We start from the raw sequence: 57348 nt of genomic DNA, 5'->3' as shown, positions 1-57348 counted from the left end.
GGCGGGCAGATCTGGGTGGTCCAGCGCGACGGCCGCCTCGAGGTGGTCTGGCCTCAGCCCGACTGAGCGGAAGGACGGCGGCAAGAGCCGGCTCGGCGCGCCGCTGGCAGCACGGTCCAGTTGGGCGCGGCCGTGGCCCGTCCGCATCGCAGACCAGTTGTGAGCGCATCGTCCCGGCGACGAGCCTTACCGCGCGGTGTCCGCGCTCGGCACGGCGGTCTCCTTCTTGCCGCCGAGCTCGACGGTCCGGCTGACGATCAGGAATGCGGCGACGGCTGCCGCGGTTGCGGCCATGATGATCAGCGGAATGCGGTAGTGCAGGAGTGACACGAGCGCGGCGCCGAGGGCTATGGACAGGGTCTGTGGTCCGCTGGTCAGGAGTTCGGCCGTGGCGAACACCCGGCCCTGCAGCGCGGGCGGCGAGAGGCGTTGCAGCAGGGTGTGGCCCGAGACGAGGAGCCAGGCGAGGCCTGCGCCGAAGAGGGCGAGCGCCGCGACGACCACCCCGAGCAACGGCACCGTGAGCAGCGCCGCGCCGCAGCCGAAGACCGCGACGCCGACGCCGGCGGTCGTGGTCTCGCCGAAGCGGCGGACGGCCAGCGGGGCGGTGAGGCCGGCGGCGACCGCGCCGACGCCCTGTGCGCACAGCAGCGCGGCGACGAAGGTCGCGGGTCTGTGCAGGGCCTCGTCGTTGATGGCGTAGATGAGTGTCTCGCTGAACCCGACCACGATCAGCACCGAGGCGGTGGCCGCGATGATGGTGCGCAGCCGCGGAACGCCGGCGATGTGGCGCCAGCCGGCGGCGAGGGCGGTGAGCGGCTGTCCGAGCGGCGCCGGGCGTTCCTCGCGCACCCTCAGCAGCGACACGGACGCCGCCCCCGCGGCGAACGTCACGGCGTCCAGGGCGATGACGACCGCGGGGCCGTGCCAGGCGTAGATCGCCGCCCCGGCGAGCGGCGCGACAAGCTTGAGTCCTTCGCGCAGCGTCTGCAGGACGGAGTTCGCGTTCGGCAGCAGCGCGGGCTCGAACAGGCCGGTGAGCAACGCCGACTGCGCCGCGCCGAGGATCGTGAACCCGGCGCCGTTGACGAACATCACGACGTAGACGAGCCAGACGTCGGCGGGACCGTCGACCGTCAGCAGCAGCAGTACCGCGGCGCCGACGACGAGGTTGGTGCAGACGAGCAGCGGCCGCCTGCGGAACCGGTCCGCGAGCAGGCCCGCCACCGGCGCGAGCAGCAGCGGGGCCGCGAAGGCGAAGAAGATCATGCCGGCCGCCGCGCTGGAGCCCGTCATGTCCTTGACCCAGATCCCGGCGGCCATCCACATCGAGCTGTCACCGAAGAGCGACAGTGCCTGGCCGCCGAAGAAGATCACACCGTTGCGACCCGTGAGGACGTCACGCATCGCGCATCGGGTGCACGAACGCGAGCACCTCGACGGGCACCGCGTCCGCCGGCCGCAGCGACGGGTCCGGCAGGCGGTCCTGGTACTTGAGCAGCACGGCCCGCATCTCCGCGACGACGCCGGCCAGCTCTTCCGGCGTGACGTGGAGGACCACCTGCGTCAACGCGGTATCGGACGGCGCGTCGCTCTCCCAGTGCTGCCGCAGGCGGGCCAGGTAGTGCTCGCGGAACACCTTCTCGGTCGCCGCGCCGGCGCCCTCCCCGTCCATGGCGAACCGGAACCCGGGCCGCACCAGCCGCCACGGCCGCTCCCGCGCCCCCGGCCGCCCCGCGTCGGCGACGAACCCGTACTTGGCGAGCTGCCGCAGATGGAACGAGCAGGTGGTCGGTGTCTCGCCGATGTGCGCCGCCGCGGCGGTCGCGGTGAGCGGCCCGTGCAGCCCGAGCGCCTCGATCAGCGCGATTCGGACCGGATGGGTCAGCGCCCGCATCGCCCGGGGGTCGGCGATCGGCTCCTCGTCACTTGTGAGAGACACCTCTTAAGAGAAATCTCTCAAGAGTATTCTGTCAAGTTGTACCGGGTTGGACCCTCAGAACAAAGAACACGCCGGGTGAAAACTTGAACTGTTCCAGACTGGTGTTCTATGTTGATCGCGTGACGTTCGACTTCGAGGCGCAGTTGCGGGCGGCCTCGTTGCGGGTGACCCGGCCGCGGCTGGCCGTGCTCGGCGTGCTGCGCGAGCACCGGCACGTCGACACGGACACGGTGATCTCGCTGGTGCGGGCGGAACACCCCATGGTGTCCCACCAGGCGGTCTACGATGTTCTGCGAGCGCTCACCGACGCCGGCCTGGTGCGGCGCATCCAGCCGCCGGGCACGACCGCCCGCTACGAGTCACGGGTCGCGGACAACCACCATCACGTCGTGTGCCGCTCCTGCGGCGCGATCGCCGACGTCGACTGCGCCGTCGGCCACGCTCCCTGCCTCACCGCCTCGGACGATCACGACTACGTGGTCGACGAGGCGGAAGTCGTGTATTGGGGCACCTGCCCCGACTGCGTAACTCCAAGCACACCCGGTCCGTTCGGATGAAAGTCGGAAGGAAGTAGATGAGCGACACCCAGGACACGACGGGCGGCTGCCCGGTCGTGCACGGCAGCGAGAGCGAGAACCCGGCGATCGACTCGCCGACCCCGAAGACCGGCGGGCGGCCGCGCACCAACCGCGACTGGTGGCCCAACCAGCTCGATCTGTCGGTGCTGCACGCCCACTCGTCCAAGGGCAACCCGCTGGGCGCGGACTTCAGCTACGCCCAGGAGTTCGCCAAGCTCGACGTCGAGGCCCTCAAGCGTGACATCACCGAGGTCCTCACCACGTCGCAGGACTGGTGGCCGGCCGACTTCGGGCACTACGGCGGTCTGATGATCCGGATGAGCTGGCACGCCGCCGGCACGTACCGCATCCACGACGGCCGCGGCGGTGCCGGTGACGGCGGGCAGCGTTTCGCCCCGCTCAACAGCTGGCCCGACAACGCCAACCTCGACAAGGCCCGCCGGCTGCTGTGGCCGGTGAAGGCGAAGTACGGCCAGAAGGTCTCGTGGGCCGACCTGCTCGTCCTGGCCGGCAACGTGGCACTGGAGTCGATGGGCTTCAAGACGTTCGGCTTCGGCTTCGGCCGCGCGGACGTCTGGGAGCCCGAGGAGATCTTCTGGGGGCCGGAGGACACCTGGCTCGGCGACGAGCGGTACACCGGCGAGGCCGAGATGGCGTCCGACGTCGGCGCGGCCGAGATGGGCCTCATCTACGTCAACCCGCAGGGTCCCCGCGGCAACGCCGACCCGCTGGCCGCGGCGTACTTCATCCGCGAGACGTTCGCCCGCATGGCGATGAACGACGAGGAGACCGTCGCCCTCATCGCCGGCGGCCACACCTTCGGCAAGGCGCACGGCGCCGGCAACGCCGACGGCCACGTGGGCCCGGAGCCGGAGGGTGCGCCGCTGGAGTCGCAGGGCTTCGGGTGGCTCAGCACGCACGGCAGCGGCAAGGCCGGCGACACGATCACCAGCGGTCTCGAGGTGACCTGGACCGACAAGCCGACCGAGTGGAGCAACCGCTTCTTCGAGATCCTGTTCGGCTACGAGTGGGAGCTCACCACGAGCCCCGCCGGCGCCAAGCAGTGGGTCGCCAAGGACGCCGAGGCGATCATCCCGGACGCGCACGACCCGGCGAAGAAGCACAGGCCGACGATGCTCACCACCGACCTCTCGCTGCGGGTGGATCCGGCGTACGAGAAGATCTCCCGCCGCTTCCTGGAGAACCCCGACGAGTTCGCGCTCGCGTTCGCCAAGGCGTGGTACAAGCTGCTGCACCGCGACATGGGTCCGGTCTCCCGCTTCCTGGGCCCCTGGGTCGCCGAGCCGCAGCTGTGGCAGGACCCGGTCCCGGCAGCCTCGGACGCGCTGGTGGGTGACGCCGACGTCGCCGCGCTCAAGGCGAAGGTGCTGGAGTCCGGCCTGAGCGTCGCCCAGCTGGTCTCCACCGCGTGGGCGTCGGCCGCGACCTTCCGCTCCACCGACAAGCGCGGCGGTGCCAACGGTGCCCGCATCCGCCTCGAGCCGCAGCGCAGCTGGGAGATCAACCAGCCGGAGCAGCTCGCGACGGTCCTCGGCACCCTCGAGGGCATCCAGCAGGAGTTCAACGCCGCGGGTGGCGCGCAGATCTCCCTCGCCGACCTCATCGTGCTCGCCGGTTCGGCGGCCGTGGAGAAGGCGGCCCGCGACGCGGGCGTCGAGGTGACCGTGCCGTTCCACGCGGGCCGCACCGACGCTTCGCAGGAGGACACGGACATCGAGTCGTTCCGGGTCCTGGAGCCGCGCGCCGACGGGTTCCGCAACTACCTGCGTGCCGGCGAGAAGACCCAGCCGGAGATCCTGCTCATCGACCGCGCGTACATGCTGAACCTGACCGCGCCCGAGATGACCGTCCTCGTCGGCGGTCTGCGCGCCCTCGGCAACAACGTCGGCGGCGGCCGGCACGGCGTGTTCACCGACCGGTCCGGCGTGCTCACCAACGACTACTTCGCCAACCTGCTCTCCCCGGGGACGCAGTGGAAGGCGTCGGCGTCCGACGAGCACGCCTACGAGATTCACGACCTCGCCTCCGGCGACGTGCGGTGGACCGCGACCGCGGCCGACCTCATCTTCGGCTCCAACTCGCAGCTGCGGGCCCTGGCCGAGGTCTACGCCAGCGAGGACGCCCGCGACAAGTTCGTGGCCGACTTCGTCGCGGCGTGGACGAAGGTCATGGAGCTGGACCGCTTCGACCTCGTCTGACAGTGACTGATTGAGGGCCCGGCCGCTTCGGCCGGGCCCTCAGCAGAGCGGGACGCCGTTGCGGCAGGCCTGCGCGATGTTCCTGTCGTGCTCGGCGACGGTGTCGGCGAACGCGGACCTGCCCGACGCGTCGATCGCCACGAAGAACAGCCAGTTCTCGCCCGGCGTCGGGTTCATCGCCCCGCGCAGCGCGTGCTCGCTCGGGCTGTTGATCGGCCCGAGCGGCAGACCGACCTTGCCCACCGTGTTGTACGGGTTCTTCGGATCGTCGAGCTCCGCGTCCGACAGCTGCCCGGAGTGCTTCGGCTCCTTGCCGTTGATCTCCAGCCAGTAGTTCGCCGTGACGTCGAACTGCAGCGGCATCTTCGCCTTGTACGCACGGTTGTACGCCACCCGGGCGATGCGCGGCAGGTCCTCCTCGATGCCCGCCTCCGCCTGTGCCAGTGAGGCGACGATCAGCGCCTCGTACGGGCTGACCGACAGCGCCGACCGGACGTGCTCGACGAACCCGATCTCGTCGGCGGCCTTCAGGAACTGCCCGATCATCTCCTTGAGGATCGTCTCCGCGGTCGCGCCCGGCGGGAACTCGTAGCTCAGCGGGAACAGGAACCCCTCGACCGACCGTTTCGACGGTCTGCCGTCGCGGCGGTCGAACCAGAGCGCGGGCACACCGAGCGCCACGGGGTCCTTCGCCGCCGCCTCGAAGTCCGCGAACGGGATGCCCGTCTCCTTCGCCAGCGCCCTGAACGTCGCCAGGTAGGACAGCCCCTCGCGCAGGGTCGTGCGGCTGACGACCTTGTTGCCGAGGTCGAGCAGCATCGCGAGGGCGTCCGTCGCGCGCATCTGGCTGCGCAGCCGGTACGTGCCGGGCTGGATCTTCGCGCTGCGCGGGTCGCCGGCGGCGGCCTCGACGAACGCCTCGGTGCTCTTCACGACGCCCTTCGCGAGCAGGGCCCGCGCGATGGCTCCCGCCGTGTCGCCGTCCTTGACCTCGACGACCACCTCGCCGGTGCCCGCGGACCCGTAGTCGGCCGGCGGGACGAGCCCGCGGATCCTGTCGGCGCCGAGATACGCCCCGCCGCCCAGCACCACGAGCACGAGCAGCACCACCAGCAGCGACCGTCCACGGCGGGCCGGTGCGGCGGGCCGACGGCGACGGTGGTGGCCGTCGTCCGGCCACGTTTGCTCGAACTCGTCGGTCCGCACGGACGTCAGCGTATGCGCGCCGCGCGGCGGTGACGATCCACCGGCCGGGTCACACTTCGCCCGGCCGGCGGATCTTCCGGTTTCAGCGCATCGACATGTACAGCCGCTGACCGGCGGGCCGGTAGCCGACGCGGGTGTAGACCCGCCAGGAGTCCTCACCGGACGCCTCGAGCCAGGCGACCTCCGTCCCGCCGGCGAACAGCCGTCGGGTCAGGTCGGCGGTGACGGCGCCCGCGAGGCCGAGGCGGCGGTGCGGGGCGCACACGGCGATCCCGGCGACCTCGCTCACCGCATCGGCCGGTGGGACGGCCCCGCCGCCGCCCGCGCACGTGTCACCGGTGACGGCCATGACGGCGAACCCACCGGCCTCCTGCGACCGGCGCATCCGTGCCACGTCCGCCGGGGTGGCGACGGGTTCCCCGCCGAACGCCTCGTGCTGCGCGCCGATCAGCGCCGCCCGCAGCTCGTCGTCGTCCGGTGTCAGCAGTGTGTACCGATCGGGAGTCGCCGGGATCTCCAGCGTCCCGGGACGGCAGCACAGATAGGTGTGCCGGGCCTCCACCGCGAACCCGGCGGCGCTCAGCAGCGATTCGAGCTCCGGGGCGCAGCCGGCGACGTATTCCAGGCGCGGCGTGCGGTCGGCGGCGCGGAACGCCTGCACCAGGCCGTCGACGTCGGCGGCGGTGATGACCGCGCCGGGGCGCGGGGTCGCGTAGTTGATGTTGGGACTCTGCGTCGTCGGGTCGATGCCGATCACGAACGGGCCGGTGTGCACAGGCGCGGGCCGGTTGGACAGGTTGACGACGACGGACTGCTGGATGCGGGCATCCATGGTCACTGGGGTTACCTCAAGACGTGGGAAGACCAACGATGGACGTTTATGGCCGCCCAACGGTGACAAGGTCAGCGCTTGGCGCTTGACCGTCGCTCAGGCGGCCGCTCGGCCAACCCGGATCACAGGCTTCATTCCCTCGGCGAATCACCTGGCCACGCCGCGCGCGTGGCCAGGTGTCACGCTGCCGCACACGCCACTCGTTGTCAACTTCGCGCCGGGTTGATCACGGTTCGGCTTCGATCCCGCAACATGCACGTTCAACTGTGGACATATCGACCTTTTCTCCCGACGGTCGGCGAGAAAGTGTCTGGGGTCGTCTTTATGATCGGCGGGCCTTTTGATGCATCAACACGGGGAGCACGACATGCGTTTGCACCGAACCCTTCTGGCGCTGGCCCTCACCGCCACGGTGGGACTGGCCTCCGGCTGCGCCGAGGACACCAGCACCGACCAGGCCGCCACGGCCGCCGCCAGCAGCGCGGCCGTGCCCAGCCCGACCCTCGACCTCAAGGCCAACACCGAGGCGGTCTGCAAGGGCCTCGTCGCGGTCTACGAGGCCGAGAAGACGGAGATCGTCACGGTCCTCAGCACCCTGGTCTCGGCCGGCCTCAAGGGCGACAAGGCGGCCACCGCCGACGCCAAGGCGAAGGGCGAGGTGGTCCTCGCCCGCGTGAAGAAGGCCGCCGACGCCGAGCTCGCCAAGGCCGCCGACCCGGCCGCGAAGGCCGCCCTCGAGACCTACGTGACCACGTTCGCGAAGCAGTTCACCGTCGAGGCCCTCGACGACGCGGCCCTGGAGGCCGAGATGGACAAGGCCACCGCCGAGGCCGTCAAGTACTGCCCCGCCCTGGACAAGTAGCGCTCTGACCGGCCCGGTGGGTGCCGTGGTTCCTCGCCGTGGCAGGCGGTGGAGGAACCTGCTCACCGGGCTGGGGCGCGCCCGGTCCGGCCGGCTGGTCCCTGCCGCGCGGGGGCTCCGCCGTCACGGCTGATGGTCGGGCCCGGTGCGGCAGCGGGTCACGCCCCGCCGGGCCGGCACGGTTCGGCGGAGGCGCCCGCACCGGGAGCGACGCACCGCTGCCGGGCTCCTGTTCGCGGCCACCGACGGGGACGCGTTCCGCGACCGGCGCACCCTCCCGTGCCGCCTGGTCCCCCGCGCTTCCACCACGTGCCGGTCCCCGCGTCGCCCGACACGCGCCTCCATCACGCGCCCTCGTCCCCGCGTCACCGTCCGCCCGCCGGCGTCGGATCCGCGATGCTGCCCCGCCGCGGTGGCGGACGTTAGGGTGGTGCGGAAGCCACGGTCGGCCGGGGGTGCCATGGCGCACGCGGACACAGCGTTCGAGCAGGATCGCGACGGCACGGTGCAGGTCTGGCGCGACGGCACCTTCAGAGGCTCCGGCTTCTTCGTGGCGGCGGACCTGGTGGTCACCTGCTCGCACCTGTTCCGTGACGGTGTCGACGGCGTCGAGGTGGTGTGGCGCGACCGGTCCGTCGCCGGCGAGGTGCTCTTCCGCGACCCGGCCACCAGGCCGAGGCTCGGCGGCATGTTCGACTTCCCCGACCTCGCCTTCATAGGCCTGCGGGCGTCCATCGACGTGCCGGTGTCCTACCTCGACGACGGTCCGGTCGCGGACGGGCGGCAGCTGGAGATCGCCGGTTTCCTGGAGCACCCCGGGCAGTCCGGCATCTCCGCGGCGCACCTGCCGGTCGAAGTGAACGGCACCTTCGGCAGATACCGGGCGGTCGATGCCCGCAACGCCATCCCGGGTGGGCTGAGCGGATCTCCCGTCGTCGACCCGGCCACCGGCCACGTCCACGGCATGCTCAAAGCGGGCGCCGAGGACCGCGCGCACGGTGGGTTGTTCGTCAAGGCGGGCGACATCCGGACGACGATGGCGCGACAGGCCGACCTGCTCGCGGCCCCGATCAGCAGGCCGCCGCTGCGACGTCCGGACGCGTCCTCCTGGCAGCATCAGCTGCTCGTCGCGCAGCAGCATCGCGCGCGGACAGGTTATCCGTATGAGATCGCCCGGCCGAGCAGGCGCGACCTTCCGTCGCCCATCTCCGTGTACGTGGAGCGGCACACCCAGCAGCGACGACCACGGGTCCGGGCACAGCACCGGCCGACATCGCTGCGCCCCACCAAACCGGTCGTCATGACGCCGGAGGAGATGATCCGGGCGCACCGCAACGCGCTCGTCGTCGGCGATCCCGGCAGCGGCAAGTCGACGCTGCTCGGTCACCTGGTGTACCAGTGCGCCGACTGGTGGCTGCACCACGCGGACATAGAAGGGGACGACCGGAGGACCTGGCTGGGCCCGGTGCTCGCGGTCCGCTGCGCGGCCACCGACCTGGTGGGGTCGCAGCCCTGGCTGGAGCTCGTCGCCGCGGCCGTCGCCGCGAGCCTGGGCGCCGACCAGACGGTCACGTTGCCGCCGGCGGTGTTCGGCGAGCCCCCGATGCCCGGCGTCGACTGGTTGCTCCTCGTCGACGGGCTCGACGAGATCCACAACCCGCGGCAGCGTGAGGTGCTGATCAGGACGCTGAGCAACCGGATGGGGATGTACGGCTCGTCGATGCGGATCGTCATCGCCACGCGGGAGCTCCCCGACCGGGAACTGAAACTCCTGCGCGCCGGCCTGGGCAGCCCGGTCGGCCCGGGCAGTACGGCCCGGGTGGGCGACTTCGTCCTGCGCCTGTTCGACTGGACGCGGGTCGAGGAGTTCGCCGAGAAGTGGTACCGGCCCGGGGCAGGCGAGCACTCGGCCGTGCCCCCCGAGGACTTCCTGCGCCAGGTCACGTCCAGCGGCCTGCAGGAGATCGTCAAGGTGCCGCTGCTGGCGACCATCGCCGCGCTCGTGTACGAGGAACGGCCGACGGCGCCCCTGCCGATCGACCGCACCGGCCTGTACGAGACGTTCGTCGACGCCCTGCTCAACGGTCGGCTGCTGCGCACGGACAGCCTCGCGATGTTGAAGGCGAACGTCCGCCGGCACGGCAGCTCCGCCGAGGAGTTCGTCAACTTCCTGTACGAGCAGCGCCGCGACTGCCTGGGAGACCTGGCGCTGCACCGGATGCGGGGCGACGGCCGCCCGTGGCCGGAACTGCTGACCGAGTGGCTCACGCGGCGGGGGCGCCGGGCGCCGGCCGGGGTCACCGAGGCCGACCTGCGCGAGGTGCTGCTCAGCACCGGTCTGCTGTTCCCCCGCGGTGGCGACCTGGCCTTCATCCATCAGAGCTTCGCCGACTACCTCGCCGCCACGGTCGACGCCGCCGAGTTCGACGTGGGGCGATGGCAGCGGCGGATCGCGGTGACCGGCCTGGACGGTCCGAGCCTGTTCGCGCTGGCCGTCTGGACCCGCCGCGGCAACGACCCGCTGCCCGTCTTCGCCCGCCTGCTGCGCCGCACCAGCGATGAGCAGGTCGACTGGCTCGCGCACGTCGCGGCGCTGATCGACGACGGCGGACCACTGGTCAGGATCGACGTCGGGGCGTTCACCACGACCGTCGAGCGGGGCATCAGGCGGATGCGGGTGCCGGTCGACCGGGCGTTGCCGTCGCTGGATCGCGTGCTGCGTGGCGTCCTGCAGCGCACCGGTGACGGGGCCTTTCTCACCCGGATCGCCACGGACCGGATGGTGGGCGCGGTCAAACGGGTCGAGGCGGCCCGCGTCCTGGTCGAGAGCGGCGCCGGTGCCGACCGGGCGACGGGCCTGCGGGTGCTGGTGCGGCTCGCGCACGAGGATCGGGTCAGCCCCGACGACCGGCTCTGGGCGTTGCGGACGCTCGGCGAGGTGGGCGGGACGCACGAGCGGCGCGCCGCCGTCCAACGCATGACCCAGACCGCGGAGACCACGGCATCGGAGGCGACGCGGGTCAGGGCGCTGATCCTGCTGGCGTACATGAGTGAGCTGCCGGCCGCCACGTCCGCGCTCGTGCGCCGGGGAGTCGACAGCAGACGCACGGTCGTCGACCGTCTCGGCGCGCTGGAAACGCTGGGCATCCTGCACGCCGCGGTGCACGAGGGCCGGGACGGATGGCGGGAGGCGGAGGAGTACGCGGGCGGACTCGCGGCGACCAGCGAAGTGTGGCGCCCGCCGCGACAATCGGACGGCGACGAGCGCAACGCACGGGTCGAGTCCCTGTCCAGCTACGCGACGCAGGTCGCCTCGGCGATCGCCGAGGTCCAGGTGTACGACCCCGACCGCACCGAGACGTTCCTCGCGGTGGTGATGCGGGACCGGACGCTCACCTGGTGGCAGCGGCTGTCGATCGCCCGCGCGTTGCGGGGCTCCTCGCATGACGGGCCGGCCCGCCGCACCGTGGACCACCTCGCCGCCGACGAACGCGACAGCGCGGCGAACCGGGTCGCGTCGCTGTGGCTGTTCGCCGACCCGCTGCAGAACGACGCCACCGCGGATCTCGTCCGAGGCCTCGCGGGAGATGCCGCCCTCGCCGTCGAACTGCGCCGCGAATGCCTGACGTCCCTGATGCACCATTGCGGCTGGGAGGACGGGTTCTTCCACGACTTCGCCGGCGACCCGCGGCAACCGCCGGCCCTGCGGGTGCACGCGGTGCTGCTGATGGCACGGGCGCCGGAGCCGTCGCACGACGCGCCGCTCCTGCTGCAGGGGCTGCGCACCGAGTTCCGTGGACGGCCGGGGGCGCTGGTCGCCGTGACCGCCGGAGCCGCATCGTTGCTCGGCGACCGGGTGTTCGGCTGGCTCGCCACGCAGGTCGGCCGGTTGGTGCGACGGCTGTTGCTCCGGCTCGCCGTGACCGGCTACGAGACCGCCGACGAGGAGGACGTCAGGGCATGACCAGCTGGAGCCAGGCGGTGACGGGATCGGTGCAGCCGGCGACCGGCGACCGCTCGCAGTATCCGACGTTCCACCAGCCGAGCAGAACGAGCACCAGCATCAGGATGAGGTTGCCCGACAGCCCGCCGACCCCGACCGCCCGGGCACGCAGGAACCTGAGTCCCGCCTGCGCGGCCCGCGTCGCCGCGACGAGCGTGTCACCCAGCCCGTAGACAACGGCCGGCGGACGGAGCCGGCACAGCCGGAAGCAGGACGAGAGCAGGAAGTCGACGCCCAGCAGCAGGACGCCCACCAGGACCGTGAGCGCGTTCGCCAGCGCGAAGACGGAGCTCAGCACCAGCGGCAGGACCCGCCAGAGCGCGATTCTCACCGCTATCAGGACCGTGATCGCCATGGCAGGGAACGCGAGCACCGGCCCGTCGCTGCCGAGCGGCCAGGACAGGGTGTCGCGCATCCACGCGTACAGGCTGTCGAGCGCCGTCATCCAGGAGGCCCGGAGTCGTCAGGTGAAAGCTGAGCTCCGAGGACGTCGACGATCCGGCCGAACCTGGTCACGGCCGCGTGCAGCGCCGCCGCACGGTCCTCCGCGGCGATGCCGGCGGCCGGGTCGAGGGCGCTGACCGCGGCGTCGAGCAGGTCGCGGTCCCGGCGCACGGCCGCCGCCGCGAGTGCGGCGGTGTCCTCGTCCGCCGGCGGCCGGTCCAGCGCGCCGGTCTCCAACAACTGGTGCAGCAGCTGCCGCTGCGCCGCGTCGATGACCGTCGACACGTATGACACCTGCAGGTCTGTCAGCTCGACGCCGCAGGCGAGCGTGAGCCTCCCGGGCCACACGCCGTGCAGCCTGGCCACGACCGCTTCACCGGAGGTCCGGCCGAGCCGCCGGCCCAGCTCGTCGCCCAACGCGCCGGCGCAAGCGGCCCGCGGGTCGGTGACCCGGTGGTGCACCAGCGCGACCGGGTCGACCACCCGCATCGTGCCGGACGCGCGGACGGCGACGACCCGGGCCGGGCCGGTGGGGACCTCGACGTCCAGCAGGACCGGCGATGGACGCACGTCGACCTCATAGACCACATACGGGCCGCGCCACCACAGCTCACCGGCGGTGTAGCCGCCCTTCGGAGCGCTCAACCGGCCGCCGGCGCTGCGATACACGAACACCGATCCGGGAGCACCGGCCCGCCTGGCCAGCAACGGCAGGCGGCGAAGCTCCTCCACGTACAGGACGGGATTGTGCCCCGGAATCATCGGTGCGCTTCCTCCGGGTCGGCGTCGCTGCACACGCGGTAGGCAACGTTGTACCGCATGTGATGGCCCACGGCAAGGCGACCCTTCGACAGGTTCATGCCCGCCCACCGACCGTTACGATGCGAGCACCGCGACCCCGGAGGACGGCACATGCACGTCGATGACGGACAGCAGCTCGTCGGCAAGGACGTTCTGGCCAGCAGTGGCGACCGGCTCGGCCTGGTCAGCGCCATCCACGTCGCCCTGGACAGCGACGAGGTCATCCTGCTGCAGGTCATCGCCGACGCCGACCTGGAAGCCGTCGTCCCGGCGACCACCGCGCGCTTCGACCCGGCGACCGGCGACGTCACCCTGCCGTACAGCACCGACGAGGTCCGCCACGGTCCGGCGCTGCGGTCCGGCGTCAACATGTCCGTCGGCGAGACCGCCGCCGTGTTCGACTACTACCACGCCGGCCAGGTCGATCTGCGGGGCAGGTCGCTGACCGAGCGGGTGACCGGTCTCGGCGACGTCAGCGCGACCGGCCGCAGCGTCCGGCCGCTGCCGCCGATCGTCGTGACCCGCCCGTCGGTGAGCCCGGCCAGCACCACCTTCCCGGACGCCGAGGGGGACCGTTGAGCGGAGGCGACGCGACAGAGCCGCTGGAACGCGCGAACGACCGGATCCGCGACGCCAGCAAATGGCTCGTGGCGAGCGCCGCCGCCGTCGGCGCCGCGCTGATCGCCGGCAGCCAGCTCTCCGACATCGGCCATCTCCCGGTCGGCGCGCCGACCACGGTCGAGCACGCCCGGCTGTGGGTCGCGGTCGTCGGGGCGATGGTCGGACTGCTCGCCGTCGTGCATGTCATCTGGCGCGCCGTGCAGATCCTGCTGCCGGCGATGGTGACGCTCGAGACCCTCCACGCCGTCTGGGACGCGCCGCCGCGCGACCTCCGCCGCGTGGTCACGTTCTTCCGGGACCAGCCCAGATACCTGCAGGGTTTCGACACCCCCGGCGAGTTGATCCGATACCGCACCGAACGGGCGAACGCGTTGGCCGGCACGCCGGACCTGCCCGGCCTGACCGGCGATGAGCGCGAGCGGCTCGTCACCGACATCCAGGACGAGCTCGGCGGCCTCGACCAGCGGGTCACCACCATCGAGGTGATGGCGGCCCATGAGTTGCTGAAGTCGCAGTTCCACGGGGCACTCCCCCGGCTGCTGGTGTCCGCCGGCCTGGCCGCGCTCGGTGTGACCGCCTTCGCCTGGGCCGCCAATCCCGCCGACCGGCCGGCCACCGCGGACCTGCGAAACGTGCGGCTGGTCAACGCTTTCCTCCGGGACAGCGACCTGCGCGACGCGAAGCTGGACCACGCCGACCTCACCGGCGCCGACCTCACCGGAGCGGATCTCACCGGAGCGTCCATCGTGGGCACGATCTGGCGCGACACCACCTGCCCCGACGGCAGGAACAGCGACGACGTCGGCGGCACCTGCGCGGGCCACCTGTCATGACCGGCACGTCCGCGCTCAGCGGGGTGCCGGCACGCACGCCGGGCACCGGTTGGGTGGGCCTCCGGCGGGCAGCGTGCCGCCGGAGGCCCTGATCAGGAGAAGAAGCCGACGATGGAGTCCCAGATCGAGCGGACGGCGTTGCGGATCGAGGCCCACAGGTACTGTGCGGCGCCCCGCAGCCAGGACAGGAAGTTGTCGACGCTGGCGAGCACGGTCCGGCGCTGATTCGTCCCCATCGCGCGCAGCATCGCGATGATCTGCTGCTCCTCCGCGGCGGAAAGATTGGACATTGGCTGATTTCCTTTCGGCCGTGGCGGTTCAGTAGAAGAGGCTGCGCAGGGCCTGCCAGAACTCGCCGGCCACATTGCGGATTTTGCGGTACAGGTCAGCCGCCAGGCCGACCGCGTCGGCGAGCCAGCTCAGCAAAGCGGACGCCGTCCGCAGAATGACCTCGATCCTGTCGCGATCCTCCTTGCGGAGCATCTCGATGATCCGCTGCTCCTCCGCGCTGGTCAGCTGCACGGTGCTCATCCTCCCTGATTCTCGGCACGCCATTTGCGCACGAACTCCTGGACCTCGGGAGCCGCCAGTTCGAACGGGTCGGCGGTGTCCTTCGGCAGTTTCCAGGCGGCTTTCCCGGCCGCGCCGATGAGCGTGATCATCAGGTCGTCGAGCCGGTACCGCCGGTCCGCCGAGTAGAAGTTGATCGACTCCGCGGCGAGCCCCGGGACCTGGCCGGCGAGGCGCTTGGTGATGTCCCGGCACCGGCGCGCGATGGTGTCGGCCATCTCCGGCTCGGGGTGGTTGAGTTTGGTGTTCCACTGCCGCGGCTCCATCAGGTCGACCTTGTTTAGGCCGACCACGAGCTGCTTGACCTTGCCGGAGCCGTTGCCCTTGCGCATGGCCGGCAGGACCACGTCGGTGAAGATCCGCTGGTCCTCGCCGAGGAGCCGTTCGTCGGCCTGCATGACGTACAGGACGACGTCGACCTTGGGCAGTTCTTCGCGGTAGATCTCCTCGAAGACCTTGTCCTCGGCGATGCCCTCGCCGAGGCCGGGCATGTCGATGACGTGCATGACGCCGCCGCCACGCAGGCCGTACTCCTTGTGGTGCGCCTCCGAGGTGCCGCGCAACGCGTGGCTGACCTTCAGCTCGGCGGAGAACAGGTTGTTGATGGTCGTGGTCTTGCCGACACCGGCCTTGCCGATGACCGCCACCTTCGGCGGGTTGGTCGCCCGCTCGTGCGAGACGAGCGTCTCCAGCTGCTGAGCCGTCTCGTTGCCGAGGATCTCCCGCAGGCCGTCGCTGGCCTTGCCGGACTGGGTGAGCTCGAAGATGCCTCGGAGGAAGGACGTGCGCTTGTCCATTTTCAGCCCTTCGCCGGTGCCGCCGTCAGAGCGGCTCGGATGTGTTCGGTGATGACGTCGAGGCCCCATCCGGTGGGGGTGGCGCACCAGACGATCGACTCGATGCCGAGCGCGGTGCTGTACGGTGCGAACTTCGCGAACACGTTGCCGGCCTGCTCCCGCAGGGACACGAGCTGGCCGGGCGAGGGCCGCCCGGCGGCCTCGTCCCAGTCGTTCGGCCCGATCGTGTCGGCCTTGGTGAGCACCACCGTCATGCCGGTCGCCCCGATCGCGTCGGCGAGATCGACGAGCGCTTCCTGGTCCGGGCGGAACACCCGCGGGTGGCAGGACGTCACCCAGACGATGTGATCCACCGTCGGCAGCAGGGACTGGTACAGCGCCCGGTACTGCTGCTCGGTCTCGACGCTCTCCGCGAAACCGGGGGTGTCGACGACCTCCACCGGCTCCGGCATGCCCGGGATCCGCACGATCTCGCGTTGCAGGTCCAGCGTCGTCGCCGCGTATCCGCCGGTCTTGAAGTCGAGCCCGAACAATGCGTTGACCAGCGAGGTCTTACCCGACCCGCATTTACCGAGGAACGCCACGCGCATCGTTGCCCTTTCTGATGGATCCGGCCGCGCACTGATGACCGTCGGCCCTCATTTCCTCGTCACTCAAAGGTCGCAACCCTTTCTGAAGGACGCGCCATGCGGCACACACTCTTCTTGACGGACAGCGCCGCGAAAGAACAGGTAACGCCACACCCATCCGCGAATGAACGTCCGGCAGCCTTCGACAGGCCGGAAATGGCCTTTTCGACAACGGCGCACAGAACCGTCCGAATCGGGCCGGCAAAAGCGCAGCCTACGGTTACCGTGCCGCCCGACGCCGAAAGCCACGACGTTTCGTCATCGGCTCCGTGTCAGCTGCCGGGGGTCCGGTCGATCACCTTTGCCCGCGCCTCTGGGCGCTTCAGGCGGCGTGATGCGCGCTGAGCAGGCGGCCGGCGAGGTCGGCGCCGCGGGCCGCGAACGGGACCCACGCGTCCGGGGTGCGGTCCAGGTAGCGCTGCGCGTTGGCGCGCCGGCACGCCCGTTGCGTCCAGTAGGCGAGGCGGCCGGCGCGGACCTCGAACCGGACGAGGAGGTCGTCGGTCCAGCCGTAGATCTCGCAGTCGCCACCGGTCAGGACGGTGACCTTCTGCTCGGCCACGAGCCAGTCGATCGCCTCGAGCTCCTCGTGTACCTTCGCCGCCAGCTCGAACGCGAGCCCGGCCGAGGCCTTGTCCCGCTGCTGGATCAGCTGCTCCCGGACGGTGTCGATCGCGGCGGGCTCGCGGCGCAGCACGGCGATCGTCGCGGCGAGGAACGTGTCGCGGTGGGTCGCGTCGACGCCCCGGACCCGGGCCATGTCCCGCTCCGACCCGGTGAGCCGCGCGCCGGTGTAGCCGAGCGGCAGCACCCGCCCGAGCCCGGAGATCGCGAGCCGCGCCTGCGTGCCGCCGAGATACGGGCCGAACACCTCACCGGCGTCGTCCGGACCGAACGGGCCGTAGTCGACGACGAGCCGCGGGCCCTTCTTGTCGACCCGCAGGTAGATCGGCACCTCCAGGCCGCCGCGGATCCGATTCCAGCGCGGCTTCGAGCGCTCCAGCAGGTTGCGCTCCAGCCAGGCGGCCTCGTGCACCGAGTCGCACGCGACGGCCTCGACCTGCTCGATCTGCGCGACCATCCTGGTCAGGTGCCGGCGGCCCTTGAGGTTCGTCCAGTACGAGCCGACCCTGCTCCGCAGATCCGTGGCGCGCCCGATGTAGAGCACCTTGCCGCGCTCGTCGCGGAACCGGTACACCCCCGGTGTGCCCGGCAGGGCCGCCGCCGCAGTCCGAGCCGCCGTCTTCACGTCGCGGAAGCCTACCCGTCGCGCACCTCCGGTGCCGGCTCGGCGCAGGCGTGGGCCGCTGCGGGTGGGAAGTCGACGGTGATGCGGAGGCCGCCGCCGGACGGGCCCGGGTGGGCGGTGAGGGTGGCGCGGTGGGCGTGGGCGACGGCTGCGACGGCTGCGACAGGTGGCCGCCGGCAGCAGCGCCGCGGTGAGCAGCGCCATGACGAGTGCCCCGGCCAGTGGGACGCCGGCCGGGGCGAGTGCGCGGAGCGGTATCCACCGGTTGCGCAGCAACGGCATCCGACGGTCATACCGCGCCGGGGTCGACCGCACCCCGCGCGGGGGGCACGGCCTCAGTCGGTGGGGACCGGGGCCGGCAGTTGCCGCCCGAGCCGCGCGAGCGGGGACAGGAGCATCACCACCGGTGACAGCAGCATGCCGGCGCCGGCCACGAGGATCGCGGTCCGCGGCCCCAGCTCCCCCGCGAGGAGACCGCCGAGCAGCGACCCGGCCGGCGTCAGGCCCATGCCCGCGAAGGTGATCGTCGCGGAGACCCGGCCCTGCATCCGGTCCGGGGTCACGGCCTGCCGCACGGCCATGACCGTGACGTTGACCAGCTGGCCGAACGCGCCGGACACGACGTTGACCGCGACGAGCAGCGGCAGCGTCACCGTGGGCGGCCCGTGCAGCGCCGGCACGAGCAGCAGCACGCCGTCACCGATCGCCGCCGCGCACACCAGGACGACGCCGTAGCCGAACCTGCCCGGTAGCCGCGCCGCGAGCAGCGAGCCGGCGAGCGCCCCCGGCCCGGCCGCCGCGAGTGCCACCCCGGCGGCGCCGCCGGACAGGTGCAGGTCCCGGGTGACGAAGAGCAGATAGGCGGTCATCACGGCGGCGAACGAGCACTGGAACGCGGCGGAGGCGAGGCACACGGCCCGCAGCGTCCGGTGACCGGCGACGAAGCGGACGCCCTCATGGATCCGCCGCCACACGCGGCCGGGCGGGTCGGCGTGCGGCGGCTCCCGGTGGCCGATCCGGGCGATCGCCACGAACGACACCGCGAACAGCAGCGCGTTGGACACGGCCGCGACGGGCGCCGACAGCAGCGACACCAGTGCCCCGCCGAGGGCCGGACCGCCGATCTGGGCCGCGGACCGGGTGCCCTCGATCGCGCTGTTGCCGCGCAGCAGCTGGTCGCGGCGCAGCATCCGCACGAGCAACGCCTGGTAGGCCACGTCGAAGAACACCGACAGGGTGCCGACCAGGAACGCGACCACCAGCAACGCCGGGAGGACCGGCCCGCCGGCGAGGGTGGCGACGGCGGCGCCCGCCAGCGCCAGCGCCCGGCCGAGGTCCGCGAGCACCATGACGGTCCTTGCCCGCCACCGGTCCACCCACGCGCCGATGAACAGCGAGAGCAGCAGCAACGGCGCCTGGCCGACCGCGCGGAGCACGCCGAGCTGCCCCGCGTCGACGTGCAGCGTCAGCACCGCGATCAGCGGCAGGACCACCAGGCTCGCGTGCTCACCGAGCTGCGACGCGGTCTGCCCGGCCCAGAGACTCCGGAAATCCTTGTCGCGCAACAGGTCCGGCGCATCGGCTCGTTCGATTTCGGGCACAGCAACCCCTTGGACGGCAGCAGGAGATCCGCTCCGCGGCGGGGCGCGTGAACGGTGGGAGATGCTCGCTGTGCCGCACTACCGGAGGCGGCACGCGTCGACGGGCGGGCCGGTCACGGCCCTGAATGTCAACGCGTGCTCGGACGACCGGGCATTTCAGCTCCTCGCGGGGGTCACTCGGCGACCCGCACCGTAACACCCGCCGCTTGCGCGCGTTGCGGCGTTTCGCCCGGGACGGGGACCTGGCCGCGTGGCGGAGATTCACACTTGCGCCAATCGGTTTGTTTTGGAAACCTATTGGCATGACAACTGATTCGGTGCCCGGCGGGGACGACCCCCGGCGGTTGCTGTCGGAGGTGGAGACCCTCGCCCGCAGGGTCCGCCTCGACCAGCGGGTCACCCCGGTCGCACTGCTGGTGCTGGCCGTGGTGACGCTCCTGGCGATCCCCGGGGACTGGTGGTCGCTCTACCTGGACTGCGGGTCGGAGAGCAAGTGGATCCCCGGCCCCGTGCCCAACAGCCTCTCGTGCGAGGTCACCGGACGCGGCCTCGTCTACTACTGGCCGGTGGCGCTGCTGCTGGCGTACACGGTCATCGCCCTCTACGCCGTCCGCACCGCCCGTGCGCGCGGCGTGGGCACCCGGGTGATGCCGTACGTGATCACCGGCGCCGCGACGACCGTCCTGATCACCGTCGTGTGGCTGGTGGTGCGCCACTACCTGCAGACCCACCCGGTGCCGACCGAGCCGTTCCCCGAGTGGGTCATGTTCCTGGACCGCCTCGTCGGACCGGCCGGCGCGATCGGGGTCGGCCTGCTGGTCCTGGCCCGCCTGGAACGCAACCTCGCGCTGCTGGTGTTCACGGTCGGCTACCTGGTCATCGTCCTGGTGCCGGTGACCGTCGGCTGGACCCCCGCCTGGGGCCCGCACTCGATCTACGGCCAATGGCTGCCGCGGAGCATCATCAACGGCACCGTCCTGCTGCTCGGCGCCCTCGGCTTCTGGCTCGCCCGCCGGCGGCAACGATGAGCGCCGACGGCAGGACCCCGGACGAAACCCCGGACGAGTCTCCCGAAGCCCACCCCGTCACCGGCCTGGACGACGTGGTGCACCAGCGGGTCCGGCTCGGCATCCTCACCATCACGCACGAGGCGCGCAGGGTCGAGTTCGGCTACCTGCGCACCCAGCTGGCGCTGACCGCCGGCAACCTCTCCCAGCACCTCGGCGTCCTGGAGACCGCAGGGCTCGTCGAGGTCGAGAAGGGGTACGCCGGCAAGCGCGGCCGCACGTGGATCACGCTCACCCCCGCCGGCCACACGGCGCTCGCCGAGGAGATCGGCCGGCTGAAGCTGCTCATCGCACGGGTCGAGACCACCAAGCCCACGGAGGACCGATGACCGCGTCACTGACCCGCCGCCACCTGCTGGCCGCCGCGCTGGCCGCCGGCGTCGCCGCGCCGTTCGCCGTCCCCGGCTCGGCCCGGGCGGCGGGCCCGGCCCAGCTCACCCTTCCCGCGCCCACCGGGCCGTACCCGGTCGGTGTCGTGCCGCTGCACGTCGTCGGCAGCCCCCGGCCCCGCCCGGGCGGCGGACCACCCCGCCGCCGGGAGCTCATGATCAGCGTCTGGTATCCGGCACAGGCCGGCGGGCGCCACCCGCGGGCCGAATGGCTGGCGCCCGCCGCGCTGCGCGCGATCCTGGAGGCCAACGACTTCCCGGCCGACGCCGCGCGGACCGCCCTCACCGCCGCACGCGTGGGCGCTCCGGTGCGGCGCGGGCTCGGGAAGCTGCCCGTCATCGTGTACTCCCACGGCGCCCACGACCACCGCGGCGACCACACGATCATCGTGCAGGAGCTCGCCGCCCACGGGTACGTCGTGGTCACGGTCGGGCACACCGGGGACACGTTCGCCGTGTTCCCCGACGGGCGGCTCGTCGTGCCGGAGTTCGAGCCGGGCCTGGGCGCGGCGGACTTCGCCTACGACATCCCGTTCGTGCTCGACCGCGTCGAGGACCTCGCCGCCGGCCGCAACCCCGACGTCGACCACCGGCCGCTGCCGTCCGGCCTGTGCGGCGGCCTCGACCTGCGGCGGATCGGCATGTTCGGGTCGTCGAAGGGCGGCACCGCCACCGTCATCACGATGAGCGAGGACCGGCGGGTCAAGGCCGGGCTGAGCCTGGACGCGCCGATGGAGCCCACCCAGGGCATCGTCCTGGACCGGCCCTTCCTGCTGATGACCGCCGAGTACACCCGGGAGGCGGCACCGGTCGCCGAGCTCTGGTCGCACCTGACCGGCTGGCGCCGCAACCTGCACGTCGACGGCGCCGCCCACAACACCTACGGCGACTACCGCGTCCTCATCCCGCAGCTGGCCGCGGCCATCGGCATGAGCGACGAGGAGCTCGCGGGCTGGGTCGGCACCTTCCCGATCCCCCGGGCGGTGCGCATCCAGCAGGCGTACCCGCTCGCGTTCTTCGACCTGCACCTGCGCCACCGCGGGCACCTGCTCGACGGCCCGAGCCCGGCGTTCCCCGAGGTGCGCTTCATCCCCTGATCCCGCAGCGCGGTGACCGCCACGGGGGGCGGTCGGCGCCGCCGGGTCAGGGCCGTCGGGCAAGCGGCGACCCTGACCCGGCGGACGTTCAGCTGGCGGCGCGGTACAGCTCGTCGGGGTGGACGCGCAGCTCGACGACGTCCGGTGACACGGCCGCGATCTGGTTCCCGGCGGCGTAGACGTCGTTGGACAGGAATCCGGTGCCGTCGATGCGGATGTATCCGGTGCCCATCAGGTGCTCGGCGATGCCGACGATCGTGTCCGGACGCACGTCGGTCCCCGCCACCTGCACCGCCGACACCGTGCCGACCTGAACTCCCGCCGGGTCGACGACCCGCGTCCCGACTGCCGCGGTCCCTGGCTCAGTGCTCGTCCCTGGCTGCATGGCCAAAGCATTTCCCCACTGGGCCGACCCGAAACGTCGGGCCGCCGCGGTCACGTGCCGCACGTCCCGCCGTGCGGGGTCGTCGACATGGCCGGCCCGTGGCCCGCGATGACGACGACCCCGCACGGGATCAGGAGGCGGGCTCGAGGACCACGACCGGGATCTGCCGGGTGGTCTTCTGCTCGTAGTCGGCGAAGCCCGGGTACGCCGCCTTCTGCGCGGTCCAGATCTGCTCCCGCTCATCCCCCTCGGTCACCCGCGCGACGAGCTCGACCGTGCCGGTGCCGATCTCGGCGCTGACCCGCGGCGCGGCCACCAGGTTGTGGAACCAGTCCGGGTTCGTGGGCGCACCGCCCTTTGACGCGAACACCGCGTAGCCGCCGTCGACCTGCTGGTACATCATCGGGTGCACCCGCTCCTGGCCGCTGCGCGCGCCCGTCGTGTGCAGCAACAGCAGCGGCGCCCCCTCGAACTGCCCACCGACCTTGCCCTCGTTGGCCCGAAACTCCTCGATGATCTTCGTGTTCCAGTCGCTCATGGATCCAAGTCTTCCACCAACGGATGCCGGGCGCTCCGCGCATGCCTCCGTCGGCTGCGGCGGGCCGCGCAGGACTGCGACGGATCGGGGTCCGGCCGGGCGTTGAACGCCGGCTGAACATCGTCCTCAGCGAGACCCGCGATGGAACATGCAGGTTGCGGCGTGCAGTGAGCGCCGCTCCCCCGCGCCCGCACGGGCGACGGGGCCGGGTCCTGGACTTCGAGTCCTAGGCACGCGGTCGAGGCCTCCCTTATGGCGAGAATTTCAATGATTGTCGATCAATCGATCCGTACGTACATTCTGTGCATACGTTCTGTACAGAACGTACTCGGGAGGCGTCACATGAAGATCGACGTTCACACGGATCTCGTTGACGAGCAGCTCGAACAGGCCTGGCGGCTGTACGAGGACGCATTCCGCCACCTGAACGCGCTGACGGTCCAGCGCCATCTCATGTACCGCGCCGAATTCGACGACGTCATGGCCGACGGGCGCATCGAGAAGTGGCTCGCGTACTCCGACGACGGGGTCCTGCTCGGCCTCGCCACGTACACCAACCAGCTCAGCGCCTGGCCGCTGATCTCGCCCGAATACTTCGCCCGCCGCTGGCCGGTCCACTATGCCACCGGCCGGATCTGGTACTGCGGCTTCGTCGCCGTCCCCACCCATGAGCACGGCATGTTCGTGCAGCTCATCGAGGCGATGTACCACCACGCCGAGGAGCACGGCGGGGTCATCTCGCTGGACATCTGCCGGCACAACATCGACGCCTACCGTCTCGACCGGGCGATCGGCATCTGGCTGCGCCGGGTCTCCGGCGGCCGGGTCCGCGCCGAGGCCGCCGACAGTCAGACCTTCATGATCTACGAGACCGCACCCGCGGTGCAGCCCGTCGTGCCGGCCGACATGCCGAACGCCGCCTGAACCCCGGGAGCCAGGAGCGCCGTCCGGCCCCGGTGACCGGACGGCGCCCCGGGCATCAGGCCTTGAGGATGTCGCCCGGCACCTGCAGCCAGACGTGCATCATCTCGGTCCCGTACGCGCGGCACGGCGTGCTGCATTCTTATAAATCTGAGTTGATGCCCGGCGCACTGCGTGCCGTGCGCCGATGAACGGGGTCGCCGGAAGATCGCCTCATCCCTATACTTCGCCGCGTGACTGGACTGAGCCGCCGGATGATCTTCAAGGGTGCCGCCACCACCGCCGTGGCCGGCGCCGCCTCGCCCGCCCTGCTGAGCGGCTCGCCCGCCGCGGCGCAGATGCCGGGCACCGGCGGTCTCATCACCTACGCCATGGACGCCACCAGCCGGACCTACCTGGCCAAGGCGGACGGCACGCCGATCCGCGAGATGAGCTACTCGACGAAGGTCAGCTGGTCGCCGGACGGCAGCCGGTACGTCCACGGGCAGATCGTGGGCTCGGAGCGGACCGACGGCAGCGACCCGGTGCTGAACCTGCACGGCAGCTACCCGTCGCCGGTCTACGACCCCACCGGCCGGTTCGTGTACTGGATCGGCGTCTACAGCACGTCCATCATGTACATCGGCGCCGACGGATCGTGGGCAGGCCACTCCGCCAAGTTCTACGAGGAGCCGAGCCAGCAGCAGGCGATCCAGTACATCGCCGTCGCGCCCGGCGGGACCGTCTTCTTCACCCGCGGGCACCCCGGGAACAACTCGGTCCTGTACCGGGTGACCTCGGCGAGCACGTCCGTGCAGGTCCTCGCGGACGCGTACGAGCCGGACATCTCCCCGGACGGCTCCACCATCGCGTTCCAACGGGAGGCCTACGTCTCGGTCGACGGCGGCTACTGGCCGGGTGCGCAGCTCTGGCTCGCGAACATCGACGGCAGCAACCCGCGGCAGATCACGTTCCCCGAGACGCACGGCCTGCTCAACCGCTCGGCGTCCTGGTCGCCCGACGGCACCACCCTGCTGTTCAACGCCGGGCACCCCACGACGTGGCGCACCGGCGCGCTCAAGCGGCTCACCGTGGCGTCCGGTGCCATCACCCAGGTGGTCGGCGACGGCCTGCTGCCGAGCCAGCAGCCGGTGAAGCAGACCAAGGACACCGTGCGGCGGGTGTGGGGCGACGACCAGATCCTGACCGCGGTCGCCGCGTCCCGCTACGCCTTCGCCGACCACGGCAGCGCCGGCGATCCGCGGCCGAAGGCGGCGGCCGTCGTCCTGTCCCGCGCCGACCTGTACTACGACGCCCTCGGCGGGTCGGCGCTCGCCGTCGCGCGGCAGGCGCCGCTGCTCATCACCGGCAACCGGACGCTCGACCCGAAGGTCCTGGCCGAGATCGGCCGGGTCCTGGCTCCCGGCGGGACGGTGTACGTCCTCGGCGGCGAACTGGCGCTGCCCCGCGGGATCGAGACGAGCCTGACCGCGGCGGGGTACAAGACCAAGCGCATCGGCGGGGCCGACCAGTTCGACACGGCGGTGCGCATCGCGCGGGAGATGTCGGCGCGCCCGACGACGGTCGTGCTCGCCACCGCGCACATGTACTACGACGCGCTCGCCGCCGGTGCCACCCTCGGCGTCCTGCCCGACCAGGTGCTGGTCCTCTGCGACGGGCACCGGATGCCGGCGAGCACCGCCGCCTACCTCAACGGCATCGACCCCGACACCCAGGACGTCGTCTGCGTCGGCGGATGGGCGCTCCCGGCGCTGCAGAACGCGTACGCGGCAGGGATGCTGCCCTCATGGGACACCCGGGACGGTTACGTCTACGAGGCGTCCGGCGAACGGGCCGAGGACACCGCGATCGCGGTCGCGAAATTCTTCTGGACGTCGCCGAACCGGTTCGCGGTGGCGACCACCTCGACATGGTTCGACGCGCTGACCGGCGGGGCGGCGATCGGCACCGCGCGAGGGCCACTGCTCATCACCGCCCCGAACGCGCTCGACCCCGCGGTCCGGTCGTACCTGTCGGCCTGCTCACCGACGGCGGCCGAGGTGGTCATGCTCGGCGGGCGGCTGGCCCTGCCGGAGGCGATGGTGGCCAAGCTCGGCGCGGCGATCGCGGAGCCGGGCGGGTGGCAGTCGGCCGAGACCACACCGTCCAGCCCGGCACCGGCCGGTCAGGCGCAGAGCCTCAGGGCGGCCGGCGGGCGGGAATCGTCGCTCGCGGCCGCGAAGCCCCCGGTGCCCCGCCCGCGCCCGGACCGGGTGCAGGTCCGCTGACGGCGGCACGACCGCCGCGCCGCCACGGGACCGCAGCCGGCGGGCGCCTCACATCCGGGCCCTGAGCACGTCGAACTCGCACCCCGGGGCGGACGGGTCGAAGCCGTTCTCGATCAGCCACCGCGACGCCAGCAGGCTGCGCAGCGACCACCACGCGCGGATCACGTCGAGGTCGACGTCCCTGCCATAGCCGGCGAGGAGGTCGCCGAGGCGGTCCTCGTGGCCGAGCGTCAGGGTGGCGAGGTCGAACATGGCGTCGCCCCGGCACGCCTCGGACCAGTCGATCACGCCGGTGAGCTCGTCACCGGCGACGAACACGTGGGTGATCTGCAGGTCCCCGTGCGTGAACACCGGTGTCCACGGCCGGAGCGCGGCCTCGGCGATCTCGCGGTTGCGCGTGACCAGGGCGGCGGGAAGGACGCCGCCGGCGACGAGCCACTCGCATTCCCTGTCGAGGTCCGCCGCGATCGCGTCGACGCTCCGGCCGGGCCATGGTGGCAGCGGCGCGTCGTGCAGCGTCCGCACGGCGGCGCCCGCCGCGGCCCACGCCGCCGGCGACGCGGCCGACGGCTCGCCGAGGCGGCCGAGTGCCGTCCCCGGCAGGGCGGCGAGCGCGAGCACCGGCGGCTTGCACCACAGGATCTCCGGGGTCGGGATCGGCGCCATGGCCATCGCCTCGACCTCGACGCCGGTGCGCGCCCGATCGGCGTCGACCTTCAGGAACACGTCACCGACGCGCAGCGTCGTGCGCTCCCGGTGGGTGACGACGACCTTGACCTCATCCACGCCGACCAGTATCCCGGGGATCGGCGGCCGGCCGCTGCCCCGATCGGCCCCGGATTCGCGGCACCTTAACGTGCGGTAATCACCCGGCACAACCCACGTCCGGGCCGAATCGAGCGACAATTACGTGATAGACAGAGGGCTATCACGCGGGCGACCGTTACATCAACGTTTCCCGATTCCGTGAAGGCGCCCTCACTGTGGAGATACGTCATCGTTCAGTGGCGGGTGCACCGGGACGAGGACAGATCGCCTTCCGGGTCCTCGGCCCGCTGGAGGTCACCGGGCACGAAGGACCGGTGCGGGTGCCACCTGGCAGACAGGAAGTCGTCCTCGCCGCATTGCTGATGGACATCAACCGGGTGGTCGGCAGCAATCATCTCGTCGACCTGATCTGGAACGAGGACCCGCCCGACACCGCACGGACCCAGGTCCAGATCTGCGTGTCGCGACTGCGCCGCAATCTCGCCGACGCCGGAATCGCGGCATCGATCGCCACCAAACCCCCCGGTTATCTGATGCAGGCCACCGACGAATCGATCGACCTGCACGTCTTCAACCGTCTCGTCACGGAGGCACGCGGGCTCGCCGACGGCGGCGCGAAGGCGGAGGCGGCGGAGCTGCTCCGCTCGGCGGTCGCGCTGTGGCGCGGCCCGTTCCTGACCGGCATCTCCAGCGACGCCCTGCGGGCCAAGGCGCTGCGCATCGACGAGGACCGGCTCAACGCGGCGGAGACCTACCTCGACCTGGAGCTCGAACTCGGCCGGCACCACCAGCTGGTGGGCGAGATCGGCCGGCTCGTCCACGAGCACCCGCTGCGGGAGCGGCTGCGCGGCCAGCTCATGCTGGCGCTGCACCGCTCCGGGCGGCAGGCCGAGGCGCTCGAGGTGTACCGCACCGGCCGCGACCTGCTCATCGAGGAGCTCGGCCTGATGCCGGGCGACGACCTGCGCAACCTGGAGGCGGCCATCCTCGCCGGGGACGGCACGCTGCACGAGGTCGCCGACCGGGGCACCGGCCCCGAACGGGCCGCACCCGTCGTCGTGAGCGCGCCGCCGGTGGAGCAGCCGCATCAACTGCCCGCCGACACCGCCGACTTCGTGGGCCGCGAGGACCTCATCAAGACGGCGGAGGACGTCCTCACGAGCACCGACGCGCAGCGGGCCATGGGCGTCGTCGTGATCGTCGGGATGCCCGGCGTCGGGAAGTCGACACTGGCCAAGCACATCGCGCATCGCCTCGACCGGGACCATTTCCCGACAGGTCAGCTGTACTGCGACCTCGGCGGCACCCGTGCCGTGCCGGCCGAACCCGTCGAGGTGCTCGGCCGGTTCCTGCGCGCCCTGGGCATCCCCGGGCCGATGATCCCCGACGACCTCGACGAACGCGCCGAGATGTACCGCAACCTCCTCGCCCGCCGGCGGGTCCTGGTGGTGCTCGACGACGCCGCGTCGGAGAACCAGGTCCTGCCGCTGCTGCCCGGCAGCGAGACCTGCGCGGTCCTGGTCACCAGCCGCGCCCGGCTGACCGCGCTGCCCGGCGCGCACCAGCTGGAGCTGGACATCCTCGACACCGCGCAGGCACTGGAACTGCTCGGCCGGGTGATCGGCGCGGGCCGGGTCGCGAAGGAGGCCCAGGCCGCGATCGCCCTGGTGCGCACGGTCGGCGGGCTGCCCCTGGCGCTGCGGATCATCGCGGCCCGGCTCGCCGCCCGGCCGCACTGGTCGCTCGCCTCGATGGTGGACCGGCTCGCCAACGAGCGGCACCGCCTCGACGAGCTCGCCCACGGCGAGATGACGATCCGGGCCAGCCTGTCGCTGACCCACGACGGGCTCGACCGCTCCGCGCGGCAGCTCCTGCGGCTGCTCAGCCTCGCCGAGGGGCCGACGATGCCGGGCTGGCTGGCCGGCGCCGCGCTCGACGACCGCCGCCCGTTTCCGTCCGACCTGCTCGAGCCGCTCGTCGACGTGCAGATGCTGGAGGTCGTCGCCGTCGAGCCGACCGGCGAGTTCCGCTACCGGTTCCACGAGATCATCCGGGTGTTCGCCCGCGACCAGCTCGTGGCCGACGGCGACGAGGCGGGGCGGGTGGCCGCGCGGGCCCGGATGATCGGCGGCTGGCTCGCGATCGCCGAGCAGGCGCACCGCAAGGTCTACGGCGGCGACTACACGGTGCTGCACGGGTCCGCGCCGCGCTGGCAGCCGCCGCCGGCGTACGTGGAGCAGGTCCTCGCCGACCCGCTGGAGTGGATGGACAGCGAGCACGTCAACCTCTGCGTCGCAGTGGAGCAGGCCGCCGAGGCGCAGCTGCACGAGCTGTGCTGGGACCTGGCCGCGACCCTGGTGACCCTGTTCGAGGCGCGCGGCTATCACGAGCAGTGGGAGAAGAGCCACCGGCAGGCGCTCGCGGCGACCGACCGGGCCGGCAACGTGCGGGGCACCGCCGTGCTGCTCGGCTCGATCGGCACCCTGCACATCAGCCGCGGGCAGCCGGACCAGGCCCGCGCCGCGCTGGAACGCGCATCGGGACTGTTCCGGCAGCTCGACGACCGGCACGGCCTGGCCATGTGCCACCGGGACCTGGGACTGCTGGACCGGCAGCGCGGCGCCGACGACGACGCGCTGGACGGCTACCAGCACGCGTTGCGGGACTTCGACCACGTCGGCGACGTCGTGGGCCGGGCGTCCGTGCTCACCCAGCGGGCGCACATCTGGATGCGCCGCGGTGACAGCAGGACCGCCCACGCGGAGCTGGAGGAGGCGCTGGAGATCTACCGCTCGGCGGGCTACGTCGGCGGTCAGGCGCAGGCGCTGCGGCGCATCGCCCAGGTGCTGTCCCAGCGCGGCGAGAGCGCGCAGGCGGAGCGGATCCTCGCCGAGGTGCTGACCATGGTCCAGCGCAGCGGCGACGTCATCGGAGAAGGGCACCTGCTGCGCAATCTCGGTGAGGTCAACGCCGAGATGGGGCGCTTCACGCAGGCCCGGGAGATGTTCGTCCGGGGGCTCACCGTCCGGGAGCAGGTCATGGACCACGGCGGCGCGGCGCTGATCAGGTTCGACCTCGCCCGGCTGATGGACCGGATCGGTGAGCCGGTCGCGGCCGCCGAGCTGCTGGAACGCGCGATCGCGACGTTCCAGGACCGCAGTATGGAGCTGGAGCGCGGCCAGGCCGAGAGGCTGCTGGCCGCGGTCACCGCTCGGCGCTGACGCGCGGGGATCAGTCCCACGGGTTGTTGTTGGTGACCGGCACGCTCGGGCTCGGGCTGGGCAGCCCGACCGGCGCCGGCGGGTCGGCGAGCGCGGCTGAGCCGGCGCCGGCGTCCACGGCGGTGAGTCCGATGGCCACCGCGGCGACGGCGACGGCGAGTGCGATCCTGACGATTCCCAAAGCACGCATGGCGGGCATTCCCTCGTTCGTTCCGGCAGGTGGCGCAAACGTATGGAGGGCGGCAAACCCGGGACTATCGCCGCTGTTATCGCGCCGCTATCGGCTGCGCTATCACGGACGGTTGGCGCCGTGATGCCCGGCGGATACCACCGGACGGCAGAACTGAACGTGCGTATTCATGCCGCTGGCACCTGGGGGATCGCATGGGCAGGCCGGAACGACCGCTGGACAGTGTGCACGACCCGATCGGCGAGTTCGCCTACGACCTGCGCACGCTGCGCAGCCGGGCGGGCAATCCCAGCTATCGGCAGCTCGCCCGCTCGGCGCTGTTCGCGCCGTCGGTGCTGTCCAGCGCCGCGAGCGGGCACCGGTTACCGTCGCTGCCGGTGACGCTGGCGTTCGTCGCCGCGTGCGGGGGCGAACCCGGGGTCTGGGAGCGCCGGTGGCGCGACCTCGCGGCGGTCCAGGGTCCCAACCCTGCGCCGGAGCGGCCGGCGGTCGCCGCCGCGCCCGCGCCCCGCCCGCCGATGTCCACAATGGAGCGACCGGCGCAGCTGCCGATGGGTTCGAGCACGTTCGTCGGGCGCGACACCGCGCTCGCCGGCGCGACGGGCACGGCCGCGACCACGGTGGTGGTCAGCGGGCCGATCGGGATCGGGAAGACCGCGTTCGCTCTGCGCCTCGCCGACGAGCTGTCCGACGCGTTCCCCGACGGGCAGCTCTACGCGGACCTGGACGGCACCGACGCGGTCACCGTCGTGCACGGCTTCCTGCACGCACTGGGCGTCGCCGCCGCGCACGTCCCCGACGACCCGGCTTCCCGGCTCGGCCTGTTCCGGTCGCTGCTCGCGCAGCGCCGGCTGTTCGTGCTGCTGGACAACGCCACCGACGAGCGGCAGGTCCGGCCGCTGCTGGGCCGGTCCACGGCCAGCCTGATCGTGGTGACCGGCCGGGCCCGGCTGCTCGGGCTGGACGGCGTCCACCGCGTCGACCTGGCCCCGCTGACCCGGCAGGAGTCCGTCGGCCTGATCGGCCGGCTCGCCGGTGTCGAGCGGGTCCGGGCCGAGCCCGAGGCCGCCGGCGCGCTCGCGGACCTGTGCGGCAACCTGCCGCTCGCGGTCAGCGTCATCGGCCGCCGGATCGCCGCCCGTCCCGAGTGGACGGTGTCTGCCGTGGCGGGCCTGCTCGGCGACGCCGAGCGGGTCATGAACAGCCTCAGTGTCGGCGACGTCAAGGTCCGGGACATCTTCGCCGCGGCCTATCGCAGGCTCACCCCGGCCGCCCGCGGCGCACTGCATCACCTTGCCGCCGCCGGTACCGCGGGAGCCACCGCGATCGGTGTCGGCATCGCCATGGGCACCAGCGCGGACACCGCCGACGAACTGCTGGAGTCCCTTGTGGACAGTGGGTTGCTCACCCGCGCCGACGGCACCGGGCGGTACGACGTGTCGGCACTGACCCGCGCGTTCGCCGCCAGTACACCGCACGCCGCACCCGCACCGGTGGCCCTGGAACCCCGGGCCGAGGCCATCGCCGGCAAGCGGATGAACCTCGGCCACGCGGACCGCCCCCTGGTGCGGGCGTAGCGCCCCACGCGGCGCCCCCTACGCGGCGACCTCGCCCGCCACCGGGATCGCCATGAGCTCGGCGACCGACGCGGGGTCGGTCGTGCGGCCGAGCGCCCACATGCACTTGACGATCGCCGTCTCCGGGACCATGCCGGGCAGTAACGTGCCGCCGGCCTCCCGCAGCGCGACGAACGAGTCGTAGACGGTCAGCTCCTTCGCGGCCGGCGCGGCGGCGGTGAGGAACACGTTCACCCCGCTGTCGCGGCACTTGCGGATGAACTCCGGCAGCGCGAAGGCCGGGCCGGTCACCGCCGCGTACAGCTCGATCACCACCGCCCTGGAGCCGCTCGCCTCCACCGCCTGCCGCATCGCGTCGAAGTCGAGCCCCGGGTACAGGCGGAACGACAGCACACCGGGGTCCGGATCGCTGACCGCGGCGGTGCCGCACGGCGCGGGCCGCCAGGGGTCGATCCAGGTGAACTCGCCACCGGCGACCTTCGCGACCGGGCGCCGGTTCACCGACTGGAACGACTGCCCGCTCGTGCGGATCTTGCGCACCTGCGTGCCGAGGTGCACCAGGCTGGGCAGGTTCGCGCCGCCGGCGAACGCAACGTACGCGCCGCGCGGCAGCTCCAGCACCGCGAGCAGCGCGTCGTGGATGTTCTTGCGGGCGTCGGAGTCCTCGCGGTCCGGTGACAGGTTCGAGCCGGTGATGACGACCGTGACGTCGACGTCGACCAGCATGAACGACAGCGCCGCGGCGGTGAAGCACATCGTGTCGGTGCCGTGCAGGACGACCACCCGGCGCAGGCCCGCGGCCACGTGCGCGCGGACCGCGTCGGCGATGACCCGCCAGTCGGCGGGCCGCATGTCCTCCGACGACATTGCCAGCGGCGACAGCGTCGCGAACTGCATGGTCCTGCCGGCGGGCACCGCGGAGCGGACCAGGTCGAGGCCCGGCGAGCCGGTGGCCAGGCTGACCACCGTCTCGCCGGCACGCGTCGTGCGCCGCGACCCGACCGTGCCACCGGTCAGGATCAGCCCGATCCGGTCGGGGCGCGTCACGCGGGGACCTCCACGATGACGGAGAAGCCGCGCTCGGCGTGCTCGCCGTAGCGTTCCCACTCCTCGTTGAGCTGGATCCGGCCGTCGGGCAGCAGCTCCGGCGTGTTGACGCTGCGGCCGGAGATCACCGCGCCGTCGGCCATGACCATGGTGTAGGCGAACTCGACGGTGCCGTTCTCGCCGCACAGGCCGGTCAGCGAGCCGCGGCGCACCTCGCCGCCGCCGAACTCCGCCCAGATCAGGTCGTCGCGCTGGCGGTACACCGCCGACGACGCCGGCAGCGACGGGTCGGCGTGCACCGCGCGGAACGTCCGGCCGTCATAGTTGATCTTCATTGGGGCTCCTCCCGGTTCGGAAACCACAGGTCGTCCTCGGTCAGCTCATGGATGTCGTACTTGCCGAGCGCGCTGAGCAGCAGCCGCAGCTCCAGCTCCAGGCAACGCACGAGGCGCACCAGACCGTCAGCGGCGTCCTCGTCGACGGCGATCAGCGCGGCGCGGCCCAGGCCGACCGCGGTCGCGCCCATCGCCAGGCATTTCAGGGCCCGGCTGCCCTCCCAGACCCGCCCGGAGACGAGCAGCCCGGCGTCGTGCTTGCCGACCCGGCGCAGGCACTCGGCAAGCGGCAGCCCGACCTGCTCCAGGAAGACCGACGGTGCCCAGCCGGTGCCGCCCTCGGCGCCGTCGACGGTGACCGCGTCGGCGCCGGCGGCCCAGGCGACTTCGGCGGCGTGCCCGACGTCGCGGCCCGGGTGCAGCTTCACCCACACCCGCGCCCGCGGGTAGTTGTTGCGCATCAGGTGCACCTGCTGGCGCAGGATCTCCTCGGTGAACGTGCCGGGGCTGCTGCAGCGCAGCACCTTGCCGGTGTCGCGGCCGAAGGCCTCGTCCATCGCGTACTGCTCGGACACCGCGGCGGCCCGGTCGCGCGACATGACCGTCATCCCGCCGAGGCCGGGCTTGGCGCCCTGGCCGACCTTCAGCTCGAACGCGAGCCGGCCACTGTTCAGCAGCCGGGTCGCGAACGGGTCGCTGTAGACGAGGTTCCACACCTCGGCGTCGGCGTCCTCGGTGCTCTGCTGCACGACGACGCCGCCGGACCCGTCGGGCACCGCGTCGGCGTAGGCCCGGATCCGGCCCAGCAGGCCGTCCTCGGGGCGTGGCTCGTCGGCGGTGCGGCCGTAGCCGTGCATGGGCACGACGTTCTCGCCGATGACCATCGGGATGCCGAGCCGGCCGGCCTGCTCGCTCGCGTCGACGCCCAGGCCGCGCCCAGCGACCTGGGTGGAGCCGAACGCGCACAGGAAGACCGGCAGCGGCGAGGTGAACCCGCCGATCTCGGTGGCGAGGAGGGCATCGGCGGGCAGCGGCTCGCGGCCGAGGTCGAACATCCGCTCCAGCCGCCGCGGCATGAACACCGGCGGCACGATCCGCGCCCGGTCGAGCTCGTCGCCGCCCGCCGTGTCGCGAGGCGTGGCGCCGAACAGCGCGTGCCCGTAGTCGGCGAGGTCGGGAAAAGCCGCCGCCGTCGCCTCCCTTGCTCGGGCCCGGATGGCCTCTTCCGGCATCTGGGGAGCCCTGATCATGCCGCCACCTCCGCTGCGCTCCGGCGTCGGCCTGACCCAACACCGAGCCCCTGGTGAGCGGCCACTCCGCTCCGCTCCGGGCCGGTCATTCCGCCACCTCCGCTGCGCTCCGGCGTCGGCCTGACCCAACACTGAGCCCCTGGTGAGCGGCCTCTCCGCTGCGCTCCGGGCCGCTCACGGCGACACGATCCCCGGGAGCTTGGGGAAGGCGTTGCCCTGCCAGGCGGCGTCGAGGCCGGCCAGGTAGCGGGTGACGCGTTCGAGGCCGAGACCGAAGCCGGCGCTCGGGCGCAGACCCTCGCGGGCCAGGTCCAGGTACCACTTGTACTTGGCCGGGTTCTCGCCGGTCTCCCGCATGCGCTCGATGAGCCGCCGGTACTCGTAGGTGCGCTCGCCGCCGCTGCACAGCTCGCCGTAGCCGTCGGGGGCGATGAGGTCGAAGTTGCGCAGCACGCCCGGCTCGGTGCTGGACTCGCCGTCGGTGAAGCCGCGGGAGCCCTTCGGGTAGCCGACGATGAAGAACGGCCGGTCGGTCTGCTCGGAGATCAGCCGCTCGCCCTCCCAGTCGATCTCCGCGTCGGTGCTCTGCAGGTGCCGCAGGCGGCGCAGGTGCGCGACCGCGTCCGGGTGGCTGATCCGCTCGAAGTCGTCGCGCAGCAGCGCCTCGAACACGTCCGGGTCGCGGCCGAGCGCGGTCAGGTCGGCCTTGCTCTCCCGCAGCACGTGCCGGACGATGTGCCGCAGCAGGCCCTGCAGCAGGTCCAGGATGTCCTCCCGGCTCGCGTCGGCGACCTCAACGTCGATCTGGGTGAACTCGGCCAGGTGCCGCCCGGTGTCGGCGGTCTCCAGGGGTTCGAGGCGGACGTTCGGCGCGACGTAGAAGATCTTGTCGAAGGCGAGCAGCGACGCCTGCTTGTACAGGATGACGCTGGTCATCAGCTTGTACCGGTGGCCGTAGAAGTCCACGTCGATCTGCTTGGCGCCGCGCACGCCCGGGTCGGTCACCGGTCCGATGATCGGCGGCATCATCTCCTGGAAGCCCAGCGTGCTCAGGTGTTCGCGGCTGCCGGCGAGGATGGAGTTCTGGATGCGCAGCGCCGCCTGGGTCACCGGCGAGGTCAGGTGGGCGCGCGTGCCCGGCGGCCGCTGCCCGGCCGTGATCCTGCTGTCCAGCGGGGTGGTCGTCATGTGGCTCTCCCAAGTTCCCGTCGAGGTGATGTACCGGCGCGTCGTGTCGAACCGGTCGTCGAAGGTGCGTTGCACGTACTGCAGGGCGTCGAGCAGGCCGGAGGACGTCATCGGTTCGGTGGCGGGCACCGTGACGAGGTCGCCGAGCGGCATCGCGCCGATGCGTTGCCACTGCAGGCGGCCGTCGCGGTCGAGGTAGCCGCGGGCCCGGCCGGCGTTGTCGGGGTGCAGGCAGTAGGGCACGTCGAGGTGGCCGCGGGCGAACGCGACCGTCAGCGCCCGGCCGAGGTCGTCGTCGAGCGTGAGCACCGCCTCGATCAGGGCCTGCGCCTGCGCGTGGATGCCGGTGTCCTCGACCGGACCGCCGGGATCCGCGGACCGGGACGCGGCGGCGGCGTGCTCCAGGGCGGCGACGTTCTCGGCGATGGTCGGGATCCGGTGCGCCTCGGCCTCGGTCTTGACGATCAGGCGGCTGGCGCCGGTCCGCACGGCCAGCCGGGCGGACTCGGCGAGCAGTCCCAGCGCGCCGGCCGGGGTGCGCGGGTAGACCCCCATGTAGGTGTAGACGACGACGTGGGTGCGGGCGTCCGGCACGTACCGGCGGATCAGCCGCCGCAACGCCGCGACGGCCTCCTCGTCCTGCCCCGCGTGGGTCTGCTGCGCGTAGCTGAAGGAGATGCACCGCAGCCCGTGCTGCCGGAAGAACATGCCCTCCAGGACGCTCAGCGCGACCAGCAGCGCCGGCGGGCACAGCTGGCCCATCATGCAGCCGCCGAACGTCTCCAGGTGGGGTTCGCTGCCGTGCTCGCGGGCCGCGGCGAGCGTCTCGCAGGTCTGCCGCCAGTGCTCCACGGCGGTGACCAGCGGCAGCCGGCTGTAGGGCAGGCAGTAGGACACCGGGCCGCCCTCGGTGGCGTGCAGCCCCCGCGCGAGCAGGGTCCGCACGATCCGGCGGGGATCGGCCGAGCCGTGCCGCACCTGCACCGGGAACGCCGGGGCCAGCGCGTCGGCGAGCATCCGTGCGGTGCCGGCCGCGTCGGCGTCGACCAGCGGGTAGCCGTTGAGGTCGGCGCCGGCGGCCAGGGCCCGGGCCACCGCGTCGTGGTCGCCGACCCTCGTGTAGCTGTCGAGGGTGATGGTGCCGACGGTGGCCGCCCGCGCCCCGCGGGTCGCGAGCAGCCCCTGCCGCATCCGGTCCGGGTCGGCGAAGCCCATCCTGGGCTGGACGACCAGGTCCCCGCGGGCCCGGTGCGCCGCCACCACCTCGCCGAAGGACGGGACCCGCGGCAGCGACGCTGCTGCCGGCAGGATGCCCGTCCCGGTGAGTGCCGGCGCACCGGGCTCGGCCACGGCGGTCATCGTGCGCCGACCGCGGCGGTGGCCGGGCGGGCGGCGAGGGTCCGCACGAACGACCGAAAGGGGTTCAGCCCACCGGTGTCCTCGAAGACGGCGTCGAAGCCCGCCACGAGGAGCCGGTCGCCGTTGTGGCCGTCTCCGCCGCCGGCCACGTCGAGCTTCCCGCCGATCACCACCGGCGTCGCCGCCAGCGCGGGGCAGGCCCGCACGGCGGCGATCAGCCGGGTGCCGTCCTGGACGCCGTGACCGTTGAGACTGCCGATCACCACCAGGTCCGGCCGGTTGTCCACGCACTCGCGCACGATCACCTCGTCGGGCGTGCACCCGCCGAGGTTGGTCACCCGGCAGCCGAGCTCCTCCAGCAGCAGCTGCAGGTAGACCAGGTTCCAGGTGTGCGCGTCCGAGGACAGGCCGGTGACGACCACCTCGAGGCGCGGCCGCGTGGCGACCGCCCCGGCACGTTGGGTCGTCACGGCGCCACTGTCTCCAGGGCCGGCATGACCACGTCCGTTTCGATGACGTCGATCTCGATGAGCGCGGCCGCCTCGTCCGCGAGCCGGAGCGCGTCGGCCGGGGTGTCGCCGGTGACCATCACGTCCCCGACCCGGTCCCACGAGCTGCGCAGCCCGCCGAAGCGCTCCCCCGTTTTGACGGTGACGTCGCAGAGGAACACGCCCTCGGCCTGTTCGGCCCGGTCCACGCCGCGCACGTCGCTCACGACGCCCGCGCCGATCGACAGGAACCGCACCGCCGCCGCGCGCCGCGCCGTGCGGGGCAGCGGGCCGGGGACCGGCTGACCCTTCATCACCGCGTAGTAGGCGCGGACCAGGTCCACCGGGTAGGCGCGCTCGATCAGCTCGATGATGCCGTCGCCGGCGAACCGGCCGGCGCACTCCACGAGGTTGGGGACGCCGTCGCTGACGATCCACTCGCAGTGCACGATCCCGTCGCGGAAGCCGACCGCGTCGACGATCCGCCGGGTCTGCTCACCGAGCAGCGCGATGACGTCCGGGGTGGTGTCGGCCGGCACGAGCTGCGACTCCTCGGCCGGGATCGGGCCGGGCACCAGGCGGGCGCGGGTGACGTTGACGAACAGGTCCTGGCCGGCGCGGATCAGCATCTCGACGCTGTACTGCTCACCGATCACGCACTCCTCGGCGAGCATCCGCAGCTCCATCGGCCGGTCCGGCACGAAGATGCCCTCGTCCTGCACCACGCAGGCCTCCCACGCCGCCGGCACCTCGGCCTGGTCGTGGATCAGCCACGCGCCCACCGACGCCTGCCGGTTGGCCGGCTTGAGCACGATCGGGCCGCCGACCGACCGCATGAACGCGAGGACCTCGTGCGGGCCCTCGACCCGGACGCTGCGCGGGTTGGTGACCCCCGCCGCGCGGCTGACGTTGCGCAGCAACGCCTTGTCCCGCAGCAGCGTCGCGGCGGCGAAGCCGGCGCCCGGCAGGCCGTAGCGCTCCGCCAGCCGGGCCGCGAACGGTGTCGCGTACTCGGTCAGCGGGATGACCGCCTCCGGGTCCAGGTCGCGGTAGGTGTGATAGAACTCGTCGGCCTTGCCGGGCAGGTGGAACTCCCACTCGACGAGCTCCCGCACGGTCGGGCAGGCGGCGACCTTGGCCCGCACGTCGCGCTTGCGCACGACGTCGGGCTCCTCGACGAAGATGACCGACTGGTCGGGCTGGATGTTCGGCAGGGTGGGCAGCGCGGCGCCCACGAAGCCGACGAGAACGACCGGTCTCACAGCGTCACCTCCGCTTCGCTCCGGTGCCGCCGCGAGCCAAGACGCTGCGATACCGATTCGCAGCCCGAGCCGCTTCGCTGGCCGCTCATGACGCCTCCTCGACGTAGTACCAGTTCTCCGGGTTGATCAGGCCGTACGGGTTGACCGGCGTGAAGCCGCGCAGGTTCGAGGCGACCTCGAACAGCCGGCGCGGGAAGTTCGGCGTGAACAGGACCGGCGCCTGCTCGCTGATGTAGTCCTGGTAGTCGTAGAGCGCCTGCGGGTCGTCGGTGGTGACGGTCCGGGCGATGAGCTCGTCCGCGCGCTCGTCGCGGTAGTTGCTGAAGTTGCAGGCCGCGCCGCTCTGGAAGAGGTTCTCGCCGGTCGGGTGGTTGTAGACCCAGCCGCCGTTCCAGCAGGACAGCTCCCAGGTGCGCGGGTTCTCCGGGGTCGGCGCGCCCGGCCCGTCCTGCGCGACCAGCACCGACGCGTAGATCTCCGACAGCCGCAGCTCGATCCCGGCCTTGCCGGCGTCGGCGCGGAACTGCTCCATCAGGCGGGTCAGGGCGGGCCGGCCCTCGATGTACCGCAGCGACAGGCTCAGCTCGGTGCCGGCCGGGATGCCCTCGCCGGCCTCGCCGGGGCCGGTGCCCGGGCGCACGCACACGGCGGGCGAGACGCTGGTGTCCCAGCCGTTGGCCTCCAGCAGCTCGCGGGCCCGCTCCGGGTCGAACGGCCAGACGACGCCGCCGCGCCGCAGCCGCGGCGAGATGAGGTCGCTGTCGGGCAGGCTCGGCACCGGGCCGTCCTGGCGCCAGCCGTAGCCCTGGTAGATCTCCCGCGAGCCGTAGTCCTGGTCGAGGCAGCTCTGCAGCGCCTGCCGGATGTACGGCTGGTGGATCAGCTTGCCGGCGATGTTGGGGTTGTAGAAGTTCAGCGCCATGAAGTGCAGGCTGAACAGCACCTGCGGGACCAGGTCGTAGCGGTCGCCGAGCGGGTTGGGCCCGCCCACGGTCGGGTCGCCGCTGGGCTGCACGCCGAAGCTCATCGGCAGGAAGCCGATCTGGATCCCGTCGGCGCCCTCGGGGCCGCGCTGCAGCAGTTCGTACTCCTGCTCGTCGGTCTCGATCGGCATCTGGCGGAACTCCGCGAGGCGAGCCGGGTTGGGGCCGCTGTAGTGCTCGTTGGGCACGAACGTGACGGCGCCCTCGTCGGTGAAGGTCGTGAGCTTCCAGGGGCCGTTGACGACGCTCCAGATCGGGCTGTCCGGCCACAGGACGCGGTGGGCGTTGCTCTCGGCGGTCGGCGGGCCGTTCTCCGCCAGCAGGTAGTCGAAGACCGCCTCGACCTGCTCGATGTCGTGGCTGGCGTCGGCCGGGCCGTCGGCGGTGCGGTCCCACGCCTTCGGCATCGGCGTGATCATCGTCAGCTGGTTCATCAGGACCCAGTACTGCGAGTACACCTGGTCGAAGGTGAAGCTGACCCGGTCCTCGGCGACCTTCTGGTAGGACACCAGGTTGTCCGGGAAGAACCCCTCGACGTAGGCGCCGAACCTCGGGCCCTTACGGGCGAGCATGTTCATCCAGAAGATCACGTTGTCGGCGCACACCGTCTCGCCGTTGGACCACTTCCAGGGCTTGATCCGGATGGTGACGGTCAGGCCGTCTTCGTCCCAGACCGGCTCGTCGGCGACGCTCAGGTCGAAGTCGATCTCCAGTTTGCCGTCGCGGCCGAGCCAGTACAGCGGCCGGTACATGAGCATCTGGAACTCGTAGGTGCTGCGCATGCCGTACCGCTCGGGCGGCGTGAACGGGAAGATGACCGCCGGCGGGAACCCTGGAAGGCAGGCCCAGGTGGCGACGCCGCCCTCGACCGCGGATGTCAACTGCTGGTCCATCATGACCTCTCTCGTGGATGCGGTGATCCGGCTCGGTCCCGCGGCGCCCGGCCCTGCTCGGACCGGGCGCCGGCCTTCCTTCTAGGCGGGGACGGCCACCGGCTCGGCGGACCCGGTGGGTGCAGGGGCCTTCTCGGCCTCCGCCAGCGGCTTGCGCAGGCTCAGGTAGGTGCCGATGGCGATGGCGTCGACGAGGATCACCAGGCCCCAGAAGGCCCATGGCACCGAGATGGCGTCGGCCACCGCGGACAGCACCACCGTCGCGGCCACCCCGAGCGCCAGCCCGAACGCCTGGGCGCCGCCGAAGATCCGGCCGACCCGCTCCACGGGGCTGGCCTGCATCAGCAGCGTCCGGGCGGCGATGCGCCCGTTGGCGAAGCAGAACGCCGCGACCGGGATGACCGACATGAGCGCGATGTAGTGCAGCGGCTCGAAGATGACCATCGTCATGCAGCCGAGCTGGCCGAGCACCGCGAGGTGCAACCCCTTGATACGGGCACTGATCCAGGGGTAGCACGCGGCGCCGATGATGAACCCGACCCCGGCGAGCGCGTCGACCACACCGATCACCCACGGGCTCTGCTTCCAGTGCTGCAGGACGATGGTGGTCAGGATGACGTTGCTGACCATCAGGTTGGCGTTTCCGGCGGTGTACAGCAGCGCCAGCCGCTTGATCGGCTGCCGCCGCAAGGGCACCGCCGGTCCGGTGGTCGCCGCGCCGTCACCGGCGGTCACCGGGGACTCCTGCGGCACGGCCGGCTTGGCGCCGATGAACCAGGTGAGGATCGCCGACCCGACGAACGTGAAGGCGTTGAACACCAGCAGCGGCGTCGCGCCGAACCCGACGATCAGGAACCCGGCCGAGGACGACGCCAGCAACATGCCGACGTTCGTGCCCATCTCGTAGCGGCTGTTGAACCTGCCGAGCCGCTTGTCCACGACGCGTTCCTTGACCAGCGCGTTGCTGGCCGGCATGAACAGCGCCGCGGTGACGGCGAGCAGGAAGTTCGCCAGGTAGGAGCCGAGACTGACGGGACCGCCGAACCACATCCACAGCGGCAGCGCGAACGCGGTCACGGCGCTCACCACGTCGGCGAGGACGCACAGGATGCGGCGGTCCATCCGGTCCGCCAGCCGGCCGAACATGACCGACAGGACGACCTGCGGAATCGACACGGCGATGAACAGCCAGCCGACCGACAGGGTGGTGTTCTCGGCCCGGAACACCATGATGGAGGCAGCGGTGATCTGGAACGCGTTGCCGGCGGTCGTGATGAAGCCCGCGGCGACGAGTTGCCGTTCGGTCAGCCTCGACCGCCGGGCGGCGGCTGCTGCGATGGGCGGTGACGTGTCGATAGACATCTTCGGCCTCAGACGATGCTGGTAGCGACGGATGGGTCGGCGTGCCCCGCCGACGCGGTGCGCAGGCTCAGCCCGGGCACGGCGAAGGCGGTGGTGTGCGTGACGTCGAACGCGTCGGCGGACAGCCGCGGCTCGAACTCGCCGTTCTCGGCCACCTGGGCCGCGACGTCGACGAGGATCGGCGACACGCAGGTGATGAGCGCCCGCATCTGCAGGAACAGGTCCCCCGCCCGGAACCGCAGCGCCTCGGGCTCCGCGGTCAGGGCGAGCCGCGCGTCGGCGCGCAGCCGGGCGGTGTGCTGGACCACCAGGTCGGCGGCCCGGCTCAGGCTGAAGCTGTCCAGCTCGAAGCAGTGCCGGAACCGGGAGATCATCGCCGCGACGCGGGCGTGCGTCCCGGGCGAGACCGGCAGCGGCCCGCCGTCACCCGACAGCTTGGCGAGGGCGGTCCCGAGCTCGTTCCACGGCTCGACCAGGCGTTCGCCGGCGACCTTGTCCAGCACGGCCTGGCTGAAGTTCGTGCGGGCGTGCTCGGGCGCGGTGAGGTTCAGGTAGAACCGCGCCACGTCCCGCGGCACGTCCGCCACCAGGTCCCGGGCCCACACGAGGTGACCCTTGCTGGTGGAGAACTTCTCGCTCTCCAGCTCGTAGAACTCGTTGGTGAGGATGGTGCTCGGCAGCACGTAGCGGCCCTCGTGCGCCATCAGCTCCGCGACGTGGACGAGCGCCCAGATGAACAGGTTGTCGAACCCGACGAAGAAGACGAGCTCCGCGTCGTGCTCGGCGCGCCAGGCGTCGTCGGTGGTCGGCGGGGTGTGGCCCTGCTGCAGCCGGCCGTAGTGGTTGCAGTACATCGAGGCCGGCATGCCCTCGGTCCACGCGTTGATGGTCTGTCCCGGCGTCTCCGGGAACGGCGCGGGCATGCCCCACGCGACCGGGTAGGTGATCGGGTAGTCCGGCAGCGGCTTGCTCAGCAGCTCCCGCATCAGCTGCACGAGGTGCGGCCGCCAGGTGGTGGCCTTCTCGGCGTGGAACGCGATGAGCCGCTCGCGGTACTCCTCGAGGGGGAAGACCAGGATCTCCGCCTCGCGGTAGGTGACCTCGTCGCCCGGGTCCAGCAGGTTCCACGGGTCGAGCAGCCCGTCGAAGTCGATCCAGTGCCCGCACGCCTCGCAGATGCCGCCGCGGCTGTCCGCCAGGCAGGTCGGGCAGTCGCCGCCGACCAGGCCCTCCACGAGATAGGTGCCGGTGGCCTCGCTGTACGGCAGGCGCACTGTGCGCAGCTTGAACTTGCCCAGCTCGTGCAGCCGGTTGACGTAGTTGTACACGGTGGCGCGGTAGTCGTCGTCGGTCGGCGCGAAGCCGTCCACGGCGATCCCCATCGCCTCGAACGTGCCCTTGATCTGCGTCCAGGACTTCGTGATGAGCTCGGTCGGCGTGGTGCCGAGCCGGGCTGCGGTGGTGGTGACGTAGGTCTGGCTGTCGTCGCCGCCGGAGGCGAACACCACGTCGCGGCCGATGGCACGCTGGTACCGCGACCACACGTCGGCCGCCACGTACGGCCCGGCGACGTGCCCGACGTGCAGGTCGCCGTTCGTCGTGGGCGGGCCGCCGATCACCAGGACCGGACGGCCGCCCTCGGATCCCGCCATCGCCGCTCAGGCCTTCGCCGGCTGCGACGTGTGCCGCTCCATGAACTTCTCGGACATCTCGCTGTCCCACCAGACGCAGTACAGCTGGAAGTCCGAGTCGCTCTCGTTGATGACGCGGTGCGCGGTGTGCGGGGGGAAGTGCACGATGTCGCCGGCCTTGAACGGCTTGCGCTCGCCCTCGGAGTCCAGCACCGCCTCGCCGCTCAGCGCGATGAAGATCTCGTACTCGTGGTGCGCGTGGGTGCCGGTCGCGCCGCCCGGGGCGACGACGCACCAGGAGCCCTCGAACGGCGCGTTCAGCGCCGCCCACGGCACCAGCCGCTGCGCGTCCGCGCCGTTCTCGTGGTTCATCCGCTCCCGAACCAGCGGTCGAATCTCCATGACTGCTTCCTTTCTCAGGGACTGATCTGGGGTCAGCTCGCGGCCACGACGGGTGTCGTGCCAGGGGTCGCGACGACCGCCGCCAGCGTGTCGAGGTGGTGGTCGCCGGTGAGGACGTCCTGCAGGATGTCGTTGGCGCGGTTCGCCATCACCGACAGCAGCGAGTCGGCGATGCCGTGGGTCTTCTCGTTGACGCCGTGCAGGTAGCACGCCGCCGTGCTCGGCCGGTCGACGACGAGGCGGTAGTCGCGGGTGACGGCGACGTCGGACAGGCCGAGCCGCTCCGTCAGCCGCCGCACCGCCCACGGCATCTCCGGGGAGAAGCCGGTGCCGAGCAGCATCAGGTCGGTGCGCACCTCACGGGTGGCGCCGGTGCGCCAGTCGGTGAGCTCCAGGACGATCTCGTCGCCCTCGTCGCGCGCCGCCGTGATGTCGTGCATCGTGATCATCTGCAGCCTGGAACGGCCGGAGAGGCGGTCCAGGTACACCTGGCGGTAGAGGGACTCCATCATGCCGGGCGCCACGCCGGCGTAGTTGGTCGGCCGCATCTCGGCGAGCATCTGCTCCCGCGCCTCCGGCCGGGACGCGTGGAACTCGTCGACGAACGACGGGAAGAACAGCTCGTTGGTGAACTTGCTGGTCTCGTAGGAGTTCAGGCCGACCGAGCGCATCACCATGGTGGGACGGCACTCCGGCAGGTCGTGCTGCACCGAGTAGAACAGTTCGGCCGCGCTCTGCCCGCCGCCGACGACCACCACCCGGTAGGGCAGGTCCTTGCGCAGGACGCCGATCCGCTTCTGGTACTGGGTGCTGTGCACCACCCGGTCCCGGTCGAGGTCGCGCAGGACCTCGGGGATCCGGATGTCCCGGCCGGTGCCGAGGACCAGGTACCGGCTGCGGATCGTGGAGCCGTCGGCGATGGTGGTCGTCCAGCCGGTGAGCGTGCCACCGGTCCATTCCGGGCTGATGTCCACGCACTGCCGGCCGTACTGCAGGTCGACCAGCGCCAGTGACCGCGCCGTCCACTGCAGATAGTCCGCCACCTCGGCCCGGTAGGGCGTCAGGCTGCCCATGTTCACGAACAGGTCGAGCCGGCCGGTGGCGTGCAGATAGTTGAGGAACGAGAACCGGCTGCGTGGATTTCGCAACGTCACCAGGTCCTTGAGGAACGAGGTGTTGGAAAGCGCCTCCGGGAACAGCATGCCGGGCTGCCAGCTCACCCCCTGATTGCGTTCGATGATGAGTGAGTCGCGCGCCAGTTCGGGGGCGAGTTCTTCGAGTGCCACGGCGAGTGCGAGGTTCGATGGGCCCGCCCCGACCGCCAGTAGCTCGACTTCACGATCCGCCATAGAGTGCTCCAACCGTCGTCGGGACCTGAGTCAGCACCGCGCTTCGCTGCCGTTACTCAAACCCGTCGCGGCATTGACCGGAACCCCGCCGATCGCAGAACAATCAATTCGTCATCGACCAACAATCCCGGTCATCGCATTCATTGACGTCGTCGGGTGCGACGTTGTTGGCTGACACCAATCACCTTTCTCAGTCGGAGAGGATTGTTTGCCATGCTTGCCGATGCGGATGTCCGCACGCTGGACAGGACATTCACCGAATTCGTGCTCCCCGACAGCGTGCGGGACGCGATCGGCGAACTGCTGGAGTCGTCGCCCAACCCGGTCGACGACATCGATCGCTCGCTGACCTGGCTGCGGGTGGTGTTCTCGGCGCTGCCGCTTCCCCTGCTGCAGGGCATCCTGGACTTCGGGCGGCACGTCGACACCGCCGGCGTCGCGCTGGTGCGCAACCTGCCCGTCGACCCCGACCTGCCGCCGACGCCCGTGAACGGCGAGCCGAGCCCGCTGAAGCGGACGTTCGTCGCCGAGGGCGTGCTGCTCGGCCTCAGCCAGCTGCTCGGCGAGCCGGTCGGCGTCACGACCGAGAAGGCCGGCCGGCTGGTGCACGACGTCGTCCCGGTGTCCACCGGCGCGATGTCGCAGACGAACCAGAGCTCGGCGGCGTTTCTGAACTTCCACAGCGACATCGTGTTCGACGAGTCCGGCCGATTCGACCTGCCGAACCCCGACTTCCTGGTGCTCAACTGCCTCCGGCAGGACCGCAACGCCGAGGCCGTCACGTATTACGCCGACGCCCGGGACGTGATCCGGGACCTGCCCGCGGACGTGGTGCGGGCCCTGCGCACGCCGCAGTTCCGGCTGAACGCGCCGGGCAGCTACGTGCGCGACCACGCCGGCGGCCACGCGGTGCTGTCGGACCCGATCGCCGTCATCTCCGGGCCGCCGCCGGCGCCCGGGATCGTCGTGTCGGCCAACGGCGTCGTCGGGCTCACCGCCGAGGCGGAGGCCGCGCTCACCGAGCTGCAGCGCTCGTGCCGCACGGTCGCGCACGAGGTGCGGCTGGAGCGGGGCACGGCGCTGCTCATCAACAACCGCAAGGGCCTGCACGCCCGCTCCCAGTTCCTCGCGCAGCACGACGGCCAGGACCGCTGGCTGCAGCGCACCTACCTGCGCCGCACCCTGTGGGACATCCGCTACCGCAGCGCCGCGGACAGCCGCCGGGTCCACTGATGCGGCCGCAGACGCCCGGGCAGGACCCGCCGGCACCGGCGGACGTGTCCGGAGGCCGGCAGCGAGGGACCGGCAGAGGTGCGCCGTGCGAATCGTCGTAGTCGGCGCCGGGGTCATCGGGCTGCTCAGCGCGGTGCAGATCGTGGCCGACGGCCACCGGGTCGTGCTCGTCGACCAGGCCGACATCCCGTTCGCGGGATCGACGTCCTCGGACTGGCACCGGGTCATCCGCGCGCTGCACCTGGACGACCCGGTCGCCACGGCGGACGCGGTGCTGGCGCACCACCAGTGGCTGCGGCTGCAGCGCCTGCTGTCGACCAGGATCTACGAGCCGGTGGGTGCGCTGCACGTACTGCCGGCCGACGACCTGGCCAGGGCGCAGCAGGTCCTGTCGGGCGCCGGCTCCGGAGCACACCTGTTCGGGCCGCTGTCGCTCGCGTCGACCTACACGCAGATCCGGTTCCCCGACGGCGCGACCGCCGTCCTGGAGGACCTGGCCGGCGTGCTGCTCGCCGACCGGGTCCTCGCGGCCTGCCGGGGCTGGCTGCGGCAGTCCCCGCGGGCCGAGCTGGTGCCGCACCGGGCCGTCGTCGCGGTCGACGCGGACAACCCCGCCGTCCGGCTCGCCGACGGCGAGGTGCTGTCCGCTGACGCGGTGCTGCTGACCGCCGGGGCGTGGTCGCGGGGCCTGCTGCCGGCGCCGCTGGCGGACGAGCTGGTCCTGTGCCGGCAGAGCATGGTCTTCTGCGGCGTTCCCGCGCAGGACGCCGCGGTATGGTCGGCCACCCCGCCGATCTCGACGTTCGGCACGAGCAACGGCGGATGGCTCGTGCCGCCGATCGCCGGCACGCCGTTGAAGCTCAGCGCCGCGAGCGCGTGCCGGGTGGTGACCGAGGTCGGCGACATCAGCACCCCCGCCTACTGGCGCGACCACCTGGTCGAGGAGTTCGCGCCGCTGGTCCGCGGCCTCGGCGCCGACTGGCTGACCGGTGGCCGCGACGCCTACTACCTGATGCGCAGATCCACCGGCGGCCCGATGGTCGCGGTGCTCGGCGAGCGGGTCGTGTCCTACGCGGCGTGCGGCGGCTCCTCGTTCAAGTTCGCCCCGCTCATCGCCCGTTCCCTGGTGCGGCAGGTGTCCGGCGCCGCCGCCGGTGCCGAGCCGGTGCTGTCCCCCACCGTCCCGTGATGTGAGGTGTCATGAAACTGCTCGGGTTGGAAGCCAGCCAGAACGCCTACTACTACCTGTCCCGCTATCAGCAGATCGCCGACCTGGGTGTCGAGCTGTATGTGCTCAACGGCGTCGGCACCGACGACTTCTGGCCGGCGGAGCGTTACCGCCGGGCCGGCAGCACCCACGTCGACGACCTCATCGCGCACGCCAAGGCGTGGCACGCCGAGGAGCAGTTCGACGGCATCTTCACCTTCTCCGAGTCCGCGGTCGTCGCCGTGGCCGCCGTGGCGACCGCGCTCGGCCTGCCGGGCATCGGCGTCGACGCGGCGGTCGCCAGCCGCAACAAGCTCATCATGCGGCAGGCGCACGAACGCGGGAACGTGGCGCACCCGCACTTCGCGTTCGTCACCGACCTCGACGAGGCCCTCGGCGCGGCGAAGGACTTCGGCTACCCGGTGATCCTCAAGCCGACCCTCGGCGCGGCGAGCAACTTCGTGTTCCGCATCGACGACGAGGAGCAGCTGCGCGAACGGTACGCGCAGGCCGAGGACGGCATCCAGCGGATGTCGTGGTACGAGATGGAGGCCGGCGGCCTGGACCTCGGCCCGCACGGCCTGCTGGTCGAGTCGTTCCTGGACGGGCACGAGCACCTCATCGAGGCCCTCGTCTGGGACGACGAGGTCTACCTCGGGTCCATTGTGGACAGGGTCACCGTCGAGGGCGACACGTTCGACGACGACGTGCACCACGCGCCGACCGCCCTGTCCGCTTCTCAACTGGCCGACGTGCATGACCTGGTCCGCTCCGCGGTCCGCGCGCAGGGGCTGCACCGCAGCGTCATGCACGCCGAGGTCCGCTTCCACCGGGGCAAGCCGTTCATCCTCGAGATCGCCGTCCGGCCCGGCGGCGGGGGGCTGGACTACATGGCCCGCATCTCCGCCGGCTACGACCCGATCAGGGCCGTCGCCGACGTCGCCGCCGGCGTGCACCCGGACGTGCACCACTTCACCCCGACCGACGTGCACACGGCCGCGATGTGCCTGATCTGCCCCAGCGGCACCATCGCGTCGGTGACCGCGCCGCCCGAGGTGACCGAGGCCGAGCAGCTGTACTTCCTGAAGATCACCGCCCGGCCCGGCGACATCATCCGCCGGCCCCCCGAGGGCAACAGCATCATCGGCGGCATCGGCGCGCTCGGCACGTCCCTGGACGACGCCATGCGGGTAGCGCTCGACCTCGCCGGCAAGATCGACGTCCGCCTGACCGACACCCATTGACGTGTGGAGGACCGCATGCGCCGTACAGCAACCCCCAGGCACTACCTCATGGTCAGACCGACGTACTTCGACGTCTCGTACTCGATCAACCCCTGGATGGACCCGAAGAAGCCCACCGACACCGACCTCGCCGTCGCCCAGTGGGAGTGGCTGCGCGACCTGTACCTCGAACTCGGCCACCGGGTCGAGCAGCTCGAGCCGCGGGAGGGCCTGCTCGACATGGTGTTCGCCGCGAACGGCGCGACCGTCGTCGGCGGCAAGGCGCTCGTCGCCCGGTTCCGCCACCCGCAGCGCACTGCGGAGGCCGACGCCTACCTGGGCTGGTTCCGCGACCACGGCTACGCCGACGTGCGGCAGTCACGCTGGACCAACGAGGGCGAGGGCGACTACCTGGTCGCCGCCGACCGGATCCTCGCGGGCACCGGGTTCCGCACCGACTCCCGGGCGCACGACGAGTCGGCGGAGTTCTTCGGCGTACCGGTGACCGGGCTGACCCTCGTCGACCCGCACTACTACCACCTGGACACCGCGCTGTGCGTCCTGGACGCGGAGACCGTCATGTACTACCCGCGGGCGTTCTCCCCCGACAGCCGGCGGCTGCTGCGGGAGCTGTACCCGGACGCCATCACCGCCTCCGACCTCGACGCGGCCGTGTTCGGGCTCAACGCCGTCTCCGACGGCCGGCACGTCGTGCTGCCGCAGGCCGCGACCGGGCTGATCGCGCAGGTGCGGGAGCGCGGCTTCGAGCCCATCGGCGCCGACATGTCCGAGCTGCTCAAGGCCGGCGGCAGCGTCAAGTGCTGCACCTTGGAGCTGCGGCGATGACCGTGCCGGCCGGGTGGCGGGTCGGCGACGCGCGCATCACCCCGATCGTGGAGATCGTCGCCGGTTGCGTCATCCAGGCCGGTATGCGGGACGCCACCCCGGAGCGCCTGCTGGGCGTGCCGTGGCTGCGACCGGACTTCGTCACCGGGGACGGCGAGATGAAGAGCGTCGTGCAGGCGTTCGTGATCGAGGCCGGCGGCACCGTGGTCCTCGTGGACACCGGCGTCGGCAACGGCAAGAGCCGGCCGGGCCTGCCCGCATGGAGCGGGCTGGACACCGACTTCCTGGACCGGCTCGCCGCCCATGGGGTCAAACCCGCCGACGTCGACGTCGTGGTCTCCACCCACCTGCACTTCGACCACGTCGGCTGGAACACCGTGGCGCTGGACGACGCCTGGACCCCGACGTTCCCCAACGCCCGGCACGTCATCAGCGAGACCGAGTTCCGATACTGGGCGACCCGGCCGGACCGGGAGACCGCCGACGACCGCGCCGGGTTCGACGACTCGGTGCGGCCGGTCGTCGACGCCGGGCTCGTCGACCTCGTCACCGGCGAGCACCGCCTGCACGACGGCATCCGGCTGCTGCCGACGCCGGGGCACACGCCGGGCCACGTGAGCGTGGCGGTGGAGTCAGCCGGCGAGCGCGCCATCATCTCCGGCGACGCGATCCACCATCCGTGCCAGATCGCGCACCCGGAGTGGAACGTCCACGCGGACTTCGACCCCGAGCTCGCCCGCCGGACCCGCGTGGAACTGCTCGGCCGGTGCGCCGACGACGGCACCCTGCTGATCGGTTCCCACTTCCCGTCGCCCACCGCGGTGCTGGTCGCCCGCGACGGGCGCGGGTTCACCGTCACCGACACGAATGGAGCAGAGTCGTGCTGGAAGTCCGCCTGAGCTCGACCGAGTGCGCGCAGATCGAGGCGCTCCTCGCCGAGCTGATCGACACCTACCCGGACGCCAACGACGCGGCGTTTCTGCGACGCGTGAATCTCTACGCGTCCCGGATGCCCGAACGTCTGCGGGCGATGACCGTGCAGATGCGCCACCAGGAGTCCGCGGGCGCCTGCCTGATCGGCGGCTTCCCGGTCGACGACGAGCTGATCGGCGACACGCCGCAGCACTGGGCCGACACCCTGTGGACCAGCAGCACCGTCCGCGAGGGGTTCTTCTTCATCCTGTGCGCGACGCTGCTCGGCGACGTGTTCTGCTGGTCCAGCCAGCAGGGCGGCCGGCTGGTCAACGAGGTCGTGCCGATCAAGGGCGACGAGGACCGGCAGATCAATTCCGGCAGCACCACCGAACTGCTGTGGCACACCGAGGACGCGTTCCACCCGTACCGGGCCGACTACATCGGCCTGATGTGCATGCGCAACCCCGACCGCACCGCCACGATGCTCGCCTGCATGGACGACGTGCCGATCGCCGAGGAGGTCTCGAAGGTCCTCTTCGAGCAGCGCTTCGTGTTCCGGCCCGACGACGCGCACCTGCCCAGCAACCGCGACCCGAACCAGGTGGTCGAGCCGGGCACCGAGGCCGCGCTCGCCCGCAGCTACGCCCGGATCGAGGAGATCTGCCGCAACCCGGAGAAGACCGCGGTGCTCTTCGGCGACCCGGCGGCGCCGTACATCAGGCTCGACTCAGACGCGATCGAGCGGGACATCGACGATCCGCTCGCGGTCGCGGCCCTGGACGTGTTCATGGCCGAGGTCGACAAGCACCTGCAGGGCGTCGTGCTCGAGCCCGGCGACATCATGTTCGTCGACAACTACCGCGCCGTGCACGGCCGCCAGCCCTTCAAGGCCAACTTCGACGGACGGGACCGCTGGCTGCGGCGCGTCAACATCACGCGGGACATCCGCAAGTCGCGGGACTCCAGGGCCTCCGCGACCGCCCGCGTCGTCTTCTGACCCCGGACGTGCCGGATGGCGGGGAACCGCGCCCCCGCCATCCGGCGTGATACCGCGGTGATAACGCGCGGTTGCCGGCGTCCCGCAATGTGCAGGGCACCGGCTCTGCCGGCCCCGGGCGCTGGGCCCACCCCGATCGGAAGGACCTGACATGGCCGGCTATGACAGCAGGCGATCGCCACGAGCCGCGGCCGTCACCTCGATCGGCGTCGACCATGTCCGGTTGTCCTACGACTACCTCGACGCCGGGAACATGGACGCCTACGGCTCGCTGCTCGACGACAACGTCGAGGTGCGACGGCCGGACGCCGGCCACAGCCAGGGCCGCGTGCAGGTGCAACGCCTGCACGCCGAGGTCACCGGGCCACCCGGCAAGCATCTGCTCGACCAGATCATCGCCGACGGCGACAGCATCGTCGTGACCGGGCGGTTCGTCCGCCCGCCCGTCGACGTCGAGTTCGTCGACGTGTTCACGCTGTCCGACTTCGGGCTGCTGCTCGGTTACCGCCGCTACTACTACGTCGCCCCCAACTGAAAGGGTTCGTGGCCATGGACCGTGAAGGTGTCGTCCTCGTCGTCGGCAGCGCCAGACAGACCTACCGTGAATACCTCCTCGACTCCGCCAGCAGGCGGGCGGACCTCTGGCTGCTCGACGGCGCGCCGAACACGTGGCAGGGGCCGTACGTGCGGCACACCAGCGTCGTCCCGCTCGTCGACCAGGAGCGCCTCATCCCCAACCGGGAACTGCTGGTGAAGACCGCCCAGGAGATCGCCGCCGACCACCCCGTCACGGGCGTGTTCACCTACGACGAGACCCTCGTGGTCACCGCCGCGTACATCGCCGAGGCGCTCGGCCTGCCCGGCCTGTCCGTCGACGGCGTCGAGAACTGCCGCAACAAGCACCGCAACCGCCTGGCGCTGACCGCCGCCGGGCTCCCCCAGCCGCGGTTCGCCTACGTCACCGACCTGTCCGAGGCGGTCACGGTCGCGGCCGAGTTCGGCTACCCGGTCGTGGTGAAGCCCCGCGGCTGCGGCGCCAGCATCGGCGTCGTCCGCGCCGCCGACGCCGCCGAGATCGAGGCCGCGTTCACCGTCGCGGAGGCGGCCAGCCACACCGGCGCACCCGCCTACGAGGGCGGCGTGCTCGTCGAGGAGTACCTCGAAGGCCCCGAGATCAGCATCGACGGCGCGCTGCACCGCGGCGAATACCAGCCGTTCTTCCTGGCCCGCAAGCGCATCGGCGCACCGCCGTACTTCGAGGAGGTCGGCCACACCGTCAGCGTCGACGACCCGCTGCTGCGCGACCCCGAGATCCTGCGGGTGCTGACCGAGGCGCACCGCGCGGTCGGGGTCCGCGACGGCATCACCCACACCGAGATCCGGCTCACCGCCCGCGGCCCGGCGATCATCGAGATCAACGCACGGCTCGGCGGCGACCTCATCCCGTACATCGGCAGACTCGCGACCGGGATCGACCCCGCGTTCGTGGCCGTCGACCTCGCGAGGGGTCTCGGCCCGGACCTCACCCGCACGCACACCACCGGCACCGTCGGCATCCGCTTCCTCAACCCGCCCGTCGACGGGCGGATCCTCGACATCCGCCTGCCCGCCCCGGGCGACGTGCCCGGCCTCGTGGAGGCCGCCGCGATGGTCGAGCCCGGCGCCGTGCTCCGTCTGCCGCCGCACGACTACATCGCCCGGTTCGCCTATGTCATCTGCCGCGCGGACTCGCCTTCGGCGTGCGACGCCGCGCTCGATGCCGCCGCCGCGCTCGTCGAGGTGGATGTGGAGGCCTTCCAGTGACCGTCCTCGCATCCACACCCATGCCGCCGGTCGCGGCCGCGACCCTGCTGGTGTTCCTGACCCAGATCGGCGTCCTGCTGCTGACCGCGACCCTGCTCGGCAGGCTGTCCACCAAGCTGGGCATGGCCGCCATCGTCGGCGAGCTCTTCGCCGGCGTGGTGCTCGGCCCGTCGATCCTCGGCCACCTCTCCCCCGGGGTCGCGGAGTGGCTGTTCCCGCACAAGGCCGGCCAGTTCAACATGCTCGACGCGGTCGGCCAGGTCGGCATGCTGCTGCTCGTCGGCGTGGCCGGCATGTGCCTCGACGTGGGTCTGCTGCGCCGGCAGGGGCCGCGGGCCGGCGTCGTGAGCCTGACGAGCCTGGTCATCCCGCTCGGCCTCGGCATCGCCTGCGGCCTGCTGCTCCCGGCCGTGATCATGCCCGCCGGCGGCGACCGCGCCGTGTTCGCCGGCTTCATCGGCGTCGCCCTGTGCGTCAGCGCGATCCCGGTCATCGCGAAGATCCTCACCGACCTCCGCATTCTGCACCGCGATCTGGGGCAACTGATCCTGATCGCGGCCGGCGTCGACGACGCGGTCGGCTGGCTGCTGCTCGCGGTCGTCACCACCATGGCCACCGTCGGCGTCACCACCGGCGCGGTCACGCTCAGCGTGCTCACCCTGGCCGGCATCCTGCTCTTCACCGTCGTCGTGCTGCGGCCCCTGCTCCGCGTGATCCTGCGGGCCACCGACCGCGCCAAGGACCAGGCGGCCACGGTCGGGGTCATCGCCGTGCTGATCCTGCTGGCCTCGGCCGGCACGCAGGCGCTGAAGATGGAGGCGGTGCTCGGCGCGTTCCTGTGCGGGATCGCGATCAGCTCCACCAGGCTCGTCGAACCGGCCCGGCTCGCGTCGCTGCGCACCGTCGTCCTCGGCGTCTTCGCCCCGATCTTCTTCGCCACCGCCGGCCTGCGGATGGACCTGACCCTGCTGGGCAACCCGGTCGTGGCCCTGTCCGCGGTCGTGGTCCTCGCCGTCGCCGTCGCCGGCAAGTTCGGCGGCGCCTACGCCGGTGCGAGCATGATCGGCCTGGACCGGTGGCACGCCCTGAGTCTCGGCGCCGGGCTCAACGCGCGGGGCGTCGTGCAGATCGTGGTCGCCTCGGTCGGCCTGCGGGTCGGCGTCGTGGACACCACCGGCTACACCATCATCGTCCTGGTAGCCCTCGCCACCTCGGTGATGGCGCCGCCGATGCTGCGGTACACCTTGGGTCGCATCGCGACGACCCAGGAAGAGCAGGACCGCTCGGAGCGACTCGGCCTCGACGGTGACGAGCCCGCGGCCAAGGTGCCGGTAGGATCTGCCGCGTGACCCTGGTGGCTCCGACCTTGGAGCGCCTCGCGCACTCCGTCAAGGTCTTCAACGGCTACGCGAACGTGGACCGGACCTGGCACGAGTTCGTCGCTGCGACGGTGCCGGGTCCGGACCTCGACCGGGCCGAGCACCGCCGGCTCCTGCACCGCTGGCTCAACTCGTGGGGGTGCCGCATCCGGTATCCCCGCGAGGGCGAGCCGGACGTGTTCGACACCGCGACGGCCGACTGGTGGTCGATGCACGGCGCGACCCTGCCTCGCGCGCCTTTGCGCCTGCTGAGCGACGACGAACTCGTCGCGCTCGGCAACGCGTACGCCGCCCTCGCCACGTCGCCGGCCGGTCCCACCCGCACGCTGGGGCCGACGGCGGCGGCGAAGGCGCTGTACGCGCTGCGCCCGGACACCGTGATGCCGTGGGACGCCGCGATCGCGGTCTCCCTGCACGGTGCCCGGGACGGGGCCGCCTTCACCCGGCACCTGACGCTCGGGCGTGCCTGGGCCACGGCGGTGATCGCTTCGGCGGGGGTTTCGGAGCCCGAGCTTCCGGCGTTCCTCGGCCGGCCCGGGATCTCCCTCGCCAAGATCCTCGACGAGTACACGTACGTCTTCATCACCCTGGGGCATGAACATGTCTAGGACCCTGCGCGACCCCGCCATGACGATGCAGCGCAAGTACGACCGCCTGGCGCGCGGCGAGTTCTTCGAGCCCGTCGTCACGGTCGCGGCCGCCTACGTCGCGGCCGCCATGCCCGACGCGGCGGCCACCGAGGGCGAGTACTGGGCGCTGTCCTGCCTGCCCGGCACCACGCCGGGCCGGCTGTCGGCGCTCACCATGCGGGCCACCGACATCGTGGTCATCTACCAGGTCATCCCGAAGACTCCGGGGTCGCCGGTCGACGCGCTGATGATCGTCGAACGGTCGGCCCTGGAGTCCGGGTTCGGCGGTCGCGCGAAGGCCGCCCGCAAATACCGGCACCTGCACTTCGAGGACTCCACGTACTACGGCGCCGGCGAGGACCAGATGATGGTCCGCGGGCCGTACGACGAGATCGCCGCCGTGCTGGGCAACCCTGTGGTGGCCGAGGCGGCGGCGGCGCTCGCTTCGCGGGTGATGGGCTCCGGCCGGACCCTGTTCGCCCGGGGGCACAACCGGATCCTCGCCGATCATGCCCTCGGGCGCGCTTAGCGCCGTTACGCGGCGGGCGCCGGGCCGAACGGGCGGACGCCGACGCGCTCGCCCTCGCTGATGACGTCCAGCAGCACCCGCGGCGCGTCGGTGCCCTGGACGGTCCGCACCGTCTTGCGGTAGCCGCCGCGGTAGGAGACGGTGACCTTGTATTCGTAGCGGTCGCAGCAGGGGTTCCTCGGCTGGTACGAGCTGCGCAGCCACCGGAACTTGACGCTGCCGGCCATCCGCAGCGCCTTCGCCCCGCCGACGGTCGTCCGGTCGACGACGAACGCCGTCTTCTCTCCCGCGAACCCACCCGACCGGTCCAGCACGATCTTCGTAGCCGAGCTGAACGGAATCGGACTCGCGGCCGCGGGTGCGGCCGGTGCGAGCGCCGCGATCCCGCAGACCGCTACGAACGTCACGATGCTCTTCCGTGCAATGTTTCGTCCCATGATGACCCCCCGTGTCCGGCGTCGCCGTCGACGCCTCCGTCACTCAAGGGCACCACGCCGTCACAGTCCGACATGTCGCTTTTGCGGATAACTAGCCGCGCGGTGGACCTCGGGCCCCTCGTTCACCCGAGGCGCCGGTCCGCTCCAGCCACGCCGTCAGGCACCACCGCGAGGACCTCCTCGACGACCTTGTCGGCTTTTCGCCCTGTGGTGCCGAGCAGGGAGCGGGTGATGGCCTCGGACTGGGAGAGCATCTCGTCCAGGGCCGCAGTGAGGTGGGCGTCGGCGGGGGTGGTGCCGGCTTCGGCGGCGATGAGGACCGCACGGCGCAGGAGTTCCTTGACGAACGACGCGGTGATGCCCGTCGCCCGCCCGGCGGCGCGGTCCAGCACGGCCGGTGTGAAGGGCAGGTCGCGGGCGTACAGCCGCAGCAGCCGACGACGGGACGCCTCGTCGGGCAGCGGGATCTCGACGGCGAGGTCGACGCGGCCCGGGCGCTGGGCGAGGGCGGGCTCCAGCACGCCGATCCGGTTGGTCGTGAGCAGAAACGCGACGTCGGCGTCGTCGCCGAGGCCGTCGAGGGTCTCCAGGACGCTGAACAGCAGCGGCTGCGGGCCGTGGTGGAGCTCGCGGCTCTCGGCGACCAGGTCGCAGTCCTCGAGGACGACGAGCGCCGGTTGCAGCGCCCGCGCCATCCTGGCCGCCTCGGCAACGAACGCGATCGCCGGGCCGGCCAGCAGGACGACGGTGACGTCCGGCAGCGCCGACAGCAGGTACCGGACCGTGTGCGTCTTGCCCGTGCCGGGCGGACCGTACAGCAGCAGGCCGCGCTTGAGGTGCTGACCGGCCGCGCGCAGCCTGTCGCGGTGCTCGGCGATGCCGGCGACGTGCCGGTGGACCCGTTCGAGCACGCCCGACGGCAGGATGATGTCGTCCTCGCGCACCGACGGGCGGCGGTGGAAGGTGATCTCGCCGAGGCCGCGTTCGTACGCCG

54 protein-coding genes (2 of these 54 only partly in view) are annotated in these 57348 nt (G+C 71.8%); 25 read left to right on the top strand and 29 right to left on the bottom strand.

Annotation, left to right across the window (positions count from 1 at the left end; all coding sequences use genetic code 11):
• A protein-coding gene (locus ABZS58_RS19345; protein ID WP_354783214.1) for a hypothetical protein crosses the window boundary here: on the top strand, nt 1-66 show its final stretch. The gene continues 342 nt to the left of window position 1, outside the view; the window shows 66 of its 408 coding nt (coding positions 343-408); the start codon falls outside the window, past its left edge; it ends in the stop codon at nt 64-66.
• Between the two features lie 120 nt (nt 67-186).
• On the opposite strand, the gene ABZS58_RS19340 is transcribed toward ABZS58_RS19345, so the two are convergent.
• Nucleotides 187-1407: an MFS transporter gene (locus tag ABZS58_RS19340; protein WP_354783212.1), complete on the bottom strand. Its 1221-nt coding sequence runs from the start codon at nt 1405-1407 to the stop codon at nt 187-189.
• Nucleotides 1400-1942 carry a helix-turn-helix domain-containing protein gene (locus ABZS58_RS19335; protein ID WP_354783210.1) on the bottom strand — a complete coding sequence of 181 codons (543 nt, stop codon included), beginning with the start codon at nt 1940-1942 and terminating at the stop codon, nt 1400-1402. The genes ABZS58_RS19340 and ABZS58_RS19335 overlap by 8 nt, the downstream gene beginning before the upstream one ends.
• Before the next feature lie 119 nt (nt 1943-2061).
• Between ABZS58_RS19335 and ABZS58_RS19330 the strand changes: the two genes are divergently transcribed.
• Together ABZS58_RS19330 and katG are read left to right on the top strand one after the other, a co-directional pair.
• Nucleotides 2062-2499 carry a Fur family transcriptional regulator gene (locus ABZS58_RS19330; protein ID WP_354783208.1) on the top strand — a complete coding sequence of 146 codons (438 nt, stop codon included), beginning with the start codon at nt 2062-2064 and terminating at the stop codon, nt 2497-2499.
• A gap of 17 nt (nt 2500-2516) precedes the next feature.
• On the top strand, nt 2517-4739 hold the full coding sequence (katG, locus tag ABZS58_RS19325; protein WP_354783206.1) for a catalase/peroxidase HPI: 2223 nt from the start codon (nt 2517-2519) through the stop codon (nt 4737-4739).
• 39 nt (nt 4740-4778) lie between these two features.
• On the opposite strand, the gene mltG is transcribed toward katG, so the two are convergent.
• Both mltG and ABZS58_RS19315 read right to left on the bottom strand, forming a co-directional pair.
• Complete coding sequence (mltG, locus tag ABZS58_RS19320) at nt 4779-5945, bottom strand: endolytic transglycosylase MltG (protein WP_354783204.1); 1167 nt, start codon at nt 5943-5945, stop codon at nt 4779-4781.
• An 82-nt stretch (nt 5946-6027) separates the two neighbouring features.
• Nucleotides 6028-6777 (bottom strand): GNAT family N-acetyltransferase, encoded by a 750-nt coding sequence (locus ABZS58_RS19315; RefSeq protein ID WP_354783331.1) that lies wholly within the window; start codon nt 6775-6777, stop codon nt 6028-6030.
• A gap of 367 nt (nt 6778-7144) precedes the next feature.
• Here ABZS58_RS19315 and ABZS58_RS19310 point away from each other — a divergent pair, with 367 nt between their 5' ends.
• Both ABZS58_RS19310 and ABZS58_RS19305 read left to right on the top strand, forming a co-directional pair.
• A complete protein-coding gene (locus tag ABZS58_RS19310; RefSeq protein WP_354783203.1) occupies nt 7145-7639 on the top strand; it encodes a hypothetical protein in 495 nt (164 codons plus the stop codon).
• A gap of 460 nt (nt 7640-8099) precedes the next feature.
• The gene (locus tag ABZS58_RS19305) at nt 8100-11603 is read left to right on the top strand and encodes a trypsin-like peptidase domain-containing protein (RefSeq protein ID WP_354783201.1); all 3504 of its coding nucleotides are present in this window, start codon (nt 8100-8102) and stop codon (nt 11601-11603) included.
• Here the strand turns inward: ABZS58_RS19305 and ABZS58_RS19300 are convergent.
• Nucleotides 11593-12087: a hypothetical protein gene (locus ABZS58_RS19300; RefSeq protein WP_354783199.1), complete on the bottom strand. Its 495-nt coding sequence runs from the start codon at nt 12085-12087 to the stop codon at nt 11593-11595. The two genes, ABZS58_RS19305 and ABZS58_RS19300, sit on opposite strands and share 11 nt — an antisense overlap.
• Nucleotides 12084-12848, bottom strand: coding sequence for a hypothetical protein (locus tag ABZS58_RS19295; protein WP_354783198.1), 765 nt, complete (start codon nt 12846-12848; stop codon nt 12084-12086). The genes ABZS58_RS19300 and ABZS58_RS19295 overlap by 4 nt, the downstream gene beginning before the upstream one ends.
• Before the next feature lie 150 nt (nt 12849-12998).
• On the opposite strand from ABZS58_RS19295, the gene ABZS58_RS19290 reads away from it, so the two are divergent.
• Nucleotides 12999-13466 (top strand): hypothetical protein, encoded by a 468-nt coding sequence (locus ABZS58_RS19290; protein ID WP_354783196.1) that lies wholly within the window; start codon nt 12999-13001, stop codon nt 13464-13466.
• Nucleotides 13463-14341: a pentapeptide repeat-containing protein gene (locus tag ABZS58_RS19285; protein WP_354783194.1), complete on the top strand. Its 879-nt coding sequence runs from the start codon at nt 13463-13465 to the stop codon at nt 14339-14341. Before ABZS58_RS19290 ends, ABZS58_RS19285 begins: the two co-directional genes overlap by 4 nt.
• A gap of 92 nt (nt 14342-14433) precedes the next feature.
• On the opposite strand, the gene ABZS58_RS19280 is transcribed toward ABZS58_RS19285, so the two are convergent.
• From ABZS58_RS19280 to ABZS58_RS19255, 6 genes are all read right to left on the bottom strand, one after another.
• Nucleotides 14434-14631 carry a hypothetical protein gene (locus ABZS58_RS19280; RefSeq protein ID WP_354783193.1) on the bottom strand — a complete coding sequence of 66 codons (198 nt, stop codon included), beginning with the start codon at nt 14629-14631 and terminating at the stop codon, nt 14434-14436.
• Between the two features lie 28 nt (nt 14632-14659).
• Nucleotides 14660-14872, bottom strand: coding sequence for a hypothetical protein (locus ABZS58_RS19275; protein ID WP_354783192.1), 213 nt, complete (start codon nt 14870-14872; stop codon nt 14660-14662).
• A complete protein-coding gene (locus tag ABZS58_RS19270) occupies nt 14869-15708 on the bottom strand; it encodes a GTPase (RefSeq protein ID WP_354783190.1) in 840 nt (279 codons plus the stop codon). The genes ABZS58_RS19275 and ABZS58_RS19270 overlap by 4 nt, the downstream gene beginning before the upstream one ends.
• 2 nt (nt 15709-15710) lie before the next feature.
• Entirely contained in the window at nt 15711-16298 is a 588-nt protein-coding gene (locus ABZS58_RS19265; RefSeq protein ID WP_354783188.1) for a GTPase, read from the bottom strand.
• 361 nt (nt 16299-16659) lie between these two features.
• Complete coding sequence (locus ABZS58_RS19260) at nt 16660-17586, bottom strand: GIY-YIG nuclease family protein (protein WP_354783187.1); 927 nt, start codon at nt 17584-17586, stop codon at nt 16660-16662.
• Between the two features lie 335 nt (nt 17587-17921).
• Nucleotides 17922-19187: an MFS transporter gene (locus tag ABZS58_RS19255; RefSeq protein WP_354783185.1), complete on the bottom strand. Its 1266-nt coding sequence runs from the start codon at nt 19185-19187 to the stop codon at nt 17922-17924.
• A 302-nt stretch (nt 19188-19489) separates the two neighbouring features.
• Here ABZS58_RS19255 and ABZS58_RS19250 point away from each other — a divergent pair, with 302 nt between their 5' ends.
• Genes ABZS58_RS19250 through ABZS58_RS19240 form a run of 3 tightly spaced genes read left to right on the top strand, consistent with a single transcriptional unit; the run spans nt 19490 to nt 21740 of the window.
• Entirely contained in the window at nt 19490-20215 is a 726-nt protein-coding gene (locus tag ABZS58_RS19250) for a hypothetical protein (protein ID WP_354783184.1), read from the top strand.
• On the top strand, nt 20212-20583 hold the full coding sequence (locus ABZS58_RS19245; RefSeq protein WP_354783182.1) for a transcriptional regulator: 372 nt from the start codon (nt 20212-20214) through the stop codon (nt 20581-20583). The genes ABZS58_RS19250 and ABZS58_RS19245 overlap by 4 nt, the downstream gene beginning before the upstream one ends.
• Entirely contained in the window at nt 20580-21740 is a 1161-nt protein-coding gene (locus ABZS58_RS19240; RefSeq protein WP_354783180.1) for an acetylhydrolase, read from the top strand. Before ABZS58_RS19245 ends, ABZS58_RS19240 begins: the two co-directional genes overlap by 4 nt.
• Nucleotides 21741-21828: 88 nt before the next feature.
• On the opposite strand, the gene ABZS58_RS19235 is transcribed toward ABZS58_RS19240, so the two are convergent.
• Entirely contained in the window at nt 21829-22125 is a 297-nt protein-coding gene (locus ABZS58_RS19235) for a hypothetical protein (RefSeq protein WP_354783178.1), read from the bottom strand.
• A gap of 130 nt (nt 22126-22255) precedes the next feature.
• Nucleotides 22256-22663: a nitroreductase family deazaflavin-dependent oxidoreductase gene (locus ABZS58_RS19230; RefSeq protein WP_354783176.1), complete on the bottom strand. Its 408-nt coding sequence runs from the start codon at nt 22661-22663 to the stop codon at nt 22256-22258.
• Nucleotides 22664-23005: 342 nt separating this feature from the next.
• On the opposite strand from ABZS58_RS19230, the gene ABZS58_RS19225 reads away from it, so the two are divergent.
• Entirely contained in the window at nt 23006-23587 is a 582-nt protein-coding gene (locus ABZS58_RS19225; RefSeq protein WP_354783175.1) for a hypothetical protein, read from the top strand.
• A gap of 230 nt (nt 23588-23817) precedes the next feature.
• A complete protein-coding gene (locus tag ABZS58_RS19220; protein WP_354783173.1) occupies nt 23818-25851 on the top strand; it encodes a cell wall-binding repeat-containing protein in 2034 nt (677 codons plus the stop codon).
• 48 nt (nt 25852-25899) lie between these two features.
• Here ABZS58_RS19220 and ABZS58_RS19215 read toward each other — a convergent pair whose 3' ends face one another.
• Nucleotides 25900-26637: a phosphotransferase gene (locus tag ABZS58_RS19215; protein ID WP_354783171.1), complete on the bottom strand. Its 738-nt coding sequence runs from the start codon at nt 26635-26637 to the stop codon at nt 25900-25902.
• A 218-nt stretch (nt 26638-26855) separates the two neighbouring features.
• Between ABZS58_RS19215 and ABZS58_RS19210 the strand changes: the two genes are divergently transcribed.
• Nucleotides 26856-29840 (top strand): BTAD domain-containing putative transcriptional regulator, encoded by a 2985-nt coding sequence (locus ABZS58_RS19210; RefSeq protein ID WP_354783169.1) that lies wholly within the window; start codon nt 26856-26858, stop codon nt 29838-29840.
• A 10-nt stretch (nt 29841-29850) separates the two neighbouring features.
• Here ABZS58_RS19210 and ABZS58_RS19205 read toward each other — a convergent pair whose 3' ends face one another.
• Complete coding sequence (locus ABZS58_RS19205; protein WP_354783167.1) at nt 29851-30030, bottom strand: hypothetical protein; 180 nt, start codon at nt 30028-30030, stop codon at nt 29851-29853.
• Nucleotides 30031-30224: 194 nt separating this feature from the next.
• Here ABZS58_RS19205 and ABZS58_RS19200 point away from each other — a divergent pair, with 194 nt between their 5' ends.
• The gene (locus ABZS58_RS19200) at nt 30225-31607 is read left to right on the top strand and encodes a hypothetical protein (RefSeq protein ID WP_354783165.1); all 1383 of its coding nucleotides are present in this window, start codon (nt 30225-30227) and stop codon (nt 31605-31607) included.
• Between the two features lie 18 nt (nt 31608-31625).
• Here ABZS58_RS19200 and ABZS58_RS19195 read toward each other — a convergent pair whose 3' ends face one another.
• From ABZS58_RS19195 to ABZS58_RS19145, 11 genes are all read right to left on the bottom strand, one after another.
• On the bottom strand, nt 31626-32654 hold the full coding sequence (locus ABZS58_RS19195; protein WP_354783163.1) for an asparaginase domain-containing protein: 1029 nt from the start codon (nt 32652-32654) through the stop codon (nt 31626-31628).
• A complete protein-coding gene (locus ABZS58_RS19190) occupies nt 32651-32989 on the bottom strand; it encodes a hypothetical protein (protein ID WP_354783161.1) in 339 nt (112 codons plus the stop codon). The genes ABZS58_RS19195 and ABZS58_RS19190 overlap by 4 nt, the downstream gene beginning before the upstream one ends.
• A complete protein-coding gene (locus ABZS58_RS19185) occupies nt 32986-34239 on the bottom strand; it encodes a glutamate synthase-related protein (RefSeq protein ID WP_354783159.1) in 1254 nt (417 codons plus the stop codon). Before ABZS58_RS19185 ends, ABZS58_RS19190 begins: the two co-directional genes overlap by 4 nt.
• Nucleotides 34240-34413: 174 nt before the next feature.
• On the bottom strand, nt 34414-36777 hold the full coding sequence (locus ABZS58_RS19180; protein WP_354783158.1) for an amino acid--tRNA ligase-related protein: 2364 nt from the start codon (nt 36775-36777) through the stop codon (nt 34414-34416).
• Between the two features lie 5 nt (nt 36778-36782).
• Nucleotides 36783-37256 (bottom strand): cobalamin-dependent protein, encoded by a 474-nt coding sequence (locus tag ABZS58_RS19175; RefSeq protein ID WP_354783156.1) that lies wholly within the window; start codon nt 37254-37256, stop codon nt 36783-36785.
• Nucleotides 37253-38536, bottom strand: a complete 1284-nt coding sequence (locus ABZS58_RS19170) for an ATP-grasp domain-containing protein (protein WP_354783154.1) — start codon at nt 38534-38536, stop codon at nt 37253-37255. Before ABZS58_RS19170 ends, ABZS58_RS19175 begins: the two co-directional genes overlap by 4 nt.
• An 85-nt stretch (nt 38537-38621) precedes the next feature.
• Entirely contained in the window at nt 38622-40415 is a 1794-nt protein-coding gene (locus ABZS58_RS19165; protein WP_354783152.1) for an ABC transporter substrate-binding protein, read from the bottom strand.
• A 78-nt stretch (nt 40416-40493) separates the two neighbouring features.
• Nucleotides 40494-41774 carry an MFS transporter gene (locus ABZS58_RS19160; protein ID WP_354783150.1) on the bottom strand — a complete coding sequence of 427 codons (1281 nt, stop codon included), beginning with the start codon at nt 41772-41774 and terminating at the stop codon, nt 40494-40496.
• Between the two features lie 8 nt (nt 41775-41782).
• Nucleotides 41783-43426: a class I tRNA ligase family protein gene (locus ABZS58_RS19155; RefSeq protein ID WP_354783148.1), complete on the bottom strand. Its 1644-nt coding sequence runs from the start codon at nt 43424-43426 to the stop codon at nt 41783-41785.
• A 6-nt stretch (nt 43427-43432) separates the two neighbouring features.
• Nucleotides 43433-43807: a cupin domain-containing protein gene (locus ABZS58_RS19150; protein ID WP_354783146.1), complete on the bottom strand. Its 375-nt coding sequence runs from the start codon at nt 43805-43807 to the stop codon at nt 43433-43435.
• A gap of 32 nt (nt 43808-43839) precedes the next feature.
• Nucleotides 43840-45156: a SidA/IucD/PvdA family monooxygenase gene (locus tag ABZS58_RS19145; protein ID WP_354783144.1), complete on the bottom strand. Its 1317-nt coding sequence runs from the start codon at nt 45154-45156 to the stop codon at nt 43840-43842.
• Between the two features lie 213 nt (nt 45157-45369).
• Here ABZS58_RS19145 and ABZS58_RS19140 point away from each other — a divergent pair, with 213 nt between their 5' ends.
• The 11 genes from ABZS58_RS19140 (at nt 45370) to ABZS58_RS19090 (ending at nt 55917) form a co-directional block, all read left to right on the top strand.
• Nucleotides 45370-46389: a TauD/TfdA family dioxygenase gene (locus ABZS58_RS19140; RefSeq protein WP_354783142.1), complete on the top strand. Its 1020-nt coding sequence runs from the start codon at nt 45370-45372 to the stop codon at nt 46387-46389.
• A gap of 85 nt (nt 46390-46474) precedes the next feature.
• Nucleotides 46475-47578: an FAD-binding oxidoreductase gene (locus ABZS58_RS19135; protein WP_354783140.1), complete on the top strand. Its 1104-nt coding sequence runs from the start codon at nt 46475-46477 to the stop codon at nt 47576-47578.
• An 11-nt stretch (nt 47579-47589) separates the two neighbouring features.
• On the top strand, nt 47590-48840 hold the full coding sequence (locus tag ABZS58_RS19130) for an ATP-grasp domain-containing protein (protein WP_354783138.1): 1251 nt from the start codon (nt 47590-47592) through the stop codon (nt 48838-48840).
• A gap of 15 nt (nt 48841-48855) precedes the next feature.
• A complete protein-coding gene (gene ddaH / locus ABZS58_RS19125) occupies nt 48856-49665 on the top strand; it encodes a dimethylargininase (RefSeq protein ID WP_354783136.1) in 810 nt (269 codons plus the stop codon).
• A complete protein-coding gene (locus ABZS58_RS19120) occupies nt 49662-50564 on the top strand; it encodes an MBL fold metallo-hydrolase (RefSeq protein WP_354783134.1) in 903 nt (300 codons plus the stop codon). The genes ddaH and ABZS58_RS19120 overlap by 4 nt, the downstream gene beginning before the upstream one ends.
• Entirely contained in the window at nt 50546-51577 is a 1032-nt protein-coding gene (gntD, locus tag ABZS58_RS19115) for a guanitoxin biosynthesis L-enduracididine beta-hydroxylase GntD (protein ID WP_354783132.1), read from the top strand. The genes ABZS58_RS19120 and gntD overlap by 19 nt, the downstream gene beginning before the upstream one ends.
• A 151-nt stretch (nt 51578-51728) precedes the next feature.
• Nucleotides 51729-52112 carry a nuclear transport factor 2 family protein gene (locus tag ABZS58_RS19110; protein ID WP_354783130.1) on the top strand — a complete coding sequence of 128 codons (384 nt, stop codon included), beginning with the start codon at nt 51729-51731 and terminating at the stop codon, nt 52110-52112.
• Nucleotides 52113-52126: 14 nt separating this feature from the next.
• Nucleotides 52127-53380: an ATP-grasp domain-containing protein gene (locus ABZS58_RS19105; RefSeq protein ID WP_354783128.1), complete on the top strand. Its 1254-nt coding sequence runs from the start codon at nt 52127-52129 to the stop codon at nt 53378-53380.
• Nucleotides 53377-54729 carry a cation:proton antiporter gene (locus ABZS58_RS19100; protein WP_354783126.1) on the top strand — a complete coding sequence of 451 codons (1353 nt, stop codon included), beginning with the start codon at nt 53377-53379 and terminating at the stop codon, nt 54727-54729. Before ABZS58_RS19105 ends, ABZS58_RS19100 begins: the two co-directional genes overlap by 4 nt.
• On the top strand, nt 54726-55367 hold the full coding sequence (locus tag ABZS58_RS19095) for a hypothetical protein (protein WP_354783124.1): 642 nt from the start codon (nt 54726-54728) through the stop codon (nt 55365-55367). The genes ABZS58_RS19100 and ABZS58_RS19095 overlap by 4 nt, the downstream gene beginning before the upstream one ends.
• Nucleotides 55360-55917: a hypothetical protein gene (locus ABZS58_RS19090; RefSeq protein WP_354783122.1), complete on the top strand. Its 558-nt coding sequence runs from the start codon at nt 55360-55362 to the stop codon at nt 55915-55917. Before ABZS58_RS19095 ends, ABZS58_RS19090 begins: the two co-directional genes overlap by 8 nt.
• 5 nt (nt 55918-55922) lie before the next feature.
• Here the strand turns inward: ABZS58_RS19090 and ABZS58_RS19085 are convergent, their stop codons facing one another.
• Both ABZS58_RS19085 and ABZS58_RS19080 read right to left on the bottom strand, forming a co-directional pair.
• A complete protein-coding gene (locus tag ABZS58_RS19085; RefSeq protein ID WP_354783120.1) occupies nt 55923-56324 on the bottom strand; it encodes a hypothetical protein in 402 nt (133 codons plus the stop codon).
• 152 nt (nt 56325-56476) lie between these two features.
• Nucleotides 56477-57348: the 3' portion of an ATP-binding protein gene (locus ABZS58_RS19080; RefSeq protein WP_354783118.1), read on the bottom strand. Its footprint extends 586 nt past the window's final position; only the last 872 of its 1458 coding nucleotides appear in the window; its start codon lies beyond the right edge, outside the window; it ends in the stop codon at nt 56477-56479.

Origin of the sequence: Dactylosporangium sp. NPDC005555, from assembly GCF_040605635.1 — a bacterium.
GTDB lineage: Bacteria > Actinomycetota > Actinomycetes > Mycobacteriales > Micromonosporaceae > Dactylosporangium.
The sequence above is the reverse complement of the archived record's forward strand: the minus strand, read 5'-3'. Positions and strand labels throughout refer to the sequence as shown.

Bases quoted from the DNA above. Each gene is read 5' to 3' on its own strand.
- ABZS58_RS19160 (WP_354783150.1), bottom strand. From the start codon at position 41,774: ATGTCTATCGACACGTCACCGCCCATCGCAGCAGCCGCCGCCCGGCGG.
- ABZS58_RS19340 (WP_354783212.1), bottom strand. From the start codon at position 1,407: ATGCGTGACGTCCTCACGGGTCGCAACGGTGTGATCTTCTTCGGCGGC.
- ABZS58_RS19270 (WP_354783190.1), bottom strand. From the start codon at position 15,708: ATGGACAAGCGCACGTCCTTCCTCCGAGGCATCTTCGAGCTCACCCAG.
- ABZS58_RS19110 (WP_354783130.1), top strand. From the start codon at position 51,729: ATGGCCGGCTATGACAGCAGGCGATCGCCACGAGCCGCGGCCGTCACC.
- ABZS58_RS19265 (WP_354783188.1), bottom strand. From the start codon at position 16,298: ATGCGCGTGGCGTTCCTCGGTAAATGCGGGTCGGGTAAGACCTCGCTG.
- ABZS58_RS19315 (WP_354783331.1), bottom strand. From the start codon at position 6,777: ATGGATGCCCGCATCCAGCAGTCCGTCGTCGTCAACCTGTCCAACCGG.
- ABZS58_RS19275 (WP_354783192.1), bottom strand. From the start codon at position 14,872: ATGAGCACCGTGCAGCTGACCAGCGCGGAGGAGCAGCGGATCATCGAG.
- ABZS58_RS19250 (WP_354783184.1), top strand. From the start codon at position 19,490: ATGACAACTGATTCGGTGCCCGGCGGGGACGACCCCCGGCGGTTGCTG.
- ABZS58_RS19205 (WP_354783167.1), bottom strand. From the start codon at position 30,030: ATGCGTGCTTTGGGAATCGTCAGGATCGCACTCGCCGTCGCCGTCGCC.
- ABZS58_RS19090 (WP_354783122.1), top strand. From the start codon at position 55,360: ATGTCTAGGACCCTGCGCGACCCCGCCATGACGATGCAGCGCAAGTAC.
- ABZS58_RS19150 (WP_354783146.1), bottom strand. From the start codon at position 43,807: ATGGAGATTCGACCGCTGGTTCGGGAGCGGATGAACCACGAGAACGGC.
- ABZS58_RS19155 (WP_354783148.1), bottom strand. From the start codon at position 43,426: ATGGCGGGATCCGAGGGCGGCCGTCCGGTCCTGGTGATCGGCGGCCCG.
- ABZS58_RS19245 (WP_354783182.1), top strand. From the start codon at position 20,212: ATGAGCGCCGACGGCAGGACCCCGGACGAAACCCCGGACGAGTCTCCC.
- ABZS58_RS19120 (WP_354783134.1), top strand. From the start codon at position 49,662: ATGACCGTGCCGGCCGGGTGGCGGGTCGGCGACGCGCGCATCACCCCG.
- ABZS58_RS19185 (WP_354783159.1), bottom strand. From the start codon at position 34,239: ATGATCAGGGCTCCCCAGATGCCGGAAGAGGCCATCCGGGCCCGAGCA.
- ABZS58_RS19305 (WP_354783201.1), top strand. From the start codon at position 8,100: ATGGCGCACGCGGACACAGCGTTCGAGCAGGATCGCGACGGCACGGTG.
- ABZS58_RS19235 (WP_354783178.1), bottom strand. From the start codon at position 22,125: ATGCAGCCAGGGACGAGCACTGAGCCAGGGACCGCGGCAGTCGGGACG.
- ABZS58_RS19310 (WP_354783203.1), top strand. From the start codon at position 7,145: ATGCGTTTGCACCGAACCCTTCTGGCGCTGGCCCTCACCGCCACGGTG.
- katG (WP_354783206.1), top strand. From the start codon at position 2,517: ATGAGCGACACCCAGGACACGACGGGCGGCTGCCCGGTCGTGCACGGC.
- ABZS58_RS19200 (WP_354783165.1), top strand. From the start codon at position 30,225: ATGGGCAGGCCGGAACGACCGCTGGACAGTGTGCACGACCCGATCGGC.
- ABZS58_RS19240 (WP_354783180.1), top strand. From the start codon at position 20,580: ATGACCGCGTCACTGACCCGCCGCCACCTGCTGGCCGCCGCGCTGGCC.
- ABZS58_RS19145 (WP_354783144.1), bottom strand. From the start codon at position 45,156: ATGGCGGATCGTGAAGTCGAGCTACTGGCGGTCGGGGCGGGCCCATCG.
- ABZS58_RS19295 (WP_354783198.1), bottom strand. From the start codon at position 12,848: ATGATTCCGGGGCACAATCCCGTCCTGTACGTGGAGGAGCTTCGCCGC.
- ddaH (WP_354783136.1), top strand. From the start codon at position 48,856: ATGCGCCGTACAGCAACCCCCAGGCACTACCTCATGGTCAGACCGACG.
- ABZS58_RS19290 (WP_354783196.1), top strand. From the start codon at position 12,999: ATGCACGTCGATGACGGACAGCAGCTCGTCGGCAAGGACGTTCTGGCC.
- ABZS58_RS19105 (WP_354783128.1), top strand. From the start codon at position 52,127: ATGGACCGTGAAGGTGTCGTCCTCGTCGTCGGCAGCGCCAGACAGACC.
- ABZS58_RS19165 (WP_354783152.1), bottom strand. From the start codon at position 40,415: ATGATGGACCAGCAGTTGACATCCGCGGTCGAGGGCGGCGTCGCCACC.
- ABZS58_RS19130 (WP_354783138.1), top strand. From the start codon at position 47,590: ATGAAACTGCTCGGGTTGGAAGCCAGCCAGAACGCCTACTACTACCTG.
- ABZS58_RS19230 (WP_354783176.1), bottom strand. From the start codon at position 22,663: ATGAGCGACTGGAACACGAAGATCATCGAGGAGTTTCGGGCCAACGAG.
- ABZS58_RS19190 (WP_354783161.1), bottom strand. From the start codon at position 32,989: ATGAAGATCAACTATGACGGCCGGACGTTCCGCGCGGTGCACGCCGAC.
- ABZS58_RS19225 (WP_354783175.1), top strand. From the start codon at position 23,006: ATGAAGATCGACGTTCACACGGATCTCGTTGACGAGCAGCTCGAACAG.
- ABZS58_RS19280 (WP_354783193.1), bottom strand. From the start codon at position 14,631: ATGTCCAATCTTTCCGCCGCGGAGGAGCAGCAGATCATCGCGATGCTG.
- ABZS58_RS19300 (WP_354783199.1), bottom strand. From the start codon at position 12,087: ATGACGGCGCTCGACAGCCTGTACGCGTGGATGCGCGACACCCTGTCC.
- ABZS58_RS19140 (WP_354783142.1), top strand. From the start codon at position 45,370: ATGCTTGCCGATGCGGATGTCCGCACGCTGGACAGGACATTCACCGAA.